The organism is Caballeronia sp. LZ019, from assembly GCF_031450825.1.
Classification (GTDB): Bacteria; Pseudomonadota; Gammaproteobacteria; order Burkholderiales; family Burkholderiaceae; genus Caballeronia.
This window is the reverse complement of record NZ_JARTVZ010000005.1, coordinates 343062-397346: the sequence shown is the minus strand read 5'-3', so window position 1 is coordinate 397346 and position 54285 is coordinate 343062. Positions and strand designations below refer to the sequence as shown.

Here is a 54285-nt window from a genome sequence, read left to right as displayed (position 1 = left end):
TGTACGAGCCGAGCACGGTGGTCGGATCGATCTGCGAATCGCGGGTCCACACGAGCAGGTCTTCGAGATTCTTGCGGAACGTCGCCTGACGCTCGAGCCGGTTCGGCGTGTTCGGATAATCGAATGTGAGCGTGGTGAGGGCATCGAGCGCGCGGAAGTTGCCCATGTATCGCCCATAGATGGTTTCCACGCCGATGATCCCGACGATCACCTCGGGCGGCACGCCGAACTGCGCGGACGCGCGCTGCAGCGTCGCCTGATTCGCGCGCCAGAATTTCACGCCCGCGTCGATGCGAATGGGCTCGATGAAGCGCGACTGGTACACGCGCCAGTTCTTCGTCGAGGGCGTGGGCGACGGCAGCACGAGCTTCACGGCCGTCGCGGAATAGCTGACGTGATTGAACAGGTCGTGCAGCTTCGCGGCATCGAAGTCGTAACGCGCGACCATGTCGTTGATGAAGGCATCGACATTCGCGTTGTTCGCATAACGCTGCGGCACGATCTCTTCTTCGAACACTTGCCCTTGCGCGGCGCTTTGCGGCTGCTGCGACTGCGCGACGGCACTGTTGCCGGACATCACGCCGATCGCGCAAAAGAGGGATGCGATGAACGTGCGCGTCAGCGGCCTGAAGGTGGAGTCGAGCGGGGCAAACTGAAAAGTCATAGTGTGCGTGATGAGGCGATATGGGGCGATGCCGGATGTTCGAGCGCGCTTTATGCGACGCGTCGCCGTTCTTAATAGAAGGATTCTCAACCGAACGCAACGTCCTGCGACGAACCATCGACGATGCTTGCCAGTCGAGGCGTCGGGGCAGTATAACCGACGCCCCACGCGCGCAAGGCCGATGCCCGCCCCGGAGGCGGCCGTTCGGAACGGTGTGGTAACTTAACGCCAAATACGCGGCGCGGGAATCGCGTATGACGAAAAAACACGAGACGAGAGCCGACGACAACGGCACTGCGAGACATCATGGCCACCGGCTTCTATACCCATCCCGACTGCCTGCAGCATGACAACGGCCAGTGGCATCCCGAGTGCCCGGCGCGGCTGCAGGCGATCGAAGACCAGCTCATCGCGAGCCGGATCGATTCCCTGATCGAGCGCGAGGAAGCGCCGCTCGCCGAGGAAACCGACCTCGCGCGCGTGCATACGCAGGCGCACATCGATTACATCAAGAGCCGCACGCCCGAGCAGGGACGAAGCGAACTGGATCCGGATACGTCGATGTGTCCGGCGTCCTATCGCGCGGCGTTGCGTGCCGCGGGCGCGGCCATCGCGGCAACCGACGCCGTCATCGAAGGGCGTTACGACAACGCGTTCTGCAGCGTGCGTCCTCCCGGGCATCACGCGGAGCCCGCGCGGGCGATGGGCTTCTGCCTTTTCAACAACGTCGCCATCGCCGCGCGTCATGCGCTCGAAGTGCATGGCCTGCAGCGCGTCGCGGTCATCGATTTCGACGTGCATCACGGCAACGGCACGGAGGCCGCCTTCACCGGCGATTCGCGCGTGCTGATGTGCAGCTTCTTCCAGCATCCGTTCTATCCGTTCAGCGGCGCGGACAATCACGCATCGAACATGGTGAACGTGCCGTTGCCCGCGCGTACGAAGGGCATGGCCGTGCGCGAAGTCGTCGATCTGGTGTGGTTGCCGCGGCTGAACGAATTCAAGCCGCAGATGCTGTTCGTCTCCGCCGGCTTCGACGCCCATCGCGAGGACGATCTCGGCAACATGGGCCTCGTCGAAGACGACTACGCGTGGATCACCGAGCAGATTCGCGCCGTGGCGAAGCGGCACGCGCAAGGGCGCATCGTGAGTTGTCTCGAAGGCGGCTACAACCTGTCGGCGCTCGGGCGCAGCGTCGTCGCGCACTTGCGGGCGCTCGCCGAGATTTAAGCGGAGCGGCTGCGCGCATAGTCGGCGCGCACCAGCGTCCAGTCGATCAGCGCGCGGATCACGCGGTCGCGTTCAAGATCGTTGAGCGTCTCGTGATAGCTGCCTTCGTAGATCGCGAGGGTGGCGTCGGTCGAACCGGCGCTGGCTTCGAACTCGCGGCTGCCTGAGGGATCGCAGATGGCGTCGGCGGCGCCGTGAAAGATCAGATAGGGCAATCCGATGTCCGCGCGTTTCGCCGCGATGCGTTCCATCGCAGCAAGAATCTGCGCGGCGGTGCGCGCGGCGATGGGTCCGTGATGCACGAGCGGATCGCGCCGATACGCCTCCACGACGCCCGGCGCACGCGATAACAACGCCGGGTCGATTTCGAACGCGCGCCGGCGCGGCAACACCGTGCCGATGATCCGTCCCAGCTTCGCTTTCCAGCGCGGCATTTCCTTGCCCGGCCGCAGCGCGGGGCTCGACAGGATCATGCCCGCGAGCTTCCCATCCTGTGCGCGTTCTGCTGCGTATAAAGCCGCGATGGCGCCGCCCATGCTGTGGCCCATCAGGAAGAGCGGCGTATCGGCGGGCGGCGTGGCGGCGCATGCTTCCAGCAGCACGGCGGCATCGCTCAGATAGTCGTTGAAGACGCGGACGAACGCGCGCTCACCCGACGACTTGCCATGACCGCGCAAGTCGAGCGCGATCACTTCGATGCCCGCCGCATTCAACGTCTGCGCGAGCGCGTCATAACGCCCCGCATGTTCGCCCAACCCGTGCAGCAACGCGATGCGCGCCTGCGGCTCCTTCGGCGGCGCCGGTTGCCAGCGGTGCAAAAACAGATCGACGCCTTGCCGCGTCGTAATGGTGCTCGTCGAATAGACGTTTCTTGCCATGAGCGGTCAAATATCCAGCAGTAATTAGTCGATCGGAATTCATTATTAAACAGAATGATGCCCGTCCTGTAAAATCGCTTCTCTCATAAAACAGCAGAAAACCAGCGGCGGCCGGCTGCGCGGGTGCGTTCACCCGGCGAAGCCCTCCGCCGTTTGCCTTTTCATGACCGGCGCATGATCGAAATACGTAACCTCTCGCAGCGCTTTGCGGGACCCCGGGGCTGGGTCGAAGCGCTGCATAACGTCAATCTGACGATACCCGCCAGCGAAATCTTCGGCATCATCGGGCGCAGCGGGGCGGGCAAGAGCACGCTGGTGCGCACCATCAACCTGCTGACCCGGCCAAGCGAAGGCAGCGTCGTGGTCGACGGGCGCGATCTCACCACGCTCGGCAAGGACGACCTGCGCGCCGCGCGCCGCGACATCGGCATGATCTTTCAGCACTTCAATTTGCTGTCGTCGCGCACGGTGTTCGGCAACGTCGCGCTGCCGCTCGAACTCGCCGGCATGAAGCGCGCGGAAATCGAAGAGACGGTTCTGCCGCTGCTCGAACTCGTCGGCCTCACGCAGCACAAGGACAAATATCCCGCGCAGATCAGCGGCGGCCAGAAGCAGCGCGTGGGCATTGCGCGGGCGCTCGCGAGCAAGCCGAGCGTGCTGCTCTCCGACGAAGCCACGTCGGCGCTCGATCCGGAAACGACGCGCGCGATTCTCGACCTGCTGCGCAAGATCAATCGCGAGCTGGGCCTGACCATCGTGCTGATCACGCACCAGATGGAAGTCATCAAGCAGGTCTGCGATCGCGTGGCCGTGCTCGATGCGGGGCGCGTCGTCGAAGAAGGCAAGGTGGTCGATGTCTTCATGCAGCCGCGTCATGAGGTCACGCGCGCGCTGATCGGCGATGTCATCGCGCACGAGTTGCCGCCGGCCCTGAAGGCGCGCGTTGCCGAGCGTCTTTCGACCGGCAGCGGGCATTTGCTGAGACTCGCTTTCACGGGTTCCGGCGTCGATCAGCCGATTCTCTCGGAGACGATTCGCCGCTACGAACTCGATTTCAACATCCTGCATGGCCAGATCGACGAGATTCAAGGCCAGGCGTTCGGCTCGCTCGCGGTGCTCGCGGGCGGACAGCCGGTGAAGGTCGCGGAAGCGATCGCCTTTTTGCGCGCACAAGGCGTCGTGGTGGAGGAGCTTTCCCATGTTGAGTGAAATGTTCGACATGTTCGTGCAGTCGTTCTGGGAGACGCTGGTCATGGTCGGCATCTCGGGACTCATCGGCGCGGCGCTCGGCCTGCCGCTCGGCGTGCTGCTCTACCTGACCGACCGCGACGGCGTGCTGCAGAACATCGGCGTGAATCGCGTACTCGGCGGCGTCGTGAATGCGGTGCGCTCCACGCCGTTCATCATCCTGCTCGTCGCGGTGATTCCGTTCACGCGGCTCGTTGTCGGTTCGTCGATCGGCACGGCGGCGGCGGTCGTGCCGCTTACCATCGCTTCGGCGCCGTTCATCGCGCGCCTCGTCGAAACGGCGCTGCGCGAAGTGGATCGCGGCCTGATCGAAGCCGCCCAGGCGATGGGCGCGACCACGAGCCAGATCGTGTTCAAGGTGCTGCTGCCGGAAGCGCTGCCGGGCGTCGTCGCGGGGCTGACGATCACGTTCGTGTCGCTCGTCGGCTATTCGGCGATGGCGGGCGCGATTGGCGGCGGCGGTCTCGGCGATCTCGGCATCCGCTACGGCTATCAACGCTTCCTGCCTGAAGTGATGCTCACGGTCGTCGTGATCCTCATCGTGTTCGTGCAGCTCGTGCAGTCGTTCGGCGACTGGCTCGTGCGCCGTCTGAGCCATAAATAACTCCATCGAAAAGAAAGGTCAGCAGATGCAACGTCGATTCATTCTGAAGTTCGTAGCCGCCCTGGGTGCGGCGTCGCTGTTCGGCGCAGCGCATGCCGATGACAACGCGATCAAGGTCGGCGTGACGGGCGGCCCGCACGCGCAGGTGATGGAAGTGGTGAAGCAGGTCGCCGCGAAGAACGGGCTGAAGATCACGGTTATCGAGTTCTCCGACTACGTGCAGCCGAACGCCGCGCTCGCCGCCGGCGATCTCGACGCGAACAGCTATCAGCATCAGCCGTATCTGGATGCGCAGGTGCGCGATCGAGGCTACAAGCTCATCAAGGTGGCCGATACGGTCACGTTCCCGATGGGCATTTATTCGAAGAAGCTCAAGTCGCTCGGCCAGTTGCCGAACGGCGCGCGCATCGCGGTGCCGAACGATCCGACCAACGGCGGCCGCGCGTTGCTGCTGCTGCAGAAGCAGGGGCTGCTCAAGCTGCGCGCCGACGCGGGGCTGAAGGCGACGCCGCTGGATATCGTCAACAACCCGAAGAAGCTGAAGATCGTCGAACTGGACGCCGCGCAGATTCCGCGCTCGCTCGCCGACGTCGATGCCGCCGCGATCAACACCAACTTCGCAATGGAAGCGGGCCTGAAGCCGAAGTCCGATGCAATCGCCATCGAAGATCCGCACGGTCCGTACGCGAACATCATCGCAATTCGCGCGGCCGACAAGGACAGGCCGTGGGTCGGCAAGCTCGTCGCGGCGTATCACTCGCCCGAAGTGAAACAGTTCATCGAAGGCAAGTATGCAGGCGCGGTGATCGCTGCCTGGTAAGTCTTCGCGACGGTCGTTCGGGTTTTCTGGGATGTTAATCGAACGACCGTTCTATAAAATCGGGCACAAAGCTCGGAAACCTACATCCAATCTGATGCACGCTGACCCGGCCCTCCCGACTGGAGGGGGAAATCGCGATCGTGTCGCTCGTATAATGAGCTTGGGTTGACGTAATCGTAACTTTGGAGCGTGTGCATGAAAATTCTGGTGCCAGTCAAGCGCGTGGTCAACTACAACGTCAAGGTGCGCGTGAGGTCGGACAACACGGGCGTCGATATCGCCAACGTGAAGATGTCGATGAATCCGTTCGATGAAATCGCCGTGGAAGAGGCGGTCCGTCTGAAGGAAGCAGGCGTGGCGACGGAAGTGATCGCCGTGTCGTGCGGCGTGACGCAGTCGCAGGAAACGCTGCGCACGGCGCTTGCCATCGGCGCGGATCGCGCCATTCTCGTCGAATCCACCGAAGACCTGCAGCCGCTCGCGGTGGCGAAGATTCTGAAGGCATTGGTCGATCAGGAAAAGCCTGAACTCGTCATTCTGGGCAAGCAGGCCATCGACGACGATTCGAATCAGACCGGCCAGATGCTCGCTGCACTCGCGGGCCTGCCGCAAGCGACGTTCGCATCGAAGGTGACGATCGCCGACGGCAAGGCCACGGTTGCGCGTGAAGTCGATGGCGGCGCGGAAACGCTGTCGCTGAAGCTGCCGGCCGTCGTCACGACGGACCTGCGTCTGAACGAGCCGCGTTATGTGACGCTGCCGAACATCATGAAGGCGAAGAAGAAGCCGCTGACGACGGTGAAGCCCGCCGATCTGGGCGTGGATGTCACGCCGCGTCTCAAGACGCTGAAGGTCGTGGAGCCGCCGAAGCGCAGCGCGGGCGTCATGGTGCCCGACGTCAATACGCTGGTTCAGAAGCTGAAGAATGAAGCGAAGGTGATCTGATGACGACTCTCGTAATTGCGGAACACGACAACACGTCGATCAAATCGGCGACGTTGAACACGGTCGCGGCAGCGGCCAAGATTGGCGGCGACGTGCATGTGCTCGTCGCGGGTTCGAACGCGCAAGGCGCGGCGGACGCAGCGGCGAAGATCGCGGGCGTGTCGAAGGTGCTGCTCGCCGATGCGCCTCAACTGGCAGAGGGCCTGGCCGAGAACGTCGAAGGCACGGTGCTCAACATCGCGAAGGATTACTCGCACATCGTCGCCCCGGCTACGGCCTACGGCAAGAACATCGCTCCGCGCATCGCAGCGCATCTGGATGTCGCACAGATCAGCGACATCACCGCTGTCGTCAGCGCCGATACCTTCGAGCGCCCGATCTACGCGGGCAACGCAATCGCGACGGTGCAGTCAACCGATCCTATCAAGGTCATCACCGTACGCGGCACGGGCTTCGACGCGGTCGCGGCGGAAGGCGGCAATGCGTCGGTCGAAAAGATCGAAGCCGCGGCCGATGCGGGCGTCTCGCAGTTCGTGAGCCGCGAAATCACGAAGCTGGATCGCCCGGAGCTGACGAGCGCGCAGACCATCGTGTCGGGCGGCCGGGGTCTCGGCAGCGGCGAGAACTACACGCACGTGCTCGAGCCGCTCGCGGACAAGCTCGGCGCGGCGCTGGGCGCATCGCGTGCAGCTGTCGATGCGGGCTATGTGCCGAACGATTATCAAGTGGGTCAGACGGGCAAGATCGTCGCGCCGCAGTTGTACGTGGCGGTCGGCATTTCGGGCGCGATCCAGCACCTGGCCGGCATGAAAGATTCGAAGGTGATCGTCGCGATCAACAAGGACGCCGAAGCGCCCATCTTTAGCGTGGCCGATTACGGTCTCGTCGGAGATCTGTTCTCGGTCGTGCCGGAGCTGGTCAAGGAACTCGGCTAAAGCGCGGCGGCCATCGCTGCCGATGAGCGAAAGGGCGCGACGACCGTTGCGCCCTTTTTTGTATCCGCTGGACGAGAGAAGCATCACAGGAGGAGACACGACAATGAGCTATCGCGCCCCCGTCAAGGACATGCTGTTCGTGATGAAGGAGTTGGCGGACCTGGACAGCATCGCCGCGTTGCCCGGCTTCGAAGACGGCAACTTCGACACCGCGCAGGCCGTTCTCGAAGAAGCCGCGCGATTCTGCGGCGAAGTGATCGCTCCGCTGAACGTCGCGGGCGACCGCGACCCGAGCGCATGGTCGAACGGCGAAGTGCGGACGACGCCGGGCTTCAGGGACGCGTTTCGCCAGTTCGGGGAAGGCGGCTGGCAAGGCGTCGTGCATCCGTCGGAGTTCGGCGGACAGAATCTGCCGAAGCTGATCGCAACGGCGTGCATGGAAATGCTGAACTCGGCGAATCTCTCGTTCGCGCTATGCCCGTTGCTGACCGATGGCGCCATCGAAGCGCTGCTGACGGCCGGCACCGACGAACAGAAGGCGCGCTATCTGCCGAAGTTCATTGCAGGCGTCTGGACCGGCACGATGAATCTTACCGAGCCGCAGGCGGGCTCGGATCTCGCCCTGGTGCGTACGCGCGCCGAACCGCAGGGCGACGGCACGTACAAGCTCTTCGGCACGAAGATATTCATCACCTACGGCGAGCACGACATGGCGGAGAACATCGTGCATCTCGTGCTCGCGCGCACGCCGGATGCGCCCGAAGGCGTGAAGGGCATCTCCCTTTTCATCGTGCCCAAATTCATGGTGAATGACGACGAAACGCTCGGCGCGCGCAACGACGTTCATTGCGTGTCGATCGAGCACAAGCTCGGCATCAAGGCGAGCCCGACGGCGGTCTTGCAGTTCGGCGATCACGGCGGCGCGACCGGTTATCTGATCGGCGAGGAGAATCGCGGGCTCGAGTACATGTTCATCATGATGAACGCGGCGCGCTTCGCAGTCGGGATGCAGGGCGTCGGCGTATCGGAGCGGGCGTACCAGCAGGCGGTCGCGTACGCGAAAGAACGCGTGCAGAGCCGTCCCGTCGATGGCAGCGCGAAGGAAGCGGTGACGATCATCCATCACCCCGACGTGCGCCGCATGCTCGCGACGATGCGCGCCTACACCGAGGGCACGCGCGCGCTCGCGTATGTCGCCGCCGCGCACAGCGATGTCGCGCACGCGCATCCGGACGAAGCGCAGCGCAAGAAGCACCAGGCGGTGTACGAATTTCTCGTGCCGATCGTCAAAGGCTTTAGCACCGAGGTTTCCGTCGATGTCGCGAGCATCGGCGTGCAGGTTCACGGCGGCATGGGCTTTATCGAGGAGACAGGCGCGGCGCAGTACTACCGCGATGCGCGCATCCTGCCGATCTACGAAGGCACGACCGCGATCCAGGCGAACGATCTGATCGGCCGCAAGACCGTGCGCGATGGCGGCGCGGCGGCGCAACTGCTGCTTGCGCACATCGACCAGACCATCGCCGCGCTCGCGGAAGTGGAGGGCCAGCCGTTCAGGTCGATGCATCGGCATCTGAGCGCGGGCGCATTGTCACTCGGGCGGTCGGTCGAATTCATCGTCGCGAAGTTCAAGAGCGACCCGAACGCGGTGTTTCTCGGCAGCGTGCCGTATCTGCGGCTGGCGGGGATTGTCTTGTGCGGCTGGCAGATGGCGCGCGCGATGCTGGTTTCTCACGCGAGGCGCGCAGACGACGAGTCGTTCCACACGGCGAAGATCGCGACGGCGCAGTTCTACGCGGAGCACGTTCTGTCGCTTGCACCGGGGCTCGAAGCCGCCATCATCAGCGCGAACGGTAGCGAAGGCGTGCTCGCGCTGAACGAAGATCAGTTCTGAAACGACAACGGCGCCTTTCTTTCGAGAGGCGCCGTTGAGTGGTCAGACTTTGGCGTAAGCCGGACGCGTATTCACGCCGACATCGCCCAGGTAACGATGCACCGACAGGTCGTCCGAGCGGATCGCCGGCTGCTTGCCGGACATCAGATCGGCGAGCAGCTGGCCGGAGCCGCACGACATCGTCCAGCCGAGCGTGCCGTGCCCGGTGTTCAGGAACAGGTTCGGCACCGGCGTGCGTCCGACGATCGGCGTGCCGTCCGGCGTCATCGGGCGCAGGCCGGTCCAGAACGTGGCGCTCGTGGTATCGCCGCCGCCGGGAAACAGGTCGTTCACGCACATTTCCAGCGTCTCGCGGCGCGCCATCTTCAGCGTCTTGTCGTAGCCGACGATTTCCGCCATGCCGCCCACGCGGATGCGGTCGTTGAAGCGCGTGATCGCGATCTTGTACGTCTCGTCCAGCACCGTCGATACCGGCGCGCGGTTCGCATCGACGATCGGCGCGGTGATCGAATAGCCCTTCAGCGGATAGACCGGAATCTTGACCAGATCGCCCAGCAGCTTCGGTGAGTACGAGCCGAGCGCGACGACGAAGGAATCGCCCGTTACGAGTTCATCGCCGCATTTCACGCCCGCGATGCGGCCGTTGCTGACGGCGAGCCCGTCGATCGGCGTGTTGTAGCGGAACTTGACGCCGAGCGATTCGGCCATCGCGGCGAGGCGCGTGGTGAACATCTGGCAGTCGCCGGTTTCGTCGTTCGGCAGCCGCAGGCCGCCCGTCAGCTTGTGCGATACCGCGGCCAGCGCCGGTTCCGCCTTCGCCAGTTCAGCCGAGGACAACAGTTCGAACGGCACGTTGGCATCTTTCAGCACGCCGATGTCCTTCGCTGCGCCGTCCAGTTGTTGTTGCGTGCGGAACAGCTGCAGCGTGCCGCCCGTGCGGCCTTCGTACTGGATGCCGGTGTCGGCGCGCAGCGCCTGCAAGCAATCGCGGCTGTATTCGGCGAGGCGCACCATGCGGCCCTTGTTTACCGTGTAGCGATCCTGCGTGCAGTTGCGCAGCATCTGCCACATCCACTGCAGCTGGTTCATCGTGCCGTCGAGGCGGATCGCGAGCGGCGCGTGCTTTTCGAACATCCATTTCACCGCCTTGAGCGGCACGCCCGGCGCGGCCCAGGGCGATGCGTATCCCGGTGAAATCTGCCCCGCGTTGGCGAAACTGGTTTCGAGAGCAGGGCCGGATTCGCGGTCGATGACCGTGACTTCGAGCCCGGCGCGAGCCAGATAGTAAGCACTGGTCACACCGACTACGCCGCTTCCGAGAATAACGATACGCATGAGATCTCCGCTTTTTCGATCCGTCCGGACAGCGTAGCGCGCATGTTCTGCGGCGGGTTGTCCGTCTAGTGTTATCGCCTATACTAAGAAGATCGAGCCAGTTTTAGTTATTGTATTTGGTGGATTTTCAGGAAATAAGCAATGAGAACGCAGCGAAATCCGGTCCGGGCGCTCGACAAGCTGGACCACAAGATCTTGAACATCCTCCAGCAGGACGGGCGCATCGCGATGAAGGATCTCGCGGAGCGCGTCGGGCTTTCGGTCACGCCGTGTATCGAACGGGTGAAGCGCATGGAGCGCGACGGCGTCATCACCGGCTACTACGCGCGCGTGAACCCGACGCAGCTCGGCGCAGCGCTGCTCGTTTTCGTCGAAATCACGCTCGATCACAAGAGCGGCAACATGTTCGAGCAGTTTCGCCGCGAGGTGCAGCGCATTCCCGAGGTGCTCGAATGTCATCTGGTTTCAGGCGATTTCGACTATCTGATCAAGGCGCGCATCGGCGAGATGGCCGATTACCGGAAGCTGCTCGGCGACATCCTTCTGCAACTGCCGGGGGCGGTGCAATCGAAGAGCTATGTCGTGATGGAAGAGATCAAGGAAACGCTGACGATTCCCGTCGATGTGTGAAATTTCCGCTTGCGGCGATGCGTCGATACTGTATATTTATACAGGTATTATCGACGACGAGCCATCACCGCAATGCCAGCGCCGGACCGCGAATTTCCCGTTGCACCACCTTCGCCGCTCAAGGGGCGAGGCGCGGTCACGAACATTCAGGGGCGGTATGAGCGGGACGAACGCGAGTCCGTCGATGACGGCTGGGTGCATGAATCGGCGGAAGAGGAAGGCGCGCCCGTGTTGCGCACGCAAGTCTTCGAGGAGCGCGCGAAGAGCATCCTCACGCGCAACAACTCGCCGGACATTCCTTTCACGGTCTCGCTGAATCCGTACCGCGGTTGCGAGCACGGCTGTATCTATTGCTTCGCGCGGCCGACGCACAGCTATCTCGGCATGTCGCCGGGGCTCGATTTCGAAAGCCGCATCTATGCGAAGGTCAATGCGGGCGAGTTGCTGGAACGCGAGCTCGCAAAGCCGAACTATCAGCCCGATCCCATCGCGCTGGGCGTCAATACCGACGCGTATCAGCCGGTCGAGTGCGAACTCCGGCTGACGCGGCGCGTGACCGAATTGCTGCACGACTGCGGGCACCCTTTCGCGGCGATCACGAAGTCATCGCTGATCGAGCGGGACATCGACTTGCTCGCGCCGATGGCCGGGCGCGGACAGTTCATGGCCGCGATCACCGTCACCACGCTCGATGCCGACATCGCCCGCACGCTGGAACCGCGCGCGGCCACGCCGTCGCGCCGGCTGCGCACCATCCGCACGCTTGCGGACGCCGGGATTCCCGTGGGTGTGAGCATTGCGCCGGTCATTCCGTTCGTCACCGAGCCGGATCTCGAGCGCGTGCTCGAAGCCTGCGCGGAGGCGGGCGCGACGACGGCGAGCTACATCGTGCTGCGCTTGCCGTGGGAGGTCGCACCGCTTTTCAAGGATTGGCTGACGGCGCACTTTCCGGCGCGCGCGGACCGCGTGATGAGCCGCGTGCGCGACATGCGCGGCGGGAAAGACTACGACTCGGACTTCGCCACGCGCATGAAGGGCGAAGGCTTATGGGCGGACATGCTCAAGCAGCGCTTTCATCGGGCGACGAAGCGGCTCGGGCTGAATCAGCGCAATCGCGGCATTCTGGATATGTCGGATTTCAAGCGGCCTGCGTTGACCAGTACGCCGCCGCGCACGGGCCAGCTCGATCTGTTCTGAACGCCGCGATGACTGCTTTACTGCGACAGCGCCTTGGCGGCTTCGACCTGACCTTCGAAGTAGGTCTGGAACGTGAGCGCGAGTCCCGTCATCAGCAGAAAGGCGCCGATCAGTAACGAAAAGATCACGACGAAGATCACGGTCCAGCCGGAATCGCTCTGGCGGTTCGTGTGCGCGTTGAACTGGGCGTCCCATTTGGCGTCGGGCCGCAGTCCGTACACGATCGCCGAAAGAAACGCCGCCAGCAACGAAACCGCGCCGGGCAACGCCAGCGCCCAGCCGAGCACGGAGGTGCGTTCGCTCGCCGCAAGCATCAGGTAGCCGAACGCGCCCATCACAATTCCGACGATATGGGCCCAGCCGTACCTGTCGCGCATTCCATACAGATAGAAGCGGTGCAAACCAATGCTGCCGAACAGAAACGCGAGCGCCGCGGTGAGCGTCTTCGAGCGAAAGTAGGATGGGACTGGCTTCGGAGCGGAATGCGTGGCGACGGACGGAGAAGTCATCAGCGAAAGCAGTGTTAAGGTGTTGGCGCGCTGTGCGACCGCAGCGCAATCCGGTATTTTACGACGCGGGCGCCAGCGGCAGCACAGCGCTCTCGCCGCGCTTCCAAGCTATCGCGCAGCGGTGGGAATGCATCCTGAGCACGCGCTGCTCGCGAAAAATGCGTTAAGTGTTTGTTCGTGCTTTGGATTCCCGCTATAATCGCGTGTTCTGGTAGTTCCGAACCCCGGTTTTCAAGGATTTCAGCATGGTCATCATCCGTCTGGCTCGTGGCGGCTCGAAGAAGCGCCCGTTCTACAACATCGTCGCAACCGATTCGCGTAGCCGCCGTGACGGCCGCTTCATCGAGCGCGTGGGTTTCTACAACCCGGTCGCCACGAAGGGCGAATCGCTGCGTATCTCGCAAGACCGCCTGACCTACTGGCAAGGCGTTGGCGCGCAACTGTCGCCGACCGTCGAGCGTCTGGTCAAGCAATCGCAACAAGCTCAGCCGGCTGCTTAAGTCGTCTGATCGATTGAATCGATTGAATCGGTCGAAGCGATTGCGCACGCCGCGAGGCGCGGCTCAGTCGCCGAATCGTTCGAAATTTGCCCAAAGGTCAGCTGATGCCCGCACGTGATCCCCGAAACGGCCACGAGTCCGGCGCCATCAGTCAACCGAAGCCGGGGCAGGAAGAAAGCGCCGCCACGTTCGGTGCGTTTGTCCGCAAGCCGGGCGCGCGCCGCGGGGCGGCCGGCGCTTCTGCTGCAGTCAAGCCGGAAGAGCACGCGGGCAGCATCGAGCCCGTCGAGCAGTTGCCGGACGACGCGGTGGAAGTCGGTTTCATCGCGGATGCCTACGGCCTGAAGGGTTGGGTCAAGGTTACGCCGCATGCGTCGGCCAGTTCTGGCGGCGATGCACTGCTTACCGCGAAGCGCTGGTGGCTCGTCAAGAACCGGGATCGCAAGTCTGCGCGCTGTATCCAGTCGAAGGTGCACAGCGATTCCATCGTCGCGCGCCTCTCAGGCTGCGACGACCGCGACGCCGCGCTTGCGCTGAAAGGTCACACGATCCATATCGCCCGCAGCGACTTTCCGAAGCTCGACAACGAAGACGAGTTTTACTGGGTCGACCTGATCGGCATGGCGGTCGAGAACGAGGCGGGCGTCACGCTTGGCCACGTCGCCGACATGATCGACAACGGCGCGCATTCCATCCTGCGGATCGAGTATCCGAGCGAAACAAAGGATGGCAAGCCTGTCACGGGCGAGCGGCTCATTCCGTTCGTCGGCGTGTATGTGAAGACGGTGGATCGGGCGGCGAAGCGCATCATCGTCGACTGGGACGCCGACTATTAATTTGGTGCTCGTTTCGGACACCGGCAGAATACGGAGAGGGCGATGCAGTTCGATGTCGTGACGCTCTTTCCCGAGATGTTTCGCGCACTCACCGACTGGGGTATCACCAGCCGGGCGGTGAAGCAGGCGCGCTTCGGCCTGCGCACGTGGAATCCGCGCGATTTCACCACGGACAACTATCGCACCGTGGACGATCGTCCTTACGGCGGTGGTCCCGGCATGGTCATGCTGGCGCGTCCGCTCGAAGACGCGATCGCGGCGGCGAAAGCGGCGCAGCGTGAGCAGGGCGTCGAAGGCACGCGCGTCGTGATGATGTCCCCGCAAGGCGCGAAGCTGGACCACGACCGCGTCATGCGTTACGCGCAGGAACCCGGCCTCGTGCTGTTGTGCGGCCGGTATGAAGCGATCGACCAGCGTTTGATCGAACGCGTGGTGGATGAAGAAGTCAGTCTCGGCGACTTCGTGCTGTCGGGCGGTGAATTGCCCGCAATGGCGCTGATGGACGCCGTGGTGCGCCATCTTCCCGGCGTGCTGAACGACGCGCAATCGGCGGTGCAGGACAGTTTCGTCGATGTATTGCTCGATTGTCCGCACTACACGCGGCCCGAGGAATACGAAGGCATGCGCGTGCCGGATGTGCTGCTCGGCGGGCATCACAAGGAAATCGACGCCTGGCGCAGGCGCGAAGCACTACGCAATACCTTATTCAAGCGGCCCGATCTGATCGAGCGGGCGCGCAAGCAGAAGATGTTGAGCCGTGCCGATGAAGCGTGGCTCGCAGAACTCGCAAAGGGCGCGTCGAAGTCTGAATAGGCCGACGTGAACGAGCGGGACAAGGGGGCGTCGTGAGAACGGCGCCTGAAGCAAACCCATCCTCTACCGGGGCCTCATCGACAGAAGTGCGAGGCACACAACTCCGGCAAGATGGCACAAGGAGTCAGTAATGAATCTGATTGAACAACTCGAGAAGGAAGAGATCGCACGCGTGCTGGGCGAGAAGACCATCCCCGACTTCGGTCCGGGCGACACGGTCATCGTCAACGTGAACGTCGTCGAAGGTACGCGTAAGCGCGTTCAGGCTTACGAAGGCGTCGTGATCGCAAAGCGCAATCGTGGCCTGAACTCGAATTTCATCGTCCGCAAGATTTCGTCGGGCGAAGGCGTCGAGCGTACGTTCCAGACCTACTCGCCGCTGCTCGCGAGCATCGTCGTGAAGCGCCGCGGTGACGTTCGTCGCGCGAAGCTCTACTACCTGCGCGAGCGTTCGGGCAAGTCGGCTCGAATCAAGGAAAAGCTGGTCTCGAAGGACCGCGCTGCTTCCGCCGCCGAGTAAGTGGCTCAGTAGTTCGCTGGAATTGCTGCACCGGAAAAAGCACCCCTCGCGGGTGCTTTTTTCTTTGATGTGTTCAAATCGTATCTTCGACATTCAGGCTTGAGACCGTGTCCACAGGCAAGACATCGACTCCGCGCATTCTCGAACCCGAACTGATGCCGGTACTTTCCACCGGCGAAAGCATGCCGCCCATTCCGCCTGAGCGCCTGACGCCCGAGGGATTGCGCGCACGCTTTGCAAAGGAACTCGACTGGACGCAAGAGCCGCCCGAGCAGCGCATCAAGGCGATCGGCGGCGACCCGCGCGTGGCCTCCGTGCTCGTGGCGCTCGTGCTGCGCGAAGGCGGGCTGACCGTACTGCTGACTCAGCGCGCGGATCATCTGTCGGACCACGCCGGGCAGATCAGCTTTCCCGGCGGGCGGCGCGAGCCGGAAGACGCGGACGCCGCGGCGACCGCGCTGCGTGAAGCGCGCGAGGAAGTGGGCCTGAGCGGGGAGCATTGTGAAGTGATCGGCGCGATGCCCGACTATTTGACGGGCACCGGCTTTCGCGTGACGCCGGTTGTCGCGCTCGTGTATCCGCCGTTTTCGCTGCAGGCGGATACCCGCGAAGTCGCCGATATCTTCGAAGTGCCGCTTGCGTGGCTCATGAATCCGGCTAATCACGAAGTCCGGGTGTTTCGATGGGAAGGCGGCGAGCGCCGTTTCTTCGCGATGCCCTACACGCCGGCCGAAGGTAAGGCGCCTTACTTCATCTGGGGCGCAACGGCCGGCATGTTGCGCAATTTCTATCGCTTCCTCGCCGCGTGAGCGCGACGGCGCCGGCGGTCACGCGTGATGCGCGCGCGCCACGCGCCCGGTCGTCGTGATAAAGGCGGGAGGCGCTGTGCTATCGTTACGCGAAACTCGAATTAACCGACTGTTTCGACGCCTCGCATGACTTTTTTCTCCGTATTGCTGGCTCTCATCATCGAGCAAGTGCGCGCGCTCACGCCGCACAATCCCGTTTCGGCGCTGCTTCACTATCACGCGGAGTCCACCGCGCATGGCTTCGATGCCGGCAAGCAGAAGCACGGCATCGTCGCGTGGCTCGTCGTCGTGTTGCCGTGGACGCTGGCAGTCGGCCTAGTCTATTACGTGCTGTATCGCATCAACTTCGTTCTGGCCTTTTTGTGGAACGTGGTGGTCGTCTACTTCACGCTCGGCTTTCGCCAGTTCAGCCACTATTTCACCGATATCCACCTCGCCCTGAATAACGACGACGTGCCGCGTGCGCGCGAAGTGCTCGCCGAGTGGACCGGGCTCGACACGATCGACATGCCCGTCAGTGAAATCGTGCGTCATACGCTGGTTCACGCGGTGGTCGCGTCGCACCGGCACGTGTTCGGCGTGTTCTTCTGGTTTCTGATTCCGATCGGCCCGGCAGGCGCGGTGTTCTATCGCATCGCCGAGTATCTGGCGCGCGCGTGGGCGGTGCCGAGCCCCGAGCGCACCGCCGAGTTCTCGTCGTTCGCGCAGCGCGCGTTCTTCTTCATCGACTGGATACCGACGCGTCTGACCGCGATGGGCTTCGCGATCGTCGGCAACTTCGAGGACGCGATCTACGCGTGGCGCAATCATGCGCGCCAGTGGCCCGATGCGAATCAGGGCGTGTTGCTTGCGGCGGGCAGCGGCGCGCTCGGCGCACGCCTCGCGGGACCGCTCGCCGAGCCGTTGAGCGTCGAAGCACTGGCTGTCGGCGATGCAAGCCCGCTGCCCGTCGGCGACGACTGCACGCCACGCACGCTGCAGTCGGCGGTCGGCCTGGTGTGGCGTGCGGTCATCCTGTGGATGTTGCTGCTGCTGATGCTGACCATCGCCGTCTGGCTGGCCTGAGCGAATCAATCGTCGAGCGGATCGCGTTCCGTCTGACACTTCCAGCATACGGTGAATTGCGGTTCGAGCCATTCGCCGCAATGCTTGCACTTCCAGGGCCGGGCGTTCACGTCCGGCCCTTTTTGCGCGCGGTCGAGAAGGCGCTGCGCGAGCGTCTCGTCGCGGTCATCGACGATCCATATTTCCGGCGCGCATTGTTCCGCCGGAATTTCGCCCATCGCGCCGTTGAGATAGCGATTGTGCAACTCGCACGGCACGCCCGCCGTCTTCAGCACGTTCATCCAGTGATGCGCGGTGATGAGATTGGGCGCGCGCGTGAGCCGTTTCATCGCACGATCTGGCTGGCTTCGTGAACCAGTTGCGCATAAAGCGCGTGCCGCTCGGGCCTGATTTTTCCCGCTTCGACCGCTTCGAGCACGGCGCAGCCCGGCTCGTGCAGGTGATGGCAGTTATAAAAGCGGCAGTGGCCAAGATACGGTCGAAAATCCGCGAACGCGCGCTCGAGTTGGCCTTCGGACAAATGGTGCAGGCCGAATTCCTGGAAGCCCGGGGAATCGATCAGCGATCCACCGCCCGGCAGCGCATAAAGGCGGGTGAACGTCGTCGTGTGCCGGCCGCTGTTGAGCGCGGATGAGATTTCGCGCGTGGCCGCGTCGGCATCCGGGACGAGCAGGTTGACGAGCGTCGATTTGCCCATGCCCGACTGACCGAGCAGGATCGTCGCCCGGTCTTTCAGATGAGCGTCGAGTTGCGGATGCACCTCGCCCGGCTGCGTTTTCGCGGATAACTCGATCACCGTGTAGCCGAGTTCGCGATACGGAGCGAGCCGCTCGCGCGCCAGCGGCAACGCGCTTTCGACGTCGATCTTGTTGAGCACGATCAGCGACTCGAGGCCGTGCGCTTCCGCCGCGATCAGCGCGCGCCCGAGCAGGTCCTCGCTGAAATGCGGCTCGGTGGCGAGCACGACCAGCAGTTGGTCGAGATTTGCGGCGAAGAGCTTCGACTTGAACTGATCCGATCGATACAGCAGGTTGCGCCGCTCTCCGATCTCGACGATCACGCCCTGATCCACCGACGACTGCTCGTACAGCACGCTATCGCCGACCGCGACTTCGCTGCGTTTGCCGCGCGGGAAGCACTGGAGCATCGGACCGCCGTCGCCAGGCGTGACGAGATAATGCCGCCCGTGCGCGGCGATGACGGTGCCCGCGAGCCGTCCGTTAGCCGCCGCGCCGCCCTTGCGCGATGCACGCGCGGTCATGCGGCGTGCTGCATCAGACGATCGATGCGTTGCGATGCCGGCGGGTGCGAGTAGTAAAACGCGGTGTAGAGCGGATCGGGCGTGAGCGTCGACGCGTTGTCTTCATAGAGCTTGACGAGCGCGTTGACGAGGTCCTTCGGATCGGTCTGGCTTGCCGCGAACGCATCCGCTTCGAATTCGTTCTTGCGCGATGTCAGGCTGCCGAGCGGCGTGATGAAGAACATGAACACCGGCAGCACGAGCATGAAGAGCACGAGCGCGAGCCCGTTGTTGCTGCCGACGAGCGACGGTCGCACGCCGAGCCCTTCGTAGAACCACACGGTCTGCGCGAGCCATCCCAGCAGCGCCAGCATGACGAGGCTGATGCCGAACGTCACGAGCATCAGCTTCAACACGTGACGGCGCTTGAAGTGACCGAGTTCATGGGCGAGCACTGCTTCGATCTCGCTGCCCGAGAGGCGCGCGAGGAGCGTATCAAAGAAAACGATGCGCTTGGTCGCGCCGAAACCCGTGAAATATGCATTGCCGTGGGCCGAGCGGCGGCTGCCGTCCATGACGAAGAGTCCCTTCGCCGCGAAGCCCGTGCGCGACATCAGGTTCTCGATGCGCTTCACGAGCGCTTCGTCCTTCAGCGGCTCGAACTTGTTGAAAAGCGGGGCGATGAAAGTAGGGTAGATGACCATCGCGAGCAGTTGAAACGCGACCCACACCATCCAGGTCCAGAGCCACCAGTACGCGCCTGCGCGATCCATCAGCCAGAGTGTCAGCAGCAGAAGCGGCGCGCCGACGATCACGCCGATCAGCGTGCCCTTCAGGAGGTCCGCGAAGAACAGCTTCTTCGACATGCGATTGAAGCCGAACTTCTCCTCGATCACGAACTGGCGGAAGTAATCAAAGGGCAAGTCGATGACGCTCGTGATCGCCACCACCGACGCCACCAGCGCGATCTGACCGAGATAGCCGCGCCCGAGCCAGTCGGTGATGGCGTTGTCGAGCGCCTGCACGCCTCCGAGCAGCGTCAGCGCGACGAGCACGACGGCACTCGTCACGACTTCGATCATCGTGAGCCGCGTGCGCTCGACCGTGTAATCCGCCGCGCGCTGATGCGCGGTCAGCGGGATCGTGCCCGTGAACTGCGGCGGCACGCCGTTGCGGTGCGCGGCCACGTGCCGGATCTGGCGGGACGCGAGCCACAGTTTGGTCGAAACCATTGCGACGAGCGCGACGACGAAGATCGTCGAGAAAGCGAGAGTGAGGTTGGTCATCCGGGAATTCCGATTGAACTATGCGAGAATTATAGGTTGTTGGCTGTGCCGCCGTTGTCACATCATGCCATTGCATGCCGTTGCCATCGGGCGCGCCGCGGCCTCACCTCCTTCCCTCAGGCATCGCCCATGACCGACTCTTCCAGCCTTCCCGACGTCGAACCCGTGCTCGCGCGCAGCGAAATGAATCTCGTATGGCTCGACATGGAGATGACCGGGCTCGATCCCGACAATGACCGCATCATCGAGATTGCGGTGGTCGTGACAAACTCGACGCTCGACAAAATGGTGGAAGGTCCGGTGTTCGCCATCCATCAAACGGAGGAGGCGCTCGGACGCATGGACGAGTGGAACCGCAACACGCACGGGCGCTCCGGGCTGATTGAACGCGTGAAGGCGTCGACGGTGGATGAAGCCGAAGCCACGCGGCAGATTCGCAAGTTTCTCGGTCAGTACGTGCCGCCCGGCAAGTCGCCGATGTGCGGCAATTCGATTTGCCAGGACCGCCGTTTCATGGCGCGCTGGATGCCGGAACTGGAAACGTTCTTCCACTACCGCAACCTCGACGTGAGCACGCTGAAGGAACTGTGCCGCCGCTGGCAGCCTGCCATCTACAAGGGCTTCCAGAAGCGCGCGATGCACACGGCGCTCGCCGATATCCACGAATCCATCGACGAGCTCAAGTACTACCGCGAGCACTTCCTCATTCCGTCGTCGGCGGCTGACGCGTCTTAATCCTTCGGCGGGCGAATCGCGCTTTTCGGACGGAACGCGGCGACCACTTCCGCCCGCGTTTCAATGTACGGCCCGCCGATCAGATCGATGCAGTACGGCACCGCCGCGAAGATGCCCGGCACCGCGGTCTTGCCTTCGGCGTCTTTCACGCCTTCGAGCGTCTCGCGGATCGACTTCGGCTGTCCCGGCAAATTGATGACGAGCGCGGCGTGGCCGTCCGTTTCGCGGATGACCGCGACTTGCCGCGACAGGATCGCGGTCGGCACGAAGTTGAGGCTGATCTGGCGCATCTGCTCTCCGAAGCCCGGCATCTCCTTCGTGGCGATGGCGAGCGTCGCTTCCGGCGTCACGTCGCGGCGCGCGGGGCCGGTGCCGCCCGTGGTCAGCACGAGATCGCAGCCGAGCGTATCGACGAGTTCGACGAGCGTTGTGGAGATGGTCGTCGCGTCGTCCTGGATCAGGCGCGTTTCGGCGCGCCACGGCGATGCCAGCGCCTCGCCGAGCCACGCTTGCAGCGCCGGCAAGCCCTTGTCTTCATAGACGCCTTGCGATGCGCGATCGCTGATCGAGACGAGCCCGACGACGAGTTCGTCGGGATGATTACGCTTCGGAATCATCGTCTTCCTCGATATCGGCCGAATCGGCGTCATCTTCGACGCCCGCCGCGTTCTTGATCCACTGAAACAACTCGCGATAGTAGCGCGGCGGCTTCTGCTGCTCGCGTTCCTTGCGAGCGTTGCGAATCAGCGTCCGGCCTTCCTGCGCATCGACACCGGGGTGCTGGCGGATGAATTCGGTGAGCGCGGCGTCGTCGGCAAGCAGCTTTTCGCGCGTGCGCTCGATCCAGTGCAGGCGCGCGGTTTCCGCCTTGTTCACGCCTCGATGCGTGTCGAGCGCGGTGCGCAGCGCGGCGACCTGTTCCTCGTCCAGCGAACGCATGACGCGCCCGACGTACTGCAACTGGCGGCGCTTGCCTTCGTGATCGGTGATGCGGCGCGCTTCGCGCACGGCGTCGTCGAGGTCTTCGGGCATCGGCATGCGCTTGAGCGCGTCTTTCGGCAGCGCGATCAGCGCCTCGCCCAGTTCCTGCAGCGCGTGCATTTCGCGCTTGAGCTGAGATTTGCTGGGGCGATCGTAGCCGTGATCGTCGGCGTCGGCGTCGTTGCGGTCGGCTTCGATCGGTTGAATGCGGGTTTTACGGTTCATGCCGTCATTGTAGCTTGCGCCCGCGCGGGACCGGGCGCGCCGCGCACTCGATGGCGGGTGAATGCGCGCGGTCCTTGCTATGATCGCGTGACGGGCCGATGAGGCAGGCGAACGTTTCGCGCATGGGCCGGCATCGACACTGAATGACCAGAAGGCGCGCATCGCGCCCGGCTTTTGCAGTCAACGAAACCAAGGCAACGACAAATGGCAGCAGACATCGACGTCAAGCAACGCTTTTTCCCGCATACGCAAGACGAACTGAAGGAGATCGCCTCCGACATCCTGCGCTACGCGAAGGAGTTGGGCGCGAGCGATGCCGCCACCGAAATCTCCGAAGGCGATGGCCTTTCGGTGAGCGTGCGGCGCGGCGAAGTGGAAACCATCGAGCATAACCGCGACAAGATGGTCGGCGTGACGGTGTTCATCGGCAAGAAGCGCGGTAACGCGAGCACCGCCGACTTCACGCGCGAGGCGCTGCGCGACACGGTCGCGGCGGCGTACAACATCGCCCGCTTCACGGCGGAAGACAGCGCAGCCGGGCTTGCCGAGGAAGAACTGCTCGAGAAGTCGCCGCAGGATCTCGATCTCTATCACCCGTGGGAACTCGACGCGGACGAAGCCGCCGACATCGCGCGGCGCGCCGAGGACGCGGCCTTCGCCGTCGACAAGCGCATCACCAATTCGGAAGGCGCGAGCGTTTCCGCGCAGCATTCGCAGTTCGTGCTCGCGACGTCGCGCGGCTTCATGGCCGGTTATCCGTATTCGCGGCATTACATCGCGTGCGCGCCCATTGCGCAAAGCGGCCGCGACATGCAGCGCGACGACTGGTACACGTCGCGGCGCGCCGCATCGGAGCTGGCGGATCCCGAAGCCGTCGGCCGCTACGCCGCTCAGCGCGCGCTTGCGCGCCTGAACGCGCGCAGCCTCGATACCCGCAAGTGCCGCGTGCTGTTCGAAGCACCGCTCGCGGCGGGCATTCTCGGCGCGTTCGTGCAGTCGGTGAGCGGCGGCGCGCTGTATCGCAAGACCACGTTTCTGGTCGACAGCCTCGGCAAGCCGGTGTTCGCGCCGCACATCCAGATCGTCGAAGATCCGCACGTGCGGGGCGGCATGGGCAGCGCGCCGTTCGACGAGGAAGGCGTGCGCACGCAAAGGCGCAACGTGGTTGAGGACGGCGTCGTGCAGGGCTATTTCCTGTCGACCTATTCGGCGCGCAAGCTCGGGATGCAGACGACCGGCAACGCGGGCGGATCGCACAATCTGTCGATGACGAGCACGCACACGAAGCCCGAAGACGATTTCGAAGCGATGCTGAAGAAGCTCGGCACCGGCCTGCTGCTCACGGAGCTGATGGGGCAGGGCGTGAACTATGTGACGGGCGACTATTCGCGCGGCGCGTCGGGTTTCTGGGTCGAGAACGGCGAGATTCAGTACGCAGTCGAGGAAATCACCGTCGCGAGCACGCTTCAGGAGATGTTCCGGCATATCGAGGCAATCGGCGCCGATACGGTCGTGCGCGGCACGAAGGCAATCGGCTCGGTGCTGATCGAGCGGATGACGGTCGCCGGCCAATAAGCCTGCCGACGGAAAAAAGGCCCCGGACGTGCGAACCGTCCGGGGCCTTTGTCGTTCATGCGCGCCGTTCGTACGTCACGAACGCGAAGCCGAAGTCGTTCGGCGGCGCAGCGCGATGCGGCTCGCGGGACACTTCGCGCCACTGCGACGCATCCGGCGCGTCCAAGCGCGTGTTGCCGTCGAAATCGGCGTCGATCTCGGTGACGATCATCTTCCCTGCGCGGTGAATCGCATCGCCATAAAGCTGCGCGCCGCCGATGACGAACGCTTCCGGAACGCCATCGGCGGTGGCGAGCGCGAGCGCGGCGTCGATGCTCGTCACGGTATCGCAACCTTCGTAGCGTAGCGTCGCATCACGCGTCACGACGATATTACGCCGCCCCGGCAACGGCCGGCCGATCGATTCATGCGTCTTGCGTCCCATGATGATGGGCGCGCCCATCGTCGTGCGCTTGAAGAAGGCGAGGTCTTCGGGCAGGCGCCACGGCAGTTGGTTATCCCGCCCGATCACGCCATTGCGCGCGCGAGCGACGATCAGAGTCAGCGTCGTCATGTGGAAGTGGAAGTCAGGCCGCGGAAGGCGGGGGCACGATTCTACCCCGCGCGCGGGCGGGCGAGCGATCCTGACGGCGTTCGTCAGGCGTCGGGGAAATCGTCGGCGGGGACGTTGCTCATTGTACGGACGCGGGGCGCGACTTCGTCCCATAGCGTGACGCTGGGCTTCGCGCCTCGTGAACGTTCGCGAGCGTTCCGATGAAACGCGTCGGCGCTTTCAGCGTCGTTTGCATCGGGCAATTGCGCATCGAGCACCGATTGGCGCGGTAAAAAATTATCGAGAGCCATCTGTCGAACAGGAAATGCCAGCAATTTATTCCGGACTTGCGGCGGGGAATAACGGTATTGAATGTCCGGTATGAAAGACATCAGCGGAAGAAGATTCCGGCTTTTTAGCCGCGACGCGCGTATAAGCCACGGCAACGGATAAAGCTGTAGAAGCCAAATGCGTGCCATTTGCTTTCACGCCTTGTGCCGCGTGGCATTGCAGCGAGGACGGCAGGCGAGTTGACGTTTCAACGCTCGAAAACGTTTCACCGATGTAACAAGGCATCAGAAAGGCATGAAACGCTGCGCGATTCGGTATAAGCTTGGGTCCGATATAAACGGTCATGCCACGATTTTCCAAATGCATGCAAGCCCTTGCCGACGCACAGCCAGCAAGGCCCCGTGGCTAATTCAACGGCTAGTCGCCATATCTGTTTTCGCTGTTTCTGGGTTATAGTAGTCTCTCGACTGCGGCGCAGAATCATACAAAAAGGGTTTCGCGGAAGGGGCGCAGGTGTGACACGCGCCATGTTCCCGGGGGCAACGTATTGAAATTGCAAGTCCGTTCGCAGCACGTGCGAGGACAACGAAGTCTGCATGTAGCGCGAGCCTGAACTACGCGACCTTTTCAACGAACGTTGAACCAAGGATCTGAATAATGGACGTCGCTCGGCGGCAACTCATCTATGTAACTCGCGATCCCAGCGAGACGCTATGCGCGCGGTTCGAGGAACGCGGCTGGAAAATCGAGATCGTGGCGAGCGCGCGTGATACGCGCAAGGCATTGCGCAGCGACCTCGCAATGGGCGGGCTGCTGGATCTGTCGAGTCACTTCGAATCTCACGAACTGGCGGCGTTCGAATCGTCGCTGACCATGACCAACGTCGGCTGGGTCGCCGCGACCGTCTCCGGGCAACTGGAAGACGCCGCCGTGCGCCGGCTGATCCGCGACTACTGTTTCGACTATGTGACGCTGCCGACGTCGAACGACCGCATCGTCGATTCCGTCGGCCACGCGTACGGCATGGTCTCGCTGCACGACGCAGCCTCGAACGATCCGCGCATCGAAGGCCGGGCGGAAGGCGAAATGGTCGGCTCGTGCGACGCCATGCTCGCGCTCTTCCGCTCCATTCGCAAAGTCGCGATGACGGACGCTCCCGTGTTCATCTCCGGCGAATCGGGCACTGGCAAGGAACTGACGGCCGTCGCCATTCACGAGCGTTCGGCGCGTCGCGATCAACCTTTCGTCGCGATCAACTGCGGCGCGATCCCCGCGCACCTGCTGCAATCGGAGCTTTTCGGCTACGAACGCGGCGCGTTCACGGGCGCGAATCAGCGCAAGATCGGGCGCGTCGAAGCGGCCAACGGCGGCACCTTGTTCCTCGATGAAATCGGCGACCTGCCGCTCGAAAGTCAGGCGAGCCTGCTGCGCTTCCTGCAGGAACGCAAGGTCGAGCGCCTCGGCGGACACGGTTCGACGCCGGTGGACGTGCGCATCATTTCGGCCACGCACGTCAACATGCAGACCGCGATGATCGAAGGGCGCTTCCGCGCGGACCTGTATCACCGCCTGTGCGTGCTGCAGATCGACGAACCGCCGCTGCGCGCGCGCGGCAAGGACATCGAACTGCTCGCGAAGCACATGCTCGACCGTTTCAAGAAAGACGCGAGCCGTCGCCTGCGCGGTTTCTCGCCGTGCGCAATCGCCGCAATCCACAACTATGGCTGGCCGGGCAACGTGCGCGAGCTCATCAATCGCGTGCGGCGCGCCATCGTGATGTCCGAGGGGCGGCAGATCACCGCGCGGGACCTGGAGCTCGGCGAGTACGTCGAGGTCGCGCCGGTGTCGCTTGCGCAGGCGCGCGAAGCGGCGGAGCGGCAGGCCATCGAACTCGCGCTCTTGCGTCATCGCGGGCGCCTCGGGGATGCCGCGCAAGAACTGGGCATTTCGCGGGTCACGCTGTATCGGCTGCTGAGCGCGCACGGCATGCGTCACATCGAGGTCGACGCGCCGCCGGAGCACGCCACGCGCGGCTGACGCACGCTTCATCGCTTCACGGAACGGGCGCCCGAAGGCGCCCGTTTTCCTTTGCCCGACGCAAAAGCAGCGCATGGGCCTGCTTGGTAAAATCGTTGTCTTCACGCGGCTCGTGCCGGCATCCAAGGAACATCAATGAAACAGTATCTCGAGCTCGTCCAGACGATCCTCGATACCGGCGCCTGGCAGGAAAACCGCACGGGCATCCGCACCATCAGCATGCCGGGCGCAATGTTGCGCTTCGACTTGCAGCAAGGTTTCCCCGCCGTGACGACGAAGAAGCTCGCGTTCAAATCCGCGATTGGGGAAATGGTGGGCTTTCTGCGCGCCTCGCGCAGCGCGGCGGACTTTCGCGCGCTCGGCTGCAAGGTCTGGGACGCGAACGCGAACGAAAATCCGCAATGGCTCGAGAACCCGTATCGCCAGGGAACGGACGATCTCGGCGATGTCTACGGCGTGCAGTGGCGCCAATGGCCGGCATACAAGCTGATCGATGCAAGCGCGGGCGATCAGATCGCCGATGCGACCAACCGCGGCTATGAACTGGTGACGAGCTTCGTCGAGAGCGGGCACGAGAAGGTGCTGCTGTACAAGGCGATCGACCAGTTGCGCCAGTGTCTGGATACGATCATCGAGCGCCCGACCGACCGGCGCATTCTGTTTCATGCGTGGAACCCCGCCAAGCTCGATGAAATCGCGCTGCCCGCGTGTCACTTGCTGTATCAGTTCCTGCCCAACGTGACGAAGCGCGAAATCTCGCTGTGCCTGTATATCCGCAGCAACGACGTAGGCCTCGGCACGCCGTTCAATCTCACCGAAGGCGCGGCGCTGCTGCATCTGGTCGGGCGGCTGACGGGGTACACACCCCGCTGGTTCACTTACTTCATCGGCGATGCGCACATCTACGAGAATCAACTCGACATGCTGAACGAGCAGCTGAAGCGCGAGCCGTATCCCGCGCCGCAACTCATCATCTCGGACCGCGTGCCGGATTACGCTGTCACGAAGCGCTACGAACCGGAGTGGCTGGAGAAAGTCGAGCCGGCGGATTTCGCGCTCGAAGGTTATCGGCATCACGATCCCATCAGCGCGCCGATGGCCGTCTGATCCGGCGTTGCAACGCGCATCGCGCGCTACGCACGCCGTTGCGATAAAAACTCATCGAAATGCCGCTGCCCGGCGGGCGTCACGCGCAGCACGCGACGCTTCGCCGTGCGCTCGATCCATCCGCGTTCTTCACACGCACGAAGCAGCGCCGCGCCCAACGCGCCGCCGAGATGCGGACGCCGCTCGCTCCAGTCGATGCACGTGCACGCAAAGCGCCGGCGCCGCGCGCGCTGCGCCTCCATGTCGATGCCCAGTTCCGCGAACGCTTGCGCGCCGTCGGGCGTGGCGTCGAGCGTGTCCGGTCCGTGCGTCGCCGCTGCCAGCCAGTTGCGCGCGATCATGCCGTCGAAAAGCCGCACGGACAGTTCGCCCGCGAGATGGTCGTAGCAGGTGCGGGCGTAGCGCATGTCGAGCGGCACGGCGCTCGGGCGATGCTCCGGCGCGCGTTGCGGCGCGCTCGCGCGGGCGAGGTTCGCGAGCGCTTCGATGGCCGCCGCGATATCCGCCGTCGCAATCCTGTAATAGCGATGCCTTCCGCTGACTTCCAGCGCCAGCAGTCCGCCTTCGGTCAGACGCGCGAGATGCCCGCTCGCGGCCGACGGCGAGACGCCCGCGATCATCGTCAGTTCGCCGGCGGGGCGCGCCGCGCCGTCCATCAGTGACCAGAGCATGGCCGCGCGGCCCGGATCGGCGAGCAACGCGCCGATGCGCGAAAGCCCGGGGAAGTGCCGGGCGCGGGAGTCGTCGTCGTTCATGTCGATGCAGCCACGAAGCGGAAGATGCCTCAATCGTAGCGCGCGCCCGCAACCGACGTTTCACGCCCGCATGAAATGTCGATGCCGCCGCCCCGGCGCTAGAATGGCCGGGTCGTCTCAAGAGCAGGGAGTCCAGCATGTCCAGATTCATCGCCGCCGCCGCGCTCGGCGTTCTCGTTCTGTGCGCAGGATGTGCGGGCGGCGCGTCGTCATCGTCGGCGGGTTCGGGCGGCAGCATCACGATGTACGGCACGATCGATCAGGGCGTCGTGGTCCACAACTAGCGGACCTATAATCGGCGCTTCGCCAATTCGCCTCGCTTCTCGCCATGAACTCGCCGATCCCGTCTTCCGCTTCCTCATCGCCATCCGCCCTGCGCGACGGCCGCGCCGAAACCACCTTCCGTTTTCTTGCCGAACCGACGTCGGTCAACTTCGGCGGCAAGGTGCACGGCGGCGCGCTGATGAAATGGATCGACGAAACGGCCTACGCGTGCGCCGCGATGTGGTCGGGGCGCTATGCGGTCACGGTGAGCGTCGGCAACATTCGCTTCCGGCGGCCGATTCTCGTCGGCAATCTGGTGGAGTTGCGCGCGCGCGTGGTCGCGACGGGCCGCACGAGCATGCACATCCATATTTCGGTGCATGCAGGCGATCCGAAAGTCGGCGAGCTTGCGCAGACCACGGATTGCCTGATGGTCTTCGTCGCCGTCGATGAAACCGGCCAGCCGACGCCCGTGCCCGCGTTCGTGCCGGAGTCGGACGAGGAAAAGCGCCTCGCCCGGTACGCGATGGACGTGAAAGACGCGCTAGACGCGATCGTCGAACTGAAGCCGGAAGAAGTCGCGGCGGGCAAGGTCTGACCGCCGCGCTTCGTACGGGAAGTTGCTTACTTGTTGCCGACCATGTCCTGCGGCTTCACCCACTCGTCGAACTGCTGCTCGGTCACATGCCCGAGCGCGAGCGCGGCGGCCTTCAGCGTCGTGCCTTCCTTGTGCGCTTTCTTCGCGATCTGCGCGGCCTTGTCGTAGCCGATGTGCGGGTTGAGCGCCGTCACCAGCATCAGCGATTCGTTGAGCAGGCTGTCGATGCGCTGCTCGTTCGCCTCGATGCCGACCGCGCAGTTGTCGTTGAAGCTCTGCGCGCCGTCCGCGAGCAGGCGGACCGACTGCAGCACGTTATGCGCGATCATCGGCCGGAACACGTTGAGCTCGAAGTTGCCGCTCGCGCCGCCGATATTCACCGCGACGTCGTTGCCGAACACCTGACAGCAGAGCATCGTCACCGCTTCGGACTGCGTCGGGTTGACCTTGCCCGGCATGATCGAACTGCCCGGCTCGTTTTCCGGAATCGACAGTTCGCCCAGCCCGCAGCGCGGCCCGCTCGCCAGCCAGCGGATGTCGTTGGCGATTTTCATCATGCTCGCGGCCACCGTCTTGAGCGCGCCGTGCGCGGCGACGAGCGCATCGGCGGCGGCCATCACCTCGAACTTGTTGGGCGCGGTCTCGAAGGGCAGGCCGGTCAGCTTGCCGATCGCCGACGCGACCTTCGCCGCGAATTCCGGATGCGCGTTCAGGCCCGTGCCGACCGCCGTGCCGCCCTGCGCGAGCTGATACAGATGCGGCAGCGTCGCTTCCACGTGGCGAATGCCCTGATCGAGTTGCGCGACGTAGCCGGAGAATTCCTGCCCGAGCGTGAGCGGCGTCGCGTCCTGCAAATGCGTGCGGCCGATTTTCACGATATCCACGAACTGCTTCGACTTGCTGTCGAGCGTTTCGCGCAGCGTCTTCAGCGACGGAACCAGATGCCGGACGATCGCGTATGCGGCGGCGACGTGCATGGCGGTCGGAAACACATCGTTCGATGACTGCCCGCGGTTCACGTCGTCGTTGGGATGGACGAGGCGCTCTTCGCCGCGCGGCCCGCCGAGTATCTCGCTCGCGCGATTGGCGATCACCTCGTTCAGATTCATGTTGGTCTGCGTGCCGGAGCCCGTCTGCCAGACGGCGAGCGGGAATTCGTCCGGATGCTTGCCGTCGATGATCTCGTCGGCGGCCTGCATGATCGCCTGCGCCTTTTTGGCGTCGAGCACCTTCAGGTCCGCGTTCACTTCGGCGGCGGCGCGCTTGACGATTGCAAGCGCGGTGATGAGTTCGGGCGACTGCTTCTCCGACGAGATCTTGAAGTTCTGCAAAGAACGCTGCGTCTGCGCGCCCCAAAGCTTCGCGTTCGGCACGGCGATCTCGCCGAACGTGTCCTTCTCCATGCGTACGTCGCCTTGCGCGTTCTGGGTCATGGTCCGAAGTTCCTCGTGAGATTGATCAAAGCTGCTTGTCGACGGGCAGCATCTTGAAGATGCCCGTCATCAGGTTCCGATAAAAGCCGGCTTCGGGATCGAAGTTGTAGGTGACGGTCCCTTTGTCTTCCTGCGTCGTCCAGACGAGTCCCGATTGCGGCGAGCCGGTGCGGCGCAAGTCCGCGATCACCGCCGCACTCGCCAGTTCGACGCGATAACTCGCTTGCGGCGTGATCCCGCGATCGAACAGCCCGGCAGCTTCTTCGGCGACCGGTTTGCTGTGGATCACGAGCGCGAGTTCGGTGTTGAGCTGAGCCGAGCGCGGATCGAGATTCATCGAGCCGATCACGAGGATACTCCGATCGATTACATAGGCCTTGGCGTGCAAACTCGCCCGCGATTGCGAGCCGAAGAGACCCGCGCGCGGCCGGCCTTCGCCTTCGGCCTGCATCGGCTTGAATTCGTACAGTTCGACGCCGTTCTGCAGCAGCGGAATGCGATAGGGCGCATAACCTGCCTGGACGGCGACGGCATCCGTGGCGGCGAGCGAGTTCGTCAGCACGGCGACGCGCACCTGCCGCCGCGTGAGGTCGGCGAGCGCTTTCACGCCGGCGTCGTGCGGCACGAAGTAGGGCGAAAGAATCAAGAACTCCTGCTGCGCGTGCTTGAGCAGGTCGACGAGGCGCGTCATCGGCGGGCTCTTGTAGTCGTCGCTCGGATGCTCGATTTTCGACGGCGAGTCCACCTTGAATTCGGTCGGCGCCCAGGTGAGGCCCATTTCCTGACGCGCGATCTGCTGGGCGAGCGGCGTGGCGTTGAGCGGCTTCGCGTTGAGCGGATCGGCGTTCTTGCGCCAGTGCGCGCGCAGGTCGTCGCGCGTCTTGTCCAGTTCCGAAGGGTCGAACTTCTGCTTGTTCAGCGCGCGCAACGGGTAGGAGAGCGTGCTGTTCCAGTAATCGTCGAAGCTCGCGGATATCTGTTGCGTGACCGGGCCGGCGGCGAACGCGTCGAGGTCGCGAAACTGCAGCGTCGGGCTGGCGCTGAAATATTCATCGCCCAGGTTGCGTCCGCCGACGATGGCGATCTGGTTGTCCGCGATCATCGCCTTGTTGTGCATGCGGCGCGTGAAGTGATCCAGATTCGTGAAGACGTTGCGCGCACGTTCCGAGAAACTGCGCTGTGCGCTGCCATATGGATTGAAGACGCGAATCTCGATGTTGTCGTGAGAGTTCAGCGCCGCCATGATGCGGTCGATGTCCTTGAAGTTGAGGTCGTCGACCAGCATGCGGACGCGCACGCCGCGATCCGCGGCATGGAGCGCGGCGCCCAGCAACAGCTTGCCCGTGTTGTCTTCCTCGGCGATGTAGTACTGCATGTCGAGCGTTTTCGTCGCCGCGCGGGCGAGCGCGATGCGCGCCTGCAGCGCGTCCGTGCCGGTCGGCAACAGGCGCACCGCCGATTCGTTCGGATGCTGCTTCTCGAGTGTTGCGAGCGCGGTGGCGAGCGGCGTCTCATCAGTCGGCGCGAGCGCGTGGCTCGGCGGACGATAAAACTCTGTCGCGGGCGGACGCGTGGCGCAGGCGGTGAGGCCGAGGGTCATCGCGACGAACGTGCCGACGAGGCGCACTCTGAGCCTCGGCGCGGCGCTCCTCGCCGATGTTCCCTGCTTTGCGACCTTTGCGGCCTTTGCGACGTGATGTGAAGCTGTTGGCAATCCCCGGCTTTCCGACACTTTTCTTCCTCTTCTTTTGATTGTCTTGGCCCGGCTCATGTCGACGCGAGCGCGGTATGTGCCTTCGCGACGAGCAAATATCGTGCTCGGCGATCAGACGTTCGTCAGAAGATTCTAAAGCGACGGGCGGTTCGACGCGCCGACGGACCGGGGCCATCGACGGGAAAGAAGGCGGCAACGACCGCCGCATCGGCGGGCGGTCGTGTGCCAGACAAGCGGGGATCGCGGCTACTTCGCTGCCGGCGACTTCACGCTGGGCGTCGCGAGCGTGTTGTTGCTCGTCGCGGGCGCGGCGGGCGCGATCTCGCTATTGGTGCTGCTCGGCAGGCCGGTGCCCTTGGTGGACATGCCGCTGTCCGAACGGGTCGTGCCCGGCGTGCCATAGCCGCCGGTTGCGCCGTTCACCTGATTCGCCGGGCTGGCCGTGCTGCCTGCGGCGCCCCCGCCGTTCGCGCCGCCGCCTCCGCCTCCGCCCGCTCCGCCGGCTTGGGCATACGCGCCGCCGGCCAACGTGAGCGCGGAGACGGCCGCGATCAACGTGCTGATTGCCTTGTTCATGGTTCGGCCTCCTTTATCGGATTCGGTATAGGGATGCAGACGTTCGCCGCCTGCCCGAGATCAGGGCGCAACGATCGTGCCGCGCGACGGCGCGTCCGCATCGGCTGATTCGCCGGTTACCTCGGGCCGTGCCGCTGTTTCGCGCCGCCTCCGGCGCCGTGGTCCTTGCCGGCCTTGGTGTGGTTCGCAGCGTGCTGCCCGCTGGCCGGTTTGTCGCTGGACGTCGTCGCCGGCTTGCCGGAATTGGCTTCGGCCTTGGCGTCCTGTTCAGTCTGACTGCTCGGCGGTGCTGTCTTCATGTGTCCATCCTCCCTCGTTGCATGACGTCGAAAACGGATCGGCCGGCCAGCGAATCGCCAGTTGCAGCCATCCGGACAACGTTTTTGCAAGCGTTGTTCCAGCCAGGCCGGCGCACATCGACAGGACGAAAAAAAGCCCGCTCGGCAGAGCGGGCTATAACCCCTGTTACTGGAGTCTCAAGGAGGAGACGGGTTGATCGTACCAACGCGGCGCACGCGGACCAACCAAGCATTCCTGCTTTGCATATGCGTCCGCGCTACGCCGTTCGGCGCGACGCCGGCTCGACCGGCACCGCCGCCTGCCCCCCGCCCGAGTCGACGAGCCGTCTGCTGATGCGATGAAAGCGCAGCGTCATCAGCACCGCGACACTCGCCAGGCCTGCCGCGAGCCCCCACCACAATCCCTTCGCGCCGAGGCCGAAGTGAAACGCGAGCACGTAGCCCGTCGGGAAACCGACGCCCCAGTAGCCGAACGCCGCCGCGAGCATCGGTATGCGCGTGTCCTTCAGGCCGCGCAGGCAGCCGGAACCGACCGTCTGCATCCCGTCGACGATCTGGAACACCGCCGCCACGCCGAGCAGCGACGCCGCCAGCGACACGGTATGCGCGTTGGCGGGATCGTCGAGATGAAGATACAGCCCGACGATCGCGTGCGGCGCGACGATGAGCACGAGTCCCGAGCACATCATGAAGCCGACGCCGAGCGCAAGCGCGACGAACCCCGCATGACGCGCGGCCACCGGCACGCCCGCGCCGACCCAGTAGCCGACGCGCACGTTCGCCGCCTGCCCAATGGCAAGCGGCACCATGAACGCCACCGACGCCACGTTGAGCGCGATCTGATGCGCCGCGAGCGGTGCTTCGCCGAGCAGGCCGACCATCATGCCGGTGGCGAGAAAGAGCGTCGATTCGACGCCATAGGTGATCGCGACCGGCCAGCCGATGCCGAACAGCTCGCCCATCAACGGCAGATGCGGACGCGCCGCCACCACGAAGTGCCGGTAACGCGGCCGCAAGTGCAGCAACGCGACGAGCGCGAACGCCGTCAGCCAGACGGTGATGGTCGTCGCCGCAGCCGAGCCCAGGAAGCCTTCGCGCGGCAGTCCGTATGCACCGTGAATCAGCCCGTAGTTGAGAAAGCCGTTGATGAACACGCCGCCGATGGACACCCACAAGAGCCGCTTCGCCGCGCCGATCGCCGGAAGAAAGGCGCGCATCATGCCGATGCCGATCAGGCTGCCCGGCGTCCCCCAGCGCAGCACGGCGCAGTATTCGCCGACGTTGCGCGCGAGCGTCGCCGGTTCGTGGAACGCGAGCAGGATCGGCTCGGCGTAGCTCAACAGGACGAACGCGGGGACGGCGAGCAGCACGGAAAGCAGCAGCCCCGTCCAGTAGATGCGCGGCACGCGTTCCTCCGCGTTCGCGCCGCGCGCATGCGCCACCGATACGCTCACCGAAGTGAGCACGCCCTGCAGCAGCGTGACAACGACGAAGAAGAGGTTCGCGCCGAGCCCGCCCGCGGCGAGCGCGTCGGGGCCGAGCGAGCCGAGCAGGATGGTGTCGGTGACGCCCATCGCCATTTGCGAAAGCTGCGCGATGGCGAGCGGCGCCGCGAGCCGCGCCGTATCGACGGCGTGACGGGATAGCGTCGGCGGTCCCTGATGCGCGGGTTGAGCGCGCGTGGTGTGCGATTGCATGATCGAAAAAGAGAGCGACTGGTCGCGGCGATCGTGCGTCGCAGAGGCGATGAACGGCTCGAACGCCGGCGCTGAAACCGGAACGAAAGACGACTAGCTTATTGCGTCGCGCGCGGCATGTCGATGTCGCGGCGGGTTATGGCGGGCTTTACGCAATCGCGCGGCGCGCACGCGCAATGCCGATGCCTTCAGGCGGGCGCGCGCACGCGGATCTTCTGGCCGTCGATCATCACGACCTGACCTGCGCGGATCTTGCACGTCTTGCGCAGTTCCACCTTGCCGTCGACGGTGACATCGCCCATTGCGACGCGCGCCTTCGCCGAGCCACCGCTGTCGGCGAGACCCATCAGCTTGAGCAGGTTGTGAAGTTCGACGTAATCGCCCGTGAGGGTGAATTGAAGCTGCGGCATGGCGGGCGGAAACAAACGTGTTGAAGACGGCCATGATAATGCATCGGGTACGCGTCGTGCTCCTGCTTTCCCCGACCGCGAACGATCGGACGTATTTGATGATGCATCCGAACGTCGGCGAAAAAGCGCTAAATGTAGCCAAGTGCAACCATGCGTAACAGTGACTGCACAGGCGAAACTCGGCGATCGACCGCCCGGTCTGTAGATTTGATCGATGCAGCTTCGGTCATCTTCCAAACGACACGCGCCGCGCGCAACCTTGCGAGACCACGCGCCGGCGCTACCAAAAGAGAGGACTAGCTCATGACTAAGGCTCGAATTCTGATGATCGGCACCGCCTTCGCCGCCCTGGCCGCCACCGGCGCGCAAGCCCAGACCGCGCAGCCGATGCAGGCCGCCCCCGGCGCCGATGCGCAAATCTCGACGCAGGCCCAGCAGCCGATGACGCCCCCGCAGCAGAACATCGTCGCGCCCGCGCCGACCGATCCGCTGGTGCAGAAGCGCAATGCCGACGCGCAGGCAAACGCCGAATACAAGGCGTCGAAGAAGGCGTCGAAGGCCGAGATGAAGGCCGCGAAGAAGGAAGCGAACGCGCAATACAAGGAAGAAGTGCGCAACGCGAAGATCAACAAGAAGGCCGACAAGGCCGCCGCAAAGGACGAGCTGAACGCCGCTGCCGACCGCACGCCGAAGGACGAGGGCGAGCAGCACTAAGCGGGCGACTGCGAGCGATGGCCGCGAGGTTCCTGACGGAGCTTCGCGGTTCCACACAGGGGAGGACACCATGACACGACGTAAGAATGCACTGCTGGCGGCGCTCGTCGTCGGCGCGCTGACCAGCGTGAGCGCGGTATCGGTCGCGCAGGCGGACGACACGACGCCGACGCACGCCGACAAGAAGGCCGCGAAGAAGCAGGCCGAAGCCGACAAGGACGCGGCCGTCGCACAGGCGAAGGCCGACAAGAAGAAGACGGAATCGCAATCGGAAGCGAACGAAGCCGCCGCGGATGCGAAGCTGAAGGACGCCAAAAAGGCGGACTGAGCGGCGCATTTCTGTACGAAGGCGGCCCGGGCTATTCACCCGGGCCGTCGTCTTTTTGGGGCCAAAAGCCGAGCCCTGACAAAGACTTGCACGGGCGGGTTGTATGGATATACAGTGTCGCGTCACTGCTTACCGTCATCCAATCTCGTGCTCACGCTTCCCGACATCGCCGCCGATTCTCCCGAGACCGAAGAACAGGCCGCAGCAGCCTATCTCGCGAAGCTGAACGATGCGCAACGTCGGGCCGTCGAATTCGGGGTCGATGGACCGGGCCGCTGCGGCGGGCCGCTGCTCGTCATTGCGGGCGCGGGGTCGGGGAAGACGAACACGCTTGCGCATCGCGTGGCGCATCTGCTGGTCAAGGGCGCGGACCCGCATCGCATTCTGCTGCTCACGTTCTCGCGCCGCGCGGCGCTCGAAATGACGCGGCGGGTGTCGCGTATCGCGAGAAATGCGCTCGGCAACAAAAGCGCCCTCGCGCAAGGGCTGACGTGGTCGGGCACCTTCCACGGCGTCGGCGCACGGCTGTTGCGCGATTACGCCGAGATCGTCGGGCTCGCGCCCTCGTTCACGATCAACGACCGTGAAGATTCCGCCGATCTGATGAACCTCGTGCGCCACGAACTCGGACTGTCGTCGAAGGAAAAGCGCTTCCCGGCGAAGTCCACGTGCTTCGCCATTTATTCGCGCGTGATCAACACGGGCGCGTCCTTGAGCCATGTGCTCGACAAGTCGTATCCGTGGTGCCGCGAGTGGGAAGCCGATCTCAAGCGCCTGTTCGCCGCCTATGTCAGCGCCAAGCAATCGCAAAGCGTCCTCGATTACGACGACCTGCTGCTCTACTGGTCGCATCTCGCGGCTGAGCCGGCCATCGCCGCCGATCTGTCGAGCCGTTTCGATCATGTGCTCGTCGACGAGTATCAGGACACCAATCGCCTGCAGGCGACCATCCTTCTCGCGATGAAACCCGACGGGCGCGGCCTCACCGTCGTCGGCGACGATGCGCAGTCCATCTATTCGTTTCGCGGCGCGACCGTGCGCAACATCCTGGATTTTCCGCAGCACTTCGATCCGCCCGCCGCGACCGTGACGCTCGATCGGAACTACCGCTCGACGCAGCCGATTCTCGAAGCGTCGAACGCGGTCATCGGCCTCGCCGCCGAGCGCTACACGAAGGACTTATGGACCGACAAGGCATCGGCGCAGAAGCCGCGTGTCGTCTCCGTCGCCGATGAGGCCGATCAGGCGCGCTATGTCGTCGAGAAAGTGCTGGAGGCGCGCGAGGGCGGCATGAAGCTCAAATCGCAGGCCGTGCTGTTTCGCGCGGCCCATCACAGCGCGGCGCTCGAGATCGAGCTGACGCGAAAGAACATTCCGTTCGTGAAGTTCGGCGGACTGAAGTTCCTCGATTCGGTCCATGTGAAAGACGTGCTCGCCGTGCTGCGCTGGGCGGAGAATCCACGCGACCGCGTCGCGGGGTTCCGGGTCGCGCAACTGCTACCGGGCGTCGGGCCGGCTATCGCCGGACGCCTGCTCGATGGCGTCGCGCAGAACGAGCGCCCCGCCGATGCGATCGCGGCGTTCAGCGCGCCGGCACGCGCGAGCGAAGACTGGCCGCGCTTCGTCGGGCTGATGGCGAAGCTGTGCGGGCGCGAATCCGGCTGGCCCGCCGAGTTCGAAATGATCCGCCGATGGTACGAGCCGCATCTCGAGCGCAATCACGAGGACGCGGCCATCCGCATCGGCGACGTCATGCAGATGGAGAGCATCGCGTCAACGTATCCGACGCGCGAGCGCTTTCTCACCGAACTGACGCTCGATCCGCCGGACGCGACGAGCGATGAATCGGGCGTGCCGCTCATCGACGAAGACTACCTGATCCTCTCGACCATCCATTCCGCGAAGGGGCAGGAGTGGCGCAACGTGTTCGTGCTGAACGGCGTGGACGGCTGCATTCCGTCCGATCTCGGCACCGGCAGCGAAGAAGAAGTCGACGAAGAGCGCCGCCTGCTGTATGTCGCGATGACGCGGGCGAAGGAAGACCTGCACGTCATCACGCCGCAGCGCTTCTACGTCCACAATCAGACGAATCTCGGCGACCGGCACGTGTGGGCGCAGCGCACGCGCTTCATTCCGCCGCATCTGCTGCCGCATTTCGAGGCCGCCGCGTGGCCGCCGGTTCCCGTGGCCGCCGCCCCGACGGCAGCGGGACTCGCCGCCGCCGCGAAGGCGAAGATCGATATCGCCGCGCGGCTCAAGGGAATGTGGGAGTAGCGGCCGGATGCGTTAGCGGGAGGCCCGCGTCGCGCCTGCCGCTCGCGGCGCGTGTCCGAAGATGCTGCGCAGCCACGCGGCAAACCGCGTGAAGCCGTCGTAGGGCTCTTCGACGAACAGTTCCGGCCGCAGCGAGCGCAGATATTCGAGCAACTGCTGCGCTTCCTGTTTCTGCACCGAACCGTAGAAGATGTTGAGCCACAGCAGCGCGCGCAGTTCGCCGAGCTTCTCGCGCGCCGTCGAGCCGACGTTCGTTTCCACCGCGACCTTCGCGTCGTACACACGCTGACGCAGCGAATCGGCGAGCCGCCAGGCGGGTGTCTGCATCTTTTCCTCGACCTCGCGGATATCGACTGCCGCCGACTTGATCTGCGAGGCGAGCACGTCTACCTGCGACGCATCGCCGTTCGCCTCGGTGACGATCGCGGCGGCCCATTCGCGCGAAGCCTTCAACAGATCCTCGGCGCTCCAGTCGGAACGGATCGCGAATGCGAAGCCGTGTTCCGCCGCCTGACGAATGAGGATTTCGACGACATCGGGGAACTCCTTGTCGAGCGCGCGCTTGGCCCATGCGTACTGGCCGTGCGTGAGCATGCGCTGCACGGCCTGCTCGGTGAGCGGCGTGGGATTGTCGAGCAGCTTCGCACGCAGGAAGTCCTCGAACGACGGCGTGATGAACTGAGGGTCGAGCTTGAGCGAGAGACGCAGGAACGCCTCGAAATCGCGTTGCAGCGAAGCGATCGTTTCGTCGCGCAACGAAAGGGTGATTTGGCGCATGTCGGTTTCCGGTTCCGCGCGTGGGGCGGCCGGTGGCCCCCCTGGCAGGAGATGCTGTCGGCCTGCCGCCAGGCAGAGCGGAGGCCATTCGAACCTGATATCGGCGCGGGAGCCGGAAACTTGAGGGCGTTTGTAAGGCGCGTCGTACCCGATGCAAATGGCCTAGCGCAGCACGACCAATTGCCAGAAGAAAAACACCGCGAGCGATACGGCGATCGTCAGCAGCGCGCGCCTCGTCAACGCGCACACGACGACCGCGACCGCCGCGGCCACGAGCTGCGGATTGCGCCACGAGAGTTCCGCGCCGTTGCCGTGCGGCGAGACGGTCATCGGCACGATGATCGCGGTCAGCACCGTCACCGGGACGAAGCCGAGCGCGGTCCGCACGACGGGCGGGAAGGCGAGCCGCTCGCCGAGCACGAACACGGCCGCACGGATCAGATAGGTGACGAGCGCCATGCCGAGAATGAGCAAAACGTAGTTCATCGCGCGCGCTCCTTTTTCAGACGCGGTTTCGCATCGATCATCGTGAGCACCATGCCGACGGCGACGCCCACGAGCACGGCCGCGAGCAGCCCGAGCTTGTAGGGCCAGTCCTGCCACGCGAACGACAGCACCCCGGACGCCAGCGCCGCCGTGACGAAGCGCGCCGCGACGAGTTGCGGCACGATGATCGCGATGAACGTCGCGACCATCGCGAAGTCGAGGCCGAGTGACTTGAGGCCCGGAAACGCCGCGCCGAAAAAGAGGCCGATGAGCGTCCACGCCTGCCAGTTCAGGTACATCGCGACGCCGGAGCCGAGGAAGTAGTGCGGCCCGATTTCGCCCGCCGCGCGCTTCTGATAATGGGCATAGGCGACGGCGAACACTTCGTCGGTCATGAGGCCGGCGAGCGCCCAGCGCCAGCGCGCGGGCAGATGGGCGACGTACGGCGCGAGCGTCGCCGAATACAGGATGTGCCGCAGATTGACGACGAAAGTGGTGGCCCAGATGACGGCGAAGCTGGCGTTCCCCGCGATCATCCCGACTGCGATGAACTGCGCCGATCCCGCGAACACCGCGAGCGACATGAGCTGGCCGTGCCACAGCGCGAGCGGACTCGCCGTGACGAGGGTGCCGAAGATGACGCCGAACGGCGCGGCGCCGATCATCATCGGAATGGTGTCGCGCGCGCCGGCGGCGAATTCGGTGAGCGCGCTGGGGGATGATGCGGTCAAGATGGTCCTCCTACGGCGTGTGACGTGTTGCCAGGTTGCGGAGGATATCCGGTCGTGACGCGGCGGGATAGTCTGTCCGTGCGGCGCGTGATGCGGTGCGCCTGCTTCACGGGCCGTCCGCTAGCTCGCAGCGTTTGGCGGCTCGGGCCGCTGCTCCCAGTCGATCGGCTCGTTCAAAGTCAGATGCAAGCGCGTTCGCAGTTCCGGGTGGACGTGAGCCTGAACAAGAAGCGCCATTCCGCCAATCTGTCGGGCGTGTTCGTCGGTCACAGGCGCCGAACGGTTGTCCGGCGCATCCGTGGGGACATCAAAGACGAAACCCGCTCGCTCGATCGCCGACTGGACGTCGTCCCGCCGCACGTTGCACAGCTGAAGTTGTTGCGTGTCCTCGTCGTAGAAAACGATGGTGGCACGTAGACGTTTGGACATAGTCAGTTCATTGCACGGACGAGTCATAGCCGATCCAGTCAGCCTACAGCTTCGCCGGCTCGCGTGCCGTACTCACTTCACCGGAATCGCCGTTCCCTGCGGCACCGGCACGGCGGTCACGCTGTTCTTCGCGCTGCCGCTCGCGATGCGGTCGCTGTAGGTCAGATAGACGAGCGTATTGCGCTTCGCATCGACGATCCGCACCACGTGCAGCGTCTTGAAGATGAAGGACATGCGATCCGTGAACACATCGCTCTTCTGTTTGAGCGGCTCCTTGAACGCGACCGGCCCGACCTGACGGCACGCGATCGACGCCTCAGTCGGGTCTTCCGCGATGCCGAGCGTGCCCTTCACGCCGCCCGTGCGCGCACGCGACACATAGCAGGTGACGCCGCCGACGAGCGGATCGTCGTAGGCCTCGACGCTCACGCGGTCCGAGCCGGTGATGCGGAAGTTCGTGTTGACGCTCGCGATTTCCTCCGCGTGCGCGGCAGTCGCGCCAAGCAGGAATACGAGCGATGCGGTCGATATCAGACGGGCGGCGCGGTTCATCACAATCCTTCGGAAAAAAAGAAAAGGGCGCCGTATTGTAGCGACGCCCTTCGTTGCTTCTGCTGCAGTCTGTTGCGGCCGGTTCAATGGAAGATCAGATACAGAATCACGAGCACGATAACCGGCACGCCGAGCAGCCATCCGAGCAGGTAAGGCATGTTGTCCTCCTTGCGCATGTTGTTGACGACGATTTCAGTATCGCGGGTTCGCGTAGCGCGCGTTAGCCGTGTGCGTCCGAAATGCGTGTAGGCGAAGTCCTATCGAATCTTACGAGCGCGTTACGAATTGGTCATGTCATCGTGGGAAAGGCGGCTGCGCGCCTTCTTCGCCGGGCGGTCGCGATAGAGCGCACGCACGTAGTCCAGATGCGCGCCCGCGCAGTCCCGTGCGCGCGCCGGATCGCGGGCGACGATCGCGTCGAGCATCGCGCGATGCTGGGCGAGCAGGTTGGCTTCGACTTCGTCGTCGTAATCGACGAGACGGTGCGACGTGAGCATCGATTCGCGCATGAGTTCGTTGAGCCCGTGCATCACATGCGCGAGCGCGACGTTGTGCGTCGCGTCCGCGATCGCCAGGTGAAACGCCGCGTCCTTTTCCGCGATGCGCGCGCTTTTCCGGGCGACGGCGGCCTCGAGTGCATCGAACGCCGCGCGGATTCGCGCGAGATCGGCTTCGGTCGCGCGTTCGGCAGCGTAAGCCGTGGCGAGCGTTTCGAGGCCGTGGCGCAATTCCAGTACGTCGGCGCTGGCGTCCGGCTGCTGTTGCAGCAATGCGGCGAGCGGCAGCGAAACGAGCGGCGCCGTCACGTCCGACACGACGAAGCCGCCGCGCGCCACCGCGCGAATGAAGCCATCGGATTCGAGGCGAATCAGCGCTTCCCTCAGCGACGGCCGCGACACGTTCAACTGCTCGGCGAGATCGCGCTCGGCGGGCAGACGCTGGCCGGGCAGCAGCGTGCCGTTCGAGATCAGCTCGCGAATCTGGCCGGACACGACGTCGGACAGGCGCACGCGGGCGTAGGAGTGCGAGTGGACGGGCTGGAAGGTCATCGGTCGAAGGGAATGCACAGGCAAAGACGCTGGATTAACCTAGTTTGACACGAAAGCGTCGCATCCTTAAAGTCTTGGTCAGACCAAGCTGACCAGAAACGCGGTTTCCTCCCTCGATACCCCATGAAAGTTGCCCTGTTCGTCCCCTGTTTCATCGATGCGTTCTATCCGCAGGTCGGCATCGCCACGCTCGAATTGCTGGAGCGGCTGGGCGTCGATGTTGACTATCCGCAAGATCAGACGTGCTGCGGCCAGCCGATGGCCAACAGCGGCGCGCGCAAGGAAGCCGCCGGCGCGGAGCGCGTGTTCGCGCGCAACTTCGCGGATTACGACTACGTGGTCGGGCCGTCGGCGAGTTGCACGCATCACGTGCGCGAGCATTTCACGGCCATCGAGCAAACGAACGATGTGCAGAAGGTGCGGCGCACTACCTTCGAACTGGTCGAGTTCCTGCATGACGTGCTGAAGGTCCGCGAGTTTCCGTGGGCCGAGTTTCCGCATCGTGTCGGGCTGCACAACAGCTGCAGCGCGGTGCGGCATCTGCGCGAGACATCGAATTCGGAAGTCGCCGGCACGCGGTACTCGAAGCCGCGCGCGCTGCTCGAAGGCGTGAAAGGCATCGAATTCGTCTCGCCCGCGCGGCCCGACGAATGCTGCGGCTTCGGCGGCACGTTCTCGGTGACGGAGGAAGCCGTCTCCGTGCGGATGGGACAGGACAAGGTGCGCGATCACATCGGCGCGGGCGCGGAGTACATCGTCTCCGGCGACATGTCCTGTCTCATGCATCAGCAGGGCTGCGCGGAACGCATGAAGCTCGACGCGCGGTTCATTCACATCGCGCAGGTTCTGAACGGAGCGCGCGCATGAGCAAGACCGTACGAATCGATCACGCGAAGGCGGCGGGCGCGTTCCTGCAGAAGACGGATCACGTCGCGTTCCACGACAAGCGTCTCTGGGATCTGCGCAGCAAGCGCGACGCGCAGGCGCACGGCATCCCCGAATGGGAAGCGATGCGCGAGCTGGCCTCGGGCATCAAGGAGCACACGCTGTCGAATCTCGCGGATTACATCGCGCAGTTCGTGGATCGTGCGGAGAAGAACGGCGTCGTCGTCCACTTCGCGGCCAACGCGGAAGAACACAACGCGCTCGTCCACAAGCTGATGAGCGAGCGGGGCATGACGACGCTCGTAAAAAGCAAGTCGATGCTCACCGACGAGTGCTACATGCGCGACTATCTGGAGCCGCGGGGCATCACGGTGATGGAAACCGATCTCGGCGAACGCATCCAGCAGCTCGATCATCAGGACCCGAGCCATATGGTCGTGCCGGCGGTCCACAAGCTGCGCGCGGACGTGGCGGAACTGTTCGGGAAGACCATCGGCACCGATCCGAACAACAGCGACATCCACTATCTCGCCGAAAGCCAGCGCATGAACACGCGGCCGTACTTCGTGCGCGAGAACACGGCGGGCATGACGGGCTGCAACTTCGCGGTGGCGGAAACGGGGACGGTCGTCGTCTGCACGAACGAGGGCAACGCAGACTTGTCCGCGAATGTGCCGCCGCTGCATATCGCATCCATCGGCATCGAGAAGATCATTCCGACGATCGCCGATCTCGGCGTGTTCGTGCGCATGCTGTCGAGAAGCGCGCTCGGCTCGCCGATCACGCAGTACACATCGCACTTTCGCGCGCCGCGGCCGGGGACGGAGATGCACTACATCCTCGTCGACAACGGACGCTCCGAGCGGCTCGCGCTCGACGACTTCTGGTATTCGCTGAAGTGCATCCGCTGCGGCGCGTGCATGAACACGTGCCCGGTGTATCGGCGAAGCGGGGGGCTGTCGTATGGCGGCACGTATTCGGGGCCGATCGGCGCGATCATCAACCCGACGCACGACCTGAAACGCTATAGCAGCCTGCCGTTCGCGTCGACGATGAACGGCAGTTGCACCAACGTCTGTCCGACGAAAGTGAACATTCACGAGCAGATCTACAAGTGGCGCGAGGTGATCGCGGAGCGTCACGAAGTGCCGTTCGTGAAGAAGGAAGTGCTGAAGATGGCGGGGCGTCTGCTGGCGAGTCCGACGCTTTATCGCGCGACGGTCGCGTCGCTTGGCGGCGCGCTGAAGCGGCTGCCCAACTTCGTGCTGTATAACCCGCTCAACATCTGGGGACGCCAGCGCGACTTGCCCGAAGCGCCCGCCGAGACTTTCCACGAGTGGTACAAGAAGAACCGGAAGCAAGCCAAATGACGACTCGCGAAGCCTTTCTCTCGAAGATTCGCGCGGCGCAGCCCGCATCGCGCCCGCGTCCCGATCTGCCGGTGTTCCCGTCGCCGGAAGGCGATCTGATGACGCGCTTCATCACCGCGCTTACCACGATGGGCGGAACATGCGCCCACGCACACAGCCTCGCCGATGTCGACGCGATGATCGCCGCGCGCTTCGGCGAGGGCGCGGTGGTGGCGTCGGCGGTGGAGGGCATCAGGGCGACGCGCAGGCTGTCGCCGGATACCGCGCCGGCGTCGCTGCAGGATGTCGATGTGGGCGTCGTGCGTGGACGGTTCGGCGTCGCGGAAACGGGCTCCGTGTGGTTCAGCGAGGAAGAATACGTCGTCAATTCGATCGGCTATCTCGTGCAGCATCTCGTCGTGCTGCTCGATCCCGCACAACTCGTCGATGGCTTGCAGCAGGTTTATCGTCGGCCCGATTTTCAGTCGGCGCGCTATGCGGTGCTCGTGACGGGGCCGTCCGCGACGGCGGATATCGAAGGCGTGCTGATTCGCGGCGCGCAGGGCGTGCGCTCGCTGACGGTCGTGTGGATGGAGTAGCGCCATAAGACCGCCATCGCAAAGCAGGCACTTCGAGATGTAACCAGCGGGCTGGTTGAAAACCTCGAGACAATTGCCGGGAGCCAGATCGAATGCAGATAGCCGAACGCGCGTCCGAGTTGCAGACGAATCCGTCAGTCAATGCAACTGATTGAATGAGCGGAAACGCTGGAAGACGGGCAGTGGAGAAACACTGGCGGAAAAACAAAAAGCCCAGTCATTCGACTGGGCTTTTTGTTTGATGCTTTTGGCTCCCCGACCTGGGCTCGAACCAGGGACCTACGGATTAACAGTCCGGCGCTCTACCGACTGAGCTATCGGGGAACATCTACTACTTGAAACCGATTGAAAAGCCCTGTATTCCACTGGGCTGAGGAAAACTGCTTGCTGAAGCTTTTGGCTCCCCGACCTGGGCTCGAACCAGGGACCTACGGATTAACAGTCCGGCGCTCTACCGACTGAGCTATCGGGGAACATCTACAGCAGAGAAGCGGAATTATAGGGAGCGTCTGCTACCCTGTCAACGCCGAATCTTCACTCAATACGACTTGTTTCACTGCGTCGAACTTCTCTTAAGGCCGCGCGCGCCTTGCCGACGCGCGACAAGACCTCAACGCTCGAGCAGATTCAACTTGTCCTTCACGTCCTTGAACTCCTCGGCTTCGGGCAACGGCGCCTTCGTCTTGGTGATGCTCGGCCAGTTGCGTGCGAGTTCGGCGTTCAGTTCGGTGAAGTGCTGCTGGTCGCCCGGCACGTCTTCCTCGGCGTAGATGGCATTCACCGGGCATTCGGCCACGCACACGGCGCAGTCGATGCACTCGTCCGGATCGATCGCGAGAAAGTTGGGACCTTCACGGAAGCAATCCACCGGGCACACGTCCACACAGTCGGTGTAGCGGCACTTGATGCAGCTTTCGGTCACAACGTGAGTCATTCAGGCTCCTGCATGCGGAAATCGTGGGGGTGGCGCCCGGCGCGCTGCATGGGCACGGCGGGTCGCTCGCCAAAACGCATATTGTAGCGTAACGGTAAAAACCGGCGCGAGGGCCACGGGGCATGGCTTATATCGATTCGCAATGTATGTATGCCCCCTCCCTAAAAAGGGCGCGCATTCGGGTAACATGGATCAAAGGCCTGCGGCGCGTCGCCGTGCGGTCGCCTCGCTCCGATGTGTCCCAGTCAGAACCATGATCATCAATTCGCTGCTCGATACCGATCTCTACAAGTTCACGATGATGCAGGTCGTGCTGCATCACTTCCCGGCCGCACATGTGGAATATCGCTTTCGCTGCCGCACGCCGGATGCCGACCTCGTGCCATACATCGACGAGATCCGCGACGAAGTGCGCCAGCTCTGCAGCCTGCGTTTCAGGGAAGAAGAGCTCGACTACCTGCGGCGCATGCGCTTCATGAAGAGCGATTTCATCGACTTCCTCGCGCTCTTTCATCTCAACGAGAAGTCCATCCGCATTTCGCCGTCGCCGAAAAACAATGGCGAGATCGACATCATGATCGAAGGGCCGTGGCTGCATACGATCCTCTTCGAGATTCCGGTGCTCGCGATCGTCAACGAAGTCTATTTCCGCAACACGCAGCGAAAGCCCGAGTACGAAACCGGGCGCGAGCGCCTGCGCGACAAGATCAAGCTGCTCGCCACGCCGCCCGAATACTCCGATTGCAAGATCGCCGATTACGGCACGCGCCGCCGCTTCTCGAAGCAGTGGCACGAGGAAGTCGTGCTGACGCTGAAGGAACGGCTCGGCGAGCAGTTCGCCGGCACGAGCAATGTCTTCTACGCGATGAAACACGGCCTGCGTCCGCTCGGCACGATGGCGCATGAATATCTGCAGGCGTGTCAGGCGCTCGGCCCGCGCCTGCGCGATTCGCAAATCTTCGGCTTCGAGATGTGGGCGAAGGAATATCGCGGGGATCTGGGCATCGCGCTGTCGGACGTGTACGGCATGAAGGCGTTTCTGCGCGACTTCGACATGTACTTCTGCAAGCTTTTCGACGGCGCGCGCCACGATTCCGGCGATCCCTTCGACTGGGGCGAGCGCCTTATCCGGCATTACGAGGAAAATCGCTGCGACCCGCGCACGAAGGTGCTCGTGTTCTCGGACGCGCTCGATATCCCCAAGGTGCTGCAACTCTACGAACGCTTTCGAGGACGCTGCCAGCTCGCGTTCGGCGTCGGCACCAACCTCACGAACGATCTCGGCTATCAGCCGCTGCAGATCGTCATCAAGATGGTTCGCTGCAACGGGCAGCCGGTCGCCAAGCTCTCCGATTCGCCGGGCAAGAACATGTGCGACGACAAGGCGTATCTCGCCTATCTGCGCCAGGTGTTCGGCATCGAGCAGCCCGTCGGGGAAGGCTGAATTCCACGCGGCCTATGCCGTTCGGCCGAGGTCCGTGCGCGCGGACCGGTCGATATAATCGGCTCCTCAACGCGGATTCATCGCCGCGAACGTTTCCCCGCAAGCAACATGAGGACGGCACCATGGATACATCGGCCGCGCGCCGCAACATTCTCGCGCGCATTCGCAGCGCGCAGGGCAGACGAGGCGCGCCGACAGACGCCGAACGCGCCGCCGCCGCCGAATACCTGATGCGGCATCCCGCTGGTCCGCGCCCGCCGCTTCCTGCCACGCGCGATGAACTCATCGCGCGTTTTCGTCTGGAGGCCGAACGGCTTGCGACGACCGTCGCCGAAGTCGGCACGCTCGACGAAGCGCCGGCCGAAGCCGCGCGCTATCTCCACGCGCTCGATCTTTCATGCGATGTCGTCGCGTGGCCCGCGCTCGGCAGTCTGCCGTGGGCGCAAGCGGGCATCGGCGCATCGCTTCGCAAGCCTGCGGATGCGGATCTCGTCGGCATCACCGGATGCTTCTGCGCGACCGCCGAGACCGGCTCGCTCGTGCTGCTGTCGGGCGCGGACACGCCCGCGTCCGGCGCATTGCTGCCGCAAACGCATATCGCCATCGTGCCGGCGTCGCGCATCGTTGCATCGCACGAAGATGCATTCGCGCTGATCCGCGCGGAGCGGGGCGAATTGCCGCGCGCCGTGAACTTCGTGTCGGGACCGTCGCGCACGGGCGATATCGAGCAGACCATCGTGCTCGGCGCGCATGGGCCGTATCGCGTGCATGTGATCGTCGTGCGGGGAGCGTGAGCAGCATGCGGCGTTTCGTTTTGGGCTTTTTGCCGGCGTTTTTCGCAGCGTCCGGCGCATCGGCGGCCACGCTCGATGGCGTTTCGCTTTCTGCGGCGTGGGGCATTCCGTTCATCGGCATCCTGCTTTCCATCGCGGTGTTTCCGCTCGTCGCGCACCGGTTCTGGCATCACCATTTCGGCAAGATCGCGGCGGCGTGGGCGCTGCTGCTGCTCGTGCCGTTCGCCTTCGCATTCGGCGCCGGCATTGCGTTCGGCGTGCTCGTCCACGCGATGCTCGAAGAATACGTGCCGTTCATCGTTCTGCTCGCGTCGCTTTATACGGTGGCGGGCGGCATCTGCGTGCGCGGCAACCTGCACGGCTCGCCGCGCGTCAACACGGCGCTGCTCGCGCTCGGCACCGCGCTCGCAAGCGTGATGGGAACGACCGGCGCGGCCATGCTGCTCATTCGTCCGTTGCTGCGCGCGAACGACAACCGCAAGCATGTGGTGCATGTCGTCGTGTTCTTCATCTTTCTGGTGGCGAACGCAGGCGGCTCGTTGTCGCCGCTCGGCGATCCGCCGCTCTTCCTCGGCTTCCTGAACGGCGTCGGCTTCTTCTGGACCACGCTGCATCTCGCGCTGCCGATGCTCTTTATCTGCGGCATCCTGCTCGCGCTCTTCTATGCGCTCGATACCTACTACTGGCGCAAGAAAGAGGAAACGCGCTCGGGCTTCCTGGATCCGACGCCGGACACGCGCAACCTGGGCATCGACGGCAAGATCAACTTCGCGCTGCTCGCGGCGATCGTCGTGCTCGTGTTGATGAGCGGCGTGTGGAAGCCCGGCGTTTCGTTCGACGTGTTCGGCGCGCACGTCGCGCTGCAAAACATCGTGCGGGATGCGGCGCTGGTCGTGGTCCTGATTGCGTCCCTCGCCCTGACGCCAAAAAGCGCGCGCGCAGGCAACGCGTTCGACTGGGCGCCGATCCAGGAAGTCGCGAAGCTCTTCGCCGCCATCTTCGTGACGATCGCGCCGGTCATCACGATCCTGCGCGCGGGCGAGGCGGGCGCATTCGCGGGCATCGTGCACGCGGTATCGGATGCGAACGGCAAGCCCATCGATCTCGCATACTTCTGGGCGACGGGCCTCTTGTCCTCGTTTCTCGACAACGCGCCGACCTATCTCGTGTTCTTCAATCTCGCGGGCGGCGATGCAGAGATGCTGATGACTTCCGGCGCCACGACGCTCGCCGCCATCTCGGCGGGCGCGGTGTTCATGGGCGCGAACACGTATATCGGCAACGCGCCGAATTTCATGGTGAAGGCGATCGCGGAATCGCGCGGCATCCGTATGCCCGGTTTCTTCGGCTATATGGGCTGGTCGTGTGTCGTCCTGTTGCCGCTCTTCGCTGTTTCCGGCTGGCTATTTTTCTAGGAGCAATCGATGAAGAAGGTACTTGTCGCACGTCCCACTTTTCCCGATGTGATCGAGCGCCTGAAGCAGTATTTCGAAGTCGATCTCAATCCGGGCGACGTGCTTGCGCAAGACGAGTTCGCCCGGCGTCTTGCTGACAAGGACGGCGCGTTCACGGCCGGCGAGATGGTCGGCGAGAAGGAACTGGCGGGCGCGCCTCACCTTAAGGTGGTCGCCAACATGGCGGTCGGCTACAACAACTTCGACATGCAGGCGTTCAACGCGCACAACGTGCTCGGCACGAACACGCCTAACGTGCTCAACGAATCCACCGCCGATTTCGGCTGGGCGCTGATGATGGCAGCGGCGCGCCGCGTCACCGAGTCGGAGCACTTCCTGCGCGCGGGCAAGTGGCAGAAGTGGTCATTCGACTCCTTCCTCGGCGCGGATGTCTACGGCTCGACGCTCGGCGTGATCGGCATGGGACGCATCGGCCAGGCGCTCGCGCGGCGGGCCAGCGGCTTCAACATGCGCGTGGTCTATCACAACCGCTCGCGTGTCGCGCCGGAGATCGAGGCCGAACTGAATGCCGAATACGCGTCGAAGGAAGACTTGCTCAGGCGCGCGGATCACGTCGTGCTCGTCGTGCCGTATTCGAAGGAAAGCCATCACACGATCGGCGCGGCCGAACTCGCGCTGATGAAGCCGACGGCGACGCTGACGAACATCGCGCGTGGCGGAATCGTCGATGACGCCGCATTGATCGACGCGCTGCGCGAGAAGCGCATCGCGGCGGCGGGCCTCGATGTGTTCGAAGGCGAGCCGGATCTGAACCCGGGTTTTCTCGCGCTCGACAATGTCGTGCTGACGCCGCATATCGCGAGCGCGACCGAAGCGACGCGCCGCGCGATGGCCAATCTCGCCGCGGACAACCTGATCGCCGCATTGGGCGAAGGGCCGCGCGCCGGCAATCCGCCGAATCCGATCAACCCCGGCGTGCTCGCGAAATGATCGAAGTGCTGTACGGCGCGGTCGCGGTGCTGGCGGTTGCGCTCGTCATCGTGCTGCTCGCGCTGCTTTCGATGATGCGGCGCGGATCGAACGTCGATATCGAAGAGGAGTTCGCCGCGCTGACCGATCGCGTGAACGACATGGGGGAAGCGCATGCGCGCGCGCAGGAGCGGCTCGAACGCGGCTTGCGCGGCGACATCGCCGAGAGCGCGCGCGTGTCGCGGATGGAATCGCAAGGCGGCTTCGCGCAGTTCCATCAGACGCTCTCGACCCAACTGGCGAGCACGTCGAGCGTACAGAATGCGCAGTTCGACGCGCTCGCGCAGCAACTCGCGCAGCAAAGCCAGCAGGCTCGCGAGGATCAGGGCAACGCACTCAAGCGCTTCGCCGATTCGATGACGCTGCATCTCGCGCAACTGTCGGAGACGAACGATCGCCGGCTCGCCGAAGTGCGCGCGACGCTCGAAGCGCGTCTCAAGGACATCGAAGCGAACAACGCCGCGAAGCTCGAAGAAATGCGCCGCACCGTCGATGAAAAGCTGCACGCCACGCTGGAGCAGCGGCTCGGCGAATCGTTCAGGCTGGTGTCGGAGCGGCTCGAGCAGGTGCATCGCGGACTGGGCGAGATGCAATCGCTGGCGGCGGGCGTCGGCGATCTCAAGAAGGTGCTTACCAACGTCAAGACGCGCGGAATCTGGGGCGAAGTGCAGCTCGAATCGCTGCTGGAACAGTTGCTGACGCCCGATCAGTACGCGAAGAACGTCGCGACGATTCCGAAGAGCACCGAGCGCGTCGAGTTCGCAATCAGGTTGCCGGGCCGGCACGATGCGCCCGGCATAGCCGGTTCGTCGGGCGATGTCGCCACGCCGGTGTGGCTGCCCATCGACGCCAAGTTTCCGCGCGAGGACTACGAGCGTCTGATCGATGCTCAGGAGCGCGCCGACCCGTTGGCGGTGGAGGAGGCATCGCGTGCGCTGGAAGGACGCCTGCGCGCCGAGGCGAAAGTCATCGCGCAGAAGTATGTCGCGCCGCCTCATACGACCGACTTCGCGTTGCTCTTCTTGCCGACCGAGGGCTTGTACGCGGAAGTGCTGCGTCGTCCGGGCCTGAGCGACTTTCTTCAGCGCGAGTATCGCGTGACCATCGCCGGCCCGACGACCCTGACCGCATTGCTCAACAGCCTGCAGATGGGCTTCCGGACACTTGCTATCGAGAAGCGGTCGAGCGAAGTGTGGCAGGTGCTGGGCGCGGTGAAGACCGAGTTCGGAAAGTTCGGCGACGTGCTCGCGAAGACGAAGGCGCAACTGGAAACCGTCACGCGCTCGATCGAGGCGGCGCAGACACGCACGCGTCAGATGGGCAAGCGCCTGCGCGACGTGGAGGCGTTGCCGCATGAACAGGCGGCCGGCTTGCTCGGGGATGCGTCGTCGCCCGAAAGCGACGAAGAACTTTGAGCGGCGTTCAGTCCGCCGCGCTGGCGAGGCGGTTCAGCGAATCGCCCGTCACGCGCACGACGCGCCAGTCGGGCAGCACGGTCGCGCCCATCTTCTCGTAGAAGTCGATCGCGTTCTGGTTCCAATCGAGCACCGACCACTCGAATCGTCCACACTCGCGTTGGACCGCAATCGCGGCGAGCTTTTTCAGCATCATCGTGCCGAGGCCGCTGCCGCGCAGCGCGGGCCGCACGTACAGGTCTTCCAGATACAGACCGCGCCTGGCGAGAAAGGTCGAGAAGTTGTGGAAGAAGAGGGCGTATCCCACGACTTCGCTCGCCTGCTCCGCGACGAGCGCTTCCGCTGCGGGCCGCGCGCCGAAGAGCGCATCGTGCAGGCTGTTCTCCGTTGCGACGAACAGATGCGTGAGCTTCTCGAACTCGGCGAGTTCGTACATCAGCGCAAAGACCGCGCCGACGTCGGCGGGCGTGGCGGCGCGGATCGACGCGGCGCTCATGCTTCCTCCGGCGCGTCGGACAACACGATCTCGATGCCGCCGAAGCGCGACGCCACCCAGTTGTACGCGTGGCACGCGATCCACAGCAGAATGAAGCCGAGGATCGCGTTCAGCAGCAGGGCGCTCGTGACCGTGCTGAATTCGACGGAGCCGTATCGCACGAACGCGACCACCACGCCCAGCAGCACGATCGGCACGCTGAACGTCAAATACACGAGGATCAGCGCCTTCGCGGTCTGCCCCGGCGCGATGAAGGAAATCTGCTTTTTCATGGGAGGAAAACCCCGTCTGTCGATGATTGGAGTGAGTGCGCGGCGGCGCGTGCCAGTCTTGCCCGCCGTCAGATGAGGCCGTCGAAGGGAGCGATGTTCACCTCGTCGCCGGCTTCGACGTCGGCGCGTTCGTGTTCGAGCACGATGAAGCAGTTCGCTTCGCTCATCGAACTGAGCACGCCGGAGCCTTGCGGGCCGGTGGTGACGACGCGCCAGAGGCCGGCTTCGTCGCGCGTCGCGATGCCGCGCTGAAATTCCGTGCGGCCGGCGCGCTTCTTGACCCGCTCGCCTGCGCGCGCGCGGATGGTCGTCAGCGGCGAGCGCGTGGCGCCGGACATCGCGAGCAGCGCCTCGCGCACGATGAAATAGAACGTCGCCATGACCGCGACCGGATTGCCCGGCAGTCCGAAGAACAGCGCCGGCTTGCCCGCACCTGCGCGCTCGCCCGACCACAGGCGGCCGAATGCGAGCGGCCGTCCGGGGCGCATCGCAATCTTCCAGAACGCGACGTCGCCGAGCGAGTTCATCAGTTCGCGCGTGAAGTCGGCATCGCCGACGGAGACGCCGCCCGAACTCATGACGACATCCGCTGCTTCCGTCGCACGGCGCAGCGCGCTTTCGAGCGATGCGCGATCGTCCCGGACGATGCCGAGATCGACGGTCTCGACGCCGAGACGGCGCAGCATCGCGAAAAGGGTGTAGCGGTTGCTGTCGTAGAGGCTGCCCGGCGTCAGCGGTTCGCCGACGGAGCGCAGTTCATCGCCCGTCGAAAAGAAGGCGACCACGACGCGCTTTCGCACCCCGACCTCCGCGATGCCGAGCGATGCGAGCAAGCCGAGATCCGACGCGCGCACGATGCGGCCCGCGCGCAACGCCGGTTTGCCGCGCGCGAGATCCTCACCCGACAGCCGCCGATTCTGGCCCGCGCGCACGGCGGTGGCGGCAAAACGGACCGCATCGCCTTCCCGCGTGACGAGTTCCTGCGGGATGACCGTGTCGCAGCCGGGCGGCATCAGCGCGCCCGTCATGATGCGCACGCATTGACCTTCGCCCGGTTCCGCGCCGAACGGCTGTCCGGCGAACGCGGCCCCCGCGACCTTCAGCTCGACAGTTTCTCGCGACGAAG

General features: G+C 64.1%; 60 protein-coding genes and 2 tRNA genes (2 of these 62 running past the window's edge). 32 read left to right on the top strand and 30 right to left on the bottom strand.

The features are described from left to right. Window positions 1-664, bottom strand: partial view of a lytic murein transglycosylase B gene (mltB, locus tag P9255_RS15300; protein WP_309764321.1) — the 5' portion only. 491 nt of this gene lie to the left of the window's left edge; only the first 664 of its 1155 coding nucleotides appear in the window; the start codon lies at window positions 662-664; its stop codon lies off the left edge, out of view. Window positions 665-970: 306 nt separating this feature from the next. Here mltB and P9255_RS15295 point away from each other — a divergent pair, with 306 nt between their 5' ends. Continuing rightward, window positions 971-1894, top strand: a complete 924-nt coding sequence (locus tag P9255_RS15295; protein ID WP_309764322.1) for a histone deacetylase family protein — start codon at window positions 971-973, stop codon at window positions 1892-1894. On the opposite strand, the gene P9255_RS15290 is transcribed toward P9255_RS15295, so the two are convergent. Further along, on the bottom strand, window positions 1891-2772 hold the full coding sequence (locus P9255_RS15290) for an alpha/beta hydrolase (RefSeq protein ID WP_309764323.1): 882 nt from the start codon (window positions 2770-2772) through the stop codon (window positions 1891-1893). The genes P9255_RS15295 and P9255_RS15290 overlap by 4 nt on opposite strands. A gap of 174 nt (window positions 2773-2946) precedes the next feature. On the opposite strand from P9255_RS15290, the gene P9255_RS15285 reads away from it, so the two are divergent. The 6 genes from P9255_RS15285 to P9255_RS15260 all read left to right on the top strand — a co-directional run bounded on the left by P9255_RS15285 (window position 2947) and on the right by P9255_RS15260 (window position 9218). Further along, window positions 2947-3981 carry a methionine ABC transporter ATP-binding protein gene (locus P9255_RS15285; RefSeq protein WP_309764324.1) on the top strand — a complete coding sequence of 345 codons (1035 nt, stop codon included), beginning with the start codon at window positions 2947-2949 and terminating at the stop codon, window positions 3979-3981. After that, window positions 3971-4624 (top strand): methionine ABC transporter permease, encoded by a 654-nt coding sequence (locus P9255_RS15280; protein ID WP_309789982.1) that lies wholly within the window; start codon window positions 3971-3973, stop codon window positions 4622-4624. The genes P9255_RS15285 and P9255_RS15280 overlap by 11 nt, the downstream gene beginning before the upstream one ends. Window positions 4625-4649: 25 nt before the next feature. Beyond that, a complete protein-coding gene (locus P9255_RS15275; RefSeq protein WP_309789981.1) occupies window positions 4650-5444 on the top strand; it encodes a MetQ/NlpA family ABC transporter substrate-binding protein in 795 nt (264 codons plus the stop codon). Window positions 5445-5639: 195 nt separating this feature from the next. Continuing rightward, window positions 5640-6389: an electron transfer flavoprotein subunit beta/FixA family protein gene (locus tag P9255_RS15270; protein WP_309789980.1), complete on the top strand. Its 750-nt coding sequence runs from the start codon at window positions 5640-5642 to the stop codon at window positions 6387-6389. Next, complete coding sequence (locus P9255_RS15265) at window positions 6389-7324, top strand: FAD-binding protein (RefSeq protein ID WP_309764327.1); 936 nt, start codon at window positions 6389-6391, stop codon at window positions 7322-7324. Before P9255_RS15270 ends, P9255_RS15265 begins: the two co-directional genes overlap by 1 nt. Window positions 7325-7427: 103 nt before the next feature. Continuing rightward, window positions 7428-9218 carry an acyl-CoA dehydrogenase gene (locus tag P9255_RS15260; RefSeq protein ID WP_309764328.1) on the top strand — a complete coding sequence of 597 codons (1791 nt, stop codon included), beginning with the start codon at window positions 7428-7430 and terminating at the stop codon, window positions 9216-9218. A 42-nt stretch (window positions 9219-9260) separates the two neighbouring features. Here the strand turns inward: P9255_RS15260 and P9255_RS15255 are convergent, their stop codons facing one another. Beyond that, window positions 9261-10553, bottom strand: a complete 1293-nt coding sequence (locus P9255_RS15255) for a D-amino acid dehydrogenase (RefSeq protein ID WP_309789979.1) — start codon at window positions 10551-10553, stop codon at window positions 9261-9263. A 141-nt stretch (window positions 10554-10694) separates the two neighbouring features. Here P9255_RS15255 and P9255_RS15250 point away from each other — a divergent pair, with 141 nt between their 5' ends. Both P9255_RS15250 and P9255_RS15245 read left to right on the top strand, forming a co-directional pair. Next, window positions 10695-11183 carry an Lrp/AsnC ligand binding domain-containing protein gene (locus P9255_RS15250; RefSeq protein ID WP_035959661.1) on the top strand — a complete coding sequence of 163 codons (489 nt, stop codon included), beginning with the start codon at window positions 10695-10697 and terminating at the stop codon, window positions 11181-11183. Window positions 11184-11255: 72 nt separating this feature from the next. Continuing rightward, window positions 11256-12380: a PA0069 family radical SAM protein gene (locus P9255_RS15245; protein WP_309789978.1), complete on the top strand. Its 1125-nt coding sequence runs from the start codon at window positions 11256-11258 to the stop codon at window positions 12378-12380. 17 nt (window positions 12381-12397) lie between these two features. On the opposite strand, the gene P9255_RS15240 is transcribed toward P9255_RS15245, so the two are convergent. Further along, window positions 12398-12889 (bottom strand): NINE protein, encoded by a 492-nt coding sequence (locus P9255_RS15240; protein ID WP_309764331.1) that lies wholly within the window; start codon window positions 12887-12889, stop codon window positions 12398-12400. A gap of 245 nt (window positions 12890-13134) precedes the next feature. Here P9255_RS15240 and rpsP point away from each other — a divergent pair, with 245 nt between their 5' ends. From rpsP to P9255_RS15210, 6 genes are all read left to right on the top strand, one after another. After that, window positions 13135-13389 (top strand): 30S ribosomal protein S16, encoded by a 255-nt coding sequence (gene rpsP / locus P9255_RS15235; RefSeq protein ID WP_035959657.1) that lies wholly within the window; start codon window positions 13135-13137, stop codon window positions 13387-13389. 104 nt (window positions 13390-13493) lie between these two features. Continuing rightward, complete coding sequence (rimM, locus tag P9255_RS15230) at window positions 13494-14225, top strand: ribosome maturation factor RimM (protein ID WP_309764332.1); 732 nt, start codon at window positions 13494-13496, stop codon at window positions 14223-14225. Window positions 14226-14267: 42 nt separating this feature from the next. Beyond that, window positions 14268-15038 carry a tRNA (guanosine(37)-N1)-methyltransferase TrmD gene (gene trmD, locus P9255_RS15225; RefSeq protein WP_309764333.1) on the top strand — a complete coding sequence of 257 codons (771 nt, stop codon included), beginning with the start codon at window positions 14268-14270 and terminating at the stop codon, window positions 15036-15038. 130 nt (window positions 15039-15168) lie between these two features. Beyond that, on the top strand, window positions 15169-15558 hold the full coding sequence (gene rplS / locus P9255_RS15220) for a 50S ribosomal protein L19 (protein WP_035959654.1): 390 nt from the start codon (window positions 15169-15171) through the stop codon (window positions 15556-15558). Between the two features lie 155 nt (window positions 15559-15713). Further along, on the top strand, window positions 15714-16367 hold the full coding sequence (locus P9255_RS15215) for a CoA pyrophosphatase (RefSeq protein WP_309765421.1): 654 nt from the start codon (window positions 15714-15716) through the stop codon (window positions 16365-16367). A 126-nt stretch (window positions 16368-16493) separates the two neighbouring features. Then, window positions 16494-17432 carry a CobD/CbiB family protein gene (locus P9255_RS15210; protein ID WP_309764334.1) on the top strand — a complete coding sequence of 313 codons (939 nt, stop codon included), beginning with the start codon at window positions 16494-16496 and terminating at the stop codon, window positions 17430-17432. 5 nt (window positions 17433-17437) lie between these two features. Here the strand turns inward: P9255_RS15210 and P9255_RS15205 are convergent, their stop codons facing one another. Genes P9255_RS15205 through P9255_RS15195 form a run of 3 tightly spaced genes read right to left on the bottom strand, consistent with a single transcriptional unit; the run spans window position 17438 to window position 19958 of the window. Further along, window positions 17438-17761 (bottom strand): DUF2007 domain-containing protein, encoded by a 324-nt coding sequence (locus P9255_RS15205; protein WP_309764335.1) that lies wholly within the window; start codon window positions 17759-17761, stop codon window positions 17438-17440. After that, window positions 17758-18693 (bottom strand): ribosome small subunit-dependent GTPase A, encoded by a 936-nt coding sequence (gene rsgA / locus P9255_RS15200; RefSeq protein ID WP_309764336.1) that lies wholly within the window; start codon window positions 18691-18693, stop codon window positions 17758-17760. The genes P9255_RS15205 and rsgA overlap by 4 nt, the downstream gene beginning before the upstream one ends. After that, window positions 18690-19958, bottom strand: coding sequence for a M48 family metallopeptidase (locus P9255_RS15195; RefSeq protein WP_309764337.1), 1269 nt, complete (start codon window positions 19956-19958; stop codon window positions 18690-18692). Before P9255_RS15195 ends, rsgA begins: the two co-directional genes overlap by 4 nt. A 129-nt stretch (window positions 19959-20087) precedes the next feature. On the opposite strand from P9255_RS15195, the gene orn reads away from it, so the two are divergent. Then, the gene (orn, locus tag P9255_RS15190) at window positions 20088-20693 is read left to right on the top strand and encodes an oligoribonuclease (protein WP_309764338.1); all 606 of its coding nucleotides are present in this window, start codon (window positions 20088-20090) and stop codon (window positions 20691-20693) included. Here orn and mog read toward each other — a convergent pair. Beyond that, window positions 20690-21310: a molybdopterin adenylyltransferase gene (mog, locus tag P9255_RS15185; RefSeq protein WP_309764339.1), complete on the bottom strand. Its 621-nt coding sequence runs from the start codon at window positions 21308-21310 to the stop codon at window positions 20690-20692. The two genes, orn and mog, sit on opposite strands and share 4 nt — an antisense overlap. Next, the gene (gene yjgA / locus P9255_RS15180) at window positions 21294-21899 is read right to left on the bottom strand and encodes a ribosome biogenesis factor YjgA (protein WP_309764340.1); all 606 of its coding nucleotides are present in this window, start codon (window positions 21897-21899) and stop codon (window positions 21294-21296) included. The genes mog and yjgA overlap by 17 nt, the downstream gene beginning before the upstream one ends. A gap of 204 nt (window positions 21900-22103) precedes the next feature. Between yjgA and pmbA the strand changes: the two genes are divergently transcribed. Beyond that, complete coding sequence (pmbA, locus tag P9255_RS15175; protein ID WP_309764341.1) at window positions 22104-23474, top strand: metalloprotease PmbA; 1371 nt, start codon at window positions 22104-22106, stop codon at window positions 23472-23474. A gap of 55 nt (window positions 23475-23529) precedes the next feature. On the opposite strand, the gene P9255_RS15170 is transcribed toward pmbA, so the two are convergent. Together P9255_RS15170 and P9255_RS15165 are read right to left on the bottom strand one after the other, a co-directional pair. Continuing rightward, window positions 23530-24027 carry a dihydrofolate reductase gene (locus P9255_RS15170; RefSeq protein ID WP_309764342.1) on the bottom strand — a complete coding sequence of 166 codons (498 nt, stop codon included), beginning with the start codon at window positions 24025-24027 and terminating at the stop codon, window positions 23530-23532. A gap of 315 nt (window positions 24028-24342) precedes the next feature. After that, window positions 24343-24642 (bottom strand): hypothetical protein, encoded by a 300-nt coding sequence (locus tag P9255_RS15165; protein WP_309764344.1) that lies wholly within the window; start codon window positions 24640-24642, stop codon window positions 24343-24345. A gap of 312 nt (window positions 24643-24954) precedes the next feature. On the opposite strand from P9255_RS15165, the gene P9255_RS15160 reads away from it, so the two are divergent. Then, complete coding sequence (locus P9255_RS15160) at window positions 24955-26334, top strand: sigma-54 dependent transcriptional regulator (RefSeq protein ID WP_309789977.1); 1380 nt, start codon at window positions 24955-24957, stop codon at window positions 26332-26334. A gap of 135 nt (window positions 26335-26469) precedes the next feature. Next, window positions 26470-27441 carry a thymidylate synthase gene (locus P9255_RS15155; protein WP_309764346.1) on the top strand — a complete coding sequence of 324 codons (972 nt, stop codon included), beginning with the start codon at window positions 26470-26472 and terminating at the stop codon, window positions 27439-27441. Window positions 27442-27467: 26 nt separating this feature from the next. On the opposite strand, the gene P9255_RS15150 is transcribed toward P9255_RS15155, so the two are convergent. Beyond that, the gene (locus P9255_RS15150; RefSeq protein WP_309764347.1) at window positions 27468-28196 is read right to left on the bottom strand and encodes a helix-turn-helix transcriptional regulator; all 729 of its coding nucleotides are present in this window, start codon (window positions 28194-28196) and stop codon (window positions 27468-27470) included. Window positions 28197-28333: 137 nt separating this feature from the next. On the opposite strand from P9255_RS15150, the gene P9255_RS15145 reads away from it, so the two are divergent. Then, entirely contained in the window at window positions 28334-28480 is a 147-nt protein-coding gene (locus P9255_RS15145) for a hypothetical protein (protein WP_309764348.1), read from the top strand. Between the two features lie 44 nt (window positions 28481-28524). Beyond that, complete coding sequence (locus P9255_RS15140) at window positions 28525-29058, top strand: acyl-CoA thioesterase (RefSeq protein WP_309764349.1); 534 nt, start codon at window positions 28525-28527, stop codon at window positions 29056-29058. A 26-nt stretch (window positions 29059-29084) separates the two neighbouring features. On the opposite strand, the gene fumC is transcribed toward P9255_RS15140, so the two are convergent. The 6 genes from fumC to P9255_RS15110 form a co-directional block, all read right to left on the bottom strand. Then, window positions 29085-30491 (bottom strand): class II fumarate hydratase, encoded by a 1407-nt coding sequence (gene fumC / locus P9255_RS15135; protein ID WP_309764350.1) that lies wholly within the window; start codon window positions 30489-30491, stop codon window positions 29085-29087. 25 nt (window positions 30492-30516) lie between these two features. After that, window positions 30517-32091 (bottom strand): phospholipase D family protein, encoded by a 1575-nt coding sequence (locus tag P9255_RS15130; RefSeq protein ID WP_309765422.1) that lies wholly within the window; start codon window positions 32089-32091, stop codon window positions 30517-30519. Between the two features lie 360 nt (window positions 32092-32451). Further along, entirely contained in the window at window positions 32452-32781 is a 330-nt protein-coding gene (locus tag P9255_RS15125) for a hypothetical protein (RefSeq protein WP_309764351.1), read from the bottom strand. A gap of 116 nt (window positions 32782-32897) precedes the next feature. After that, the gene (locus tag P9255_RS15120) at window positions 32898-33080 is read right to left on the bottom strand and encodes a hypothetical protein (protein ID WP_309764352.1); all 183 of its coding nucleotides are present in this window, start codon (window positions 33078-33080) and stop codon (window positions 32898-32900) included. Window positions 33081-33337: 257 nt separating this feature from the next. Continuing rightward, window positions 33338-34777 (bottom strand): MATE family efflux transporter, encoded by a 1440-nt coding sequence (locus P9255_RS15115; RefSeq protein ID WP_309764353.1) that lies wholly within the window; start codon window positions 34775-34777, stop codon window positions 33338-33340. 188 nt (window positions 34778-34965) lie between these two features. Further along, entirely contained in the window at window positions 34966-35187 is a 222-nt protein-coding gene (locus tag P9255_RS15110) for an RNA-binding S4 domain-containing protein (RefSeq protein ID WP_309764354.1), read from the bottom strand. 303 nt (window positions 35188-35490) lie between these two features. On the opposite strand from P9255_RS15110, the gene P9255_RS15105 reads away from it, so the two are divergent. The 3 genes from P9255_RS15105 to P9255_RS15095 all read left to right on the top strand — a co-directional run bounded on the left by P9255_RS15105 (window position 35491) and on the right by P9255_RS15095 (window position 38503). After that, a complete protein-coding gene (locus tag P9255_RS15105) occupies window positions 35491-35901 on the top strand; it encodes a hypothetical protein (RefSeq protein ID WP_309764355.1) in 411 nt (136 codons plus the stop codon). 70 nt (window positions 35902-35971) lie between these two features. Next, window positions 35972-36229: a hypothetical protein gene (locus tag P9255_RS15100; RefSeq protein ID WP_309764356.1), complete on the top strand. Its 258-nt coding sequence runs from the start codon at window positions 35972-35974 to the stop codon at window positions 36227-36229. 147 nt (window positions 36230-36376) lie between these two features. Continuing rightward, window positions 36377-38503, top strand: coding sequence for an ATP-dependent helicase (locus P9255_RS15095; RefSeq protein ID WP_309790759.1), 2127 nt, complete (start codon window positions 36377-36379; stop codon window positions 38501-38503). Window positions 38504-38515: 12 nt separating this feature from the next. Here the strand turns inward: P9255_RS15095 and P9255_RS15090 are convergent, their stop codons facing one another. The 6 genes from P9255_RS15090 to P9255_RS15065 all read right to left on the bottom strand — a co-directional run bounded on the left by P9255_RS15090 (window position 38516) and on the right by P9255_RS15065 (window position 42527). Continuing rightward, window positions 38516-39280: a DUF4088 family protein gene (locus P9255_RS15090; protein ID WP_309789976.1), complete on the bottom strand. Its 765-nt coding sequence runs from the start codon at window positions 39278-39280 to the stop codon at window positions 38516-38518. 162 nt (window positions 39281-39442) lie between these two features. Beyond that, on the bottom strand, window positions 39443-39766 hold the full coding sequence (locus P9255_RS15085) for an AzlD domain-containing protein (RefSeq protein ID WP_309764358.1): 324 nt from the start codon (window positions 39764-39766) through the stop codon (window positions 39443-39445). Then, window positions 39763-40434, bottom strand: a complete 672-nt coding sequence (locus tag P9255_RS15080) for an AzlC family ABC transporter permease (RefSeq protein WP_309765424.1) — start codon at window positions 40432-40434, stop codon at window positions 39763-39765. Before P9255_RS15080 ends, P9255_RS15085 begins: the two co-directional genes overlap by 4 nt. A gap of 183 nt (window positions 40435-40617) precedes the next feature. After that, window positions 40618-40926: a hypothetical protein gene (locus tag P9255_RS15075; RefSeq protein WP_309764360.1), complete on the bottom strand. Its 309-nt coding sequence runs from the start codon at window positions 40924-40926 to the stop codon at window positions 40618-40620. A 72-nt stretch (window positions 40927-40998) separates the two neighbouring features. Next, window positions 40999-41478 (bottom strand): CreA family protein, encoded by a 480-nt coding sequence (locus P9255_RS15070; RefSeq protein ID WP_309764361.1) that lies wholly within the window; start codon window positions 41476-41478, stop codon window positions 40999-41001. Window positions 41479-41756: 278 nt separating this feature from the next. Further along, window positions 41757-42527 carry an FCD domain-containing protein gene (locus P9255_RS15065; protein WP_309764362.1) on the bottom strand — a complete coding sequence of 257 codons (771 nt, stop codon included), beginning with the start codon at window positions 42525-42527 and terminating at the stop codon, window positions 41757-41759. Between the two features lie 123 nt (window positions 42528-42650). Between P9255_RS15065 and P9255_RS15060 the strand changes: the two genes are divergently transcribed. The 3 genes from P9255_RS15060 to P9255_RS15050 are packed head-to-tail and all read left to right on the top strand — an operon-like array spanning window position 42651 to window position 45360. After that, on the top strand, window positions 42651-43394 hold the full coding sequence (locus tag P9255_RS15060) for a (Fe-S)-binding protein (RefSeq protein WP_309764363.1): 744 nt from the start codon (window positions 42651-42653) through the stop codon (window positions 43392-43394). Further along, window positions 43391-44782: a lactate utilization protein B gene (locus P9255_RS15055; RefSeq protein WP_309764364.1), complete on the top strand. Its 1392-nt coding sequence runs from the start codon at window positions 43391-43393 to the stop codon at window positions 44780-44782. The genes P9255_RS15060 and P9255_RS15055 overlap by 4 nt, the downstream gene beginning before the upstream one ends. Next, a complete protein-coding gene (locus P9255_RS15050; protein WP_309764365.1) occupies window positions 44779-45360 on the top strand; it encodes an LUD domain-containing protein in 582 nt (193 codons plus the stop codon). Before P9255_RS15055 ends, P9255_RS15050 begins: the two co-directional genes overlap by 4 nt. 248 nt (window positions 45361-45608) lie before the next feature. Here P9255_RS15050 and P9255_RS15045 read toward each other — a convergent pair. The 3 genes from P9255_RS15045 to fdxA form a co-directional block, all read right to left on the bottom strand. Beyond that, window positions 45609-45684 (bottom strand) — tRNA-Asn (locus P9255_RS15045). 73 nt (window positions 45685-45757) lie between these two features. Then, a tRNA-Asn gene (locus tag P9255_RS15040) sits at window positions 45758-45833 on the bottom strand. Between the two features lie 137 nt (window positions 45834-45970). Continuing rightward, entirely contained in the window at window positions 45971-46294 is a 324-nt protein-coding gene (fdxA, locus tag P9255_RS15035; RefSeq protein ID WP_035959621.1) for a ferredoxin FdxA, read from the bottom strand. 253 nt (window positions 46295-46547) lie between these two features. On the opposite strand from fdxA, the gene pncB reads away from it, so the two are divergent. From pncB to P9255_RS15010, 5 genes are all read left to right on the top strand, one after another. Next, window positions 46548-47738 (top strand): nicotinate phosphoribosyltransferase, encoded by a 1191-nt coding sequence (gene pncB, locus P9255_RS15030; protein ID WP_309764366.1) that lies wholly within the window; start codon window positions 46548-46550, stop codon window positions 47736-47738. A 122-nt stretch (window positions 47739-47860) separates the two neighbouring features. Next, window positions 47861-48532 carry a lactate utilization protein C gene (locus P9255_RS15025; protein WP_309764367.1) on the top strand — a complete coding sequence of 224 codons (672 nt, stop codon included), beginning with the start codon at window positions 47861-47863 and terminating at the stop codon, window positions 48530-48532. A 5-nt stretch (window positions 48533-48537) separates the two neighbouring features. After that, window positions 48538-49947: a sodium:proton antiporter gene (locus tag P9255_RS15020; protein WP_309764368.1), complete on the top strand. Its 1410-nt coding sequence runs from the start codon at window positions 48538-48540 to the stop codon at window positions 49945-49947. Between the two features lie 9 nt (window positions 49948-49956). Beyond that, window positions 49957-50937 (top strand): D-glycerate dehydrogenase, encoded by a 981-nt coding sequence (locus tag P9255_RS15015; RefSeq protein WP_309764369.1) that lies wholly within the window; start codon window positions 49957-49959, stop codon window positions 50935-50937. Then, a complete protein-coding gene (locus P9255_RS15010; protein ID WP_309764370.1) occupies window positions 50934-52391 on the top strand; it encodes a DNA recombination protein RmuC in 1458 nt (485 codons plus the stop codon). Before P9255_RS15015 ends, P9255_RS15010 begins: the two co-directional genes overlap by 4 nt. A gap of 7 nt (window positions 52392-52398) precedes the next feature. On the opposite strand, the gene P9255_RS15005 is transcribed toward P9255_RS15010, so the two are convergent. The 3 genes from P9255_RS15005 to glp form a co-directional block, all read right to left on the bottom strand. Beyond that, window positions 52399-52887, bottom strand: coding sequence for a GNAT family N-acetyltransferase (locus P9255_RS15005; protein WP_309764371.1), 489 nt, complete (start codon window positions 52885-52887; stop codon window positions 52399-52401). Continuing rightward, window positions 52884-53159 (bottom strand): hypothetical protein, encoded by a 276-nt coding sequence (locus P9255_RS15000; RefSeq protein WP_035959615.1) that lies wholly within the window; start codon window positions 53157-53159, stop codon window positions 52884-52886. The genes P9255_RS15005 and P9255_RS15000 overlap by 4 nt, the downstream gene beginning before the upstream one ends. Window positions 53160-53227: 68 nt before the next feature. Next, on the bottom strand, window positions 53228-54285 hold the 3' portion of the coding sequence (gene glp / locus P9255_RS14995; protein WP_309764373.1) for a gephyrin-like molybdotransferase Glp. It continues 247 nt past the right edge of the window; only the last 1058 of its 1305 coding nucleotides appear in the window; its start codon lies off the right edge, out of view; the stop codon is at window positions 53228-53230.

Coding starts and splice junctions, on each gene's coding strand:
- P9255_RS15295 (WP_309764322.1), top strand. CDS start 971: ATGGCCACCGGCTTCTATACCCATCCCGACTGCCTGCAGCATGACAAC.
- P9255_RS15290 (WP_309764323.1), bottom strand. CDS start 2,772: ATGGCAAGAAACGTCTATTCGACGAGCACCATTACGACGCGGCAAGGC.
- P9255_RS15285 (WP_309764324.1), top strand. CDS start 2,947: ATGATCGAAATACGTAACCTCTCGCAGCGCTTTGCGGGACCCCGGGGC.
- P9255_RS15280 (WP_309789982.1), top strand. CDS start 3,971: ATGTTGAGTGAAATGTTCGACATGTTCGTGCAGTCGTTCTGGGAGACG.
- P9255_RS15275 (WP_309789981.1), top strand. CDS start 4,650: ATGCAACGTCGATTCATTCTGAAGTTCGTAGCCGCCCTGGGTGCGGCG.
- P9255_RS15270 (WP_309789980.1), top strand. CDS start 5,640: ATGAAAATTCTGGTGCCAGTCAAGCGCGTGGTCAACTACAACGTCAAG.
- P9255_RS15265 (WP_309764327.1), top strand. CDS start 6,389: ATGACGACTCTCGTAATTGCGGAACACGACAACACGTCGATCAAATCG.
- P9255_RS15260 (WP_309764328.1), top strand. CDS start 7,428: ATGAGCTATCGCGCCCCCGTCAAGGACATGCTGTTCGTGATGAAGGAG.
- P9255_RS15255 (WP_309789979.1), bottom strand. CDS start 10,553: ATGCGTATCGTTATTCTCGGAAGCGGCGTAGTCGGTGTGACCAGTGCT.
- P9255_RS15250 (WP_035959661.1), top strand. CDS start 10,695: ATGAGAACGCAGCGAAATCCGGTCCGGGCGCTCGACAAGCTGGACCAC.
- P9255_RS15245 (WP_309789978.1), top strand. CDS start 11,256: ATGCCAGCGCCGGACCGCGAATTTCCCGTTGCACCACCTTCGCCGCTC.
- P9255_RS15240 (WP_309764331.1), bottom strand. CDS start 12,889: ATGACTTCTCCGTCCGTCGCCACGCATTCCGCTCCGAAGCCAGTCCCA.
- rpsP (WP_035959657.1), top strand. CDS start 13,135: ATGGTCATCATCCGTCTGGCTCGTGGCGGCTCGAAGAAGCGCCCGTTC.
- rimM (WP_309764332.1), top strand. CDS start 13,494: ATGCCCGCACGTGATCCCCGAAACGGCCACGAGTCCGGCGCCATCAGT.
- trmD (WP_309764333.1), top strand. CDS start 14,268: ATGCAGTTCGATGTCGTGACGCTCTTTCCCGAGATGTTTCGCGCACTC.
- rplS (WP_035959654.1), top strand. CDS start 15,169: ATGAATCTGATTGAACAACTCGAGAAGGAAGAGATCGCACGCGTGCTG.
- P9255_RS15215 (WP_309765421.1), top strand. CDS start 15,714: ATGCCGGTACTTTCCACCGGCGAAAGCATGCCGCCCATTCCGCCTGAG.
- P9255_RS15210 (WP_309764334.1), top strand. CDS start 16,494: ATGACTTTTTTCTCCGTATTGCTGGCTCTCATCATCGAGCAAGTGCGC.
- P9255_RS15205 (WP_309764335.1), bottom strand. CDS start 17,761: ATGAAACGGCTCACGCGCGCGCCCAATCTCATCACCGCGCATCACTGG.
- rsgA (WP_309764336.1), bottom strand. CDS start 18,693: ATGACCGCGCGTGCATCGCGCAAGGGCGGCGCGGCGGCTAACGGACGG.
- P9255_RS15195 (WP_309764337.1), bottom strand. CDS start 19,958: ATGACCAACCTCACTCTCGCTTTCTCGACGATCTTCGTCGTCGCGCTC.
- orn (WP_309764338.1), top strand. CDS start 20,088: ATGACCGACTCTTCCAGCCTTCCCGACGTCGAACCCGTGCTCGCGCGC.
- mog (WP_309764339.1), bottom strand. CDS start 21,310: ATGATTCCGAAGCGTAATCATCCCGACGAACTCGTCGTCGGGCTCGTC.
- yjgA (WP_309764340.1), bottom strand. CDS start 21,899: ATGAACCGTAAAACCCGCATTCAACCGATCGAAGCCGACCGCAACGAC.
- pmbA (WP_309764341.1), top strand. CDS start 22,104: ATGGCAGCAGACATCGACGTCAAGCAACGCTTTTTCCCGCATACGCAA.
- P9255_RS15170 (WP_309764342.1), bottom strand. CDS start 24,027: ATGACGACGCTGACTCTGATCGTCGCTCGCGCGCGCAATGGCGTGATC.
- P9255_RS15165 (WP_309764344.1), bottom strand. CDS start 24,642: ATGACCGTTTATATCGGACCCAAGCTTATACCGAATCGCGCAGCGTTT.
- P9255_RS15160 (WP_309789977.1), top strand. CDS start 24,955: ATGGACGTCGCTCGGCGGCAACTCATCTATGTAACTCGCGATCCCAGC.
- P9255_RS15155 (WP_309764346.1), top strand. CDS start 26,470: ATGAAACAGTATCTCGAGCTCGTCCAGACGATCCTCGATACCGGCGCC.
- P9255_RS15150 (WP_309764347.1), bottom strand. CDS start 28,196: ATGAACGACGACGACTCCCGCGCCCGGCACTTCCCCGGGCTTTCGCGC.
- P9255_RS15145 (WP_309764348.1), top strand. CDS start 28,334: ATGTCCAGATTCATCGCCGCCGCCGCGCTCGGCGTTCTCGTTCTGTGC.
- P9255_RS15140 (WP_309764349.1), top strand. CDS start 28,525: ATGAACTCGCCGATCCCGTCTTCCGCTTCCTCATCGCCATCCGCCCTG.
- fumC (WP_309764350.1), bottom strand. CDS start 30,491: ATGACCCAGAACGCGCAAGGCGACGTACGCATGGAGAAGGACACGTTC.
- P9255_RS15130 (WP_309765422.1), bottom strand. CDS start 32,091: ATGACCCTCGGCCTCACCGCCTGCGCCACGCGTCCGCCCGCGACAGAG.
- P9255_RS15125 (WP_309764351.1), bottom strand. CDS start 32,781: ATGAACAAGGCAATCAGCACGTTGATCGCGGCCGTCTCCGCGCTCACG.
- P9255_RS15120 (WP_309764352.1), bottom strand. CDS start 33,080: ATGAAGACAGCACCGCCGAGCAGTCAGACTGAACAGGACGCCAAGGCC.
- P9255_RS15115 (WP_309764353.1), bottom strand. CDS start 34,777: ATGCAATCGCACACCACGCGCGCTCAACCCGCGCATCAGGGACCGCCG.
- P9255_RS15110 (WP_309764354.1), bottom strand. CDS start 35,187: ATGCCGCAGCTTCAATTCACCCTCACGGGCGATTACGTCGAACTTCAC.
- P9255_RS15105 (WP_309764355.1), top strand. CDS start 35,491: ATGACTAAGGCTCGAATTCTGATGATCGGCACCGCCTTCGCCGCCCTG.
- P9255_RS15100 (WP_309764356.1), top strand. CDS start 35,972: ATGACACGACGTAAGAATGCACTGCTGGCGGCGCTCGTCGTCGGCGCG.
- P9255_RS15090 (WP_309789976.1), bottom strand. CDS start 39,280: ATGCGCCAAATCACCCTTTCGTTGCGCGACGAAACGATCGCTTCGCTG.
- P9255_RS15085 (WP_309764358.1), bottom strand. CDS start 39,766: ATGAACTACGTTTTGCTCATTCTCGGCATGGCGCTCGTCACCTATCTG.
- P9255_RS15080 (WP_309765424.1), bottom strand. CDS start 40,434: ATGATGATCGGCGCCGCGCCGTTCGGCGTCATCTTCGGCACCCTCGTC.
- P9255_RS15075 (WP_309764360.1), bottom strand. CDS start 40,926: ATGTCCAAACGTCTACGTGCCACCATCGTTTTCTACGACGAGGACACG.
- P9255_RS15070 (WP_309764361.1), bottom strand. CDS start 41,478: ATGAACCGCGCCGCCCGTCTGATATCGACCGCATCGCTCGTATTCCTG.
- P9255_RS15065 (WP_309764362.1), bottom strand. CDS start 42,527: ATGACCTTCCAGCCCGTCCACTCGCACTCCTACGCCCGCGTGCGCCTG.
- P9255_RS15060 (WP_309764363.1), top strand. CDS start 42,651: ATGAAAGTTGCCCTGTTCGTCCCCTGTTTCATCGATGCGTTCTATCCG.
- P9255_RS15055 (WP_309764364.1), top strand. CDS start 43,391: ATGAGCAAGACCGTACGAATCGATCACGCGAAGGCGGCGGGCGCGTTC.
- P9255_RS15050 (WP_309764365.1), top strand. CDS start 44,779: ATGACGACTCGCGAAGCCTTTCTCTCGAAGATTCGCGCGGCGCAGCCC.
- fdxA (WP_035959621.1), bottom strand. CDS start 46,294: ATGACTCACGTTGTGACCGAAAGCTGCATCAAGTGCCGCTACACCGAC.
- pncB (WP_309764366.1), top strand. CDS start 46,548: ATGATCATCAATTCGCTGCTCGATACCGATCTCTACAAGTTCACGATG.
- P9255_RS15025 (WP_309764367.1), top strand. CDS start 47,861: ATGGATACATCGGCCGCGCGCCGCAACATTCTCGCGCGCATTCGCAGC.
- P9255_RS15020 (WP_309764368.1), top strand. CDS start 48,538: ATGCGGCGTTTCGTTTTGGGCTTTTTGCCGGCGTTTTTCGCAGCGTCC.
- P9255_RS15015 (WP_309764369.1), top strand. CDS start 49,957: ATGAAGAAGGTACTTGTCGCACGTCCCACTTTTCCCGATGTGATCGAG.
- P9255_RS15010 (WP_309764370.1), top strand. CDS start 50,934: ATGATCGAAGTGCTGTACGGCGCGGTCGCGGTGCTGGCGGTTGCGCTC.
- P9255_RS15005 (WP_309764371.1), bottom strand. CDS start 52,887: ATGAGCGCCGCGTCGATCCGCGCCGCCACGCCCGCCGACGTCGGCGCG.
- P9255_RS15000 (WP_035959615.1), bottom strand. CDS start 53,159: ATGAAAAAGCAGATTTCCTTCATCGCGCCGGGGCAGACCGCGAAGGCG.